Raw genomic sequence first — 54,605 nt, 5'->3', positions numbered from 1 at the left:
CGCCGACGAAGTGGCTTTGGAGGCCTACCTTCACGAACTTCTGACCCTCGCCCCGGGTCAGATGGAACTCGTAGACACTGCCATCAGGGAGCTCAGCTCCGACGACCGGACGGAACCGGCCGGCAGTAGTGAGGAAAACACAGATTGACTGAAACCCAGCCCTCGGAACAAATACCAGGCCCCATCCCGGAAGAGGACCATGTAGATCTGACGGATTTCCTGGTGCACTTGCAGGAGCTACTCGTGGAGAATGCCGACATTCGGGAATTCCTCCAGGACCTGGTAACCATGACTTCTGAAAAACTCAGCCGGAATGGCAACACTATCGCTTGCGGTGTGACCGTCATTCGGCAAAAAAAGCCAGTTGCTGTGGCGGACAGTGATCCCATGGCCCGCAAACTGGACGACATCCAGAACAGCTTCGGTGATGGTCCCTGCCTTTCCGCCCTGCGCACACGCACCATCAGCCACGTCCCGAATGTTCGTGACGAAACGCGGTGGGCCGACTACATGCAGGCGGCCGCCTGCACAGACGTGGGCTCTATTCTCGCCGTGCCGATGGAACTGAACAGCACCGCAGAAGCCGTAGTGAACCTCTACTCAACGCGCCCCCACGGCTTCTCCCATGAGGACATCGCCGCCGCTGAAAAGATCACAGCAACGGGAGCGAAAGCGCTCTACCTGGCCCTCAAGATTGCCCAACTGCGGGACGCGCGGGAGAACCTCGCGGCCGCCTTGGCGTCCCGCACGGCTATCGATACCGCCGTCGGAATTGTCATGGCGCAGAACCGCTGCAGCCGCGATGCCGCCTTCCAGATTCTGGTCAGCGCTTCCAGTCACCGCAACATCAAACTTCGCACTGTAGCGGAGGGTGTCATCAACCATGTAGCAGGTGACCGGAATATTTCAACCGCATTTGAGGAGTAGAAATTGAGCCACGCGGTTGGGGCACGAGGTTCCAAAAGCACTAGGCTGGAATTGCAACACGGGAATCCAGCAATTCACAGAATTTACATGTCGGCTTGCCGACATGAAGGGCCGGGGAGAAGACCATGACGAAGAAGCAACTTCCTCTGGATGAGCTCTCCGGTGCCATCGGCAGGATACTGGGCCTTCTGCTCACCGAGGAAAAAGTGGACCAGGCCGTTCAGAACCTCTCACAGGCGATTAAGGAATCCGTACCGGGGACTATCGGGGCAGGGGTTTCCATCCTCGATTCCCAAGCCCGCAGAACCAGCACAGGTTTCACTGACAGCATCGTAGAGCAAGCCGACCACCTGCAATACGAGCTGGGTCAGGGTCCCTGCCTCACGGCCTGGGCGTCTGAGGAATCCGTCATCATCGATGACGTCCGCACCGACCCCCGCTGGCCCGAATGGAGTGTCGCAGTCAGCGAGCTGCCCATCAGGTCGGTGATCAGCGCCCCGCTTATGGCCAACGGACACAGCATCGGCGCAATCAAAATTTACGCTTCCGAACCCTCCGTGTTTGATGCCGCCGCTGTTTCGTTGATGGAGCTCTACGCTTCCCCCGCAGCTACACTTCTGGCCCACATCCAAAGCGCGGAAACACCCAAGCGCATCAGCGAAGGCCTCCAGACCGCCCTGCACAGCAGGGACCTGGTCAACCGTGCCTGCGGAATCCTTATGGAACGCCACAAAATTACTCATGAACGGGCCCTCCAACAACTGATACTGCAGGCGCGCAACAAGAGCCAGAGCCTCCAGGAAGTCAGCGCGGAGCTCGTAGCCGGGATCCCGGCAGACCGGAACTAGGGCCGCAGGACAATGGGCTTCGATAACAACGAACCCGAGCAACGCCGCAGACTCCAAGCGGCGCTCTCAGGCGCGGGGATCACCACAGGTAGTCTGTGGCTGCAGTATTTCAGCATCGGCGGATCGGTGGGCGAGTACGAGGTTGAGGCTTACCTGCAGGGGATGCTCTCCCTTCCCGAGCTGGAACGTGACCTCCTGGCCATGGCGGCGAACGAACTCTTCAACAGCGGTCCCGGGCCTCACGCCCCATACTCTGATGAGCTCCCCTCCGAGGCTCCGCGGGAAACCGATTCCCCGGACGACGGCCCTGCTTCCCAGTAGCCGTCACACCCCGCTCATTTACCTGCAACGCCCCCGCAACAAACATGCGCAAAGCTAGGTCCCATAGATGACGCGCAGCCAGCTGAGGGGTGCAGACATGAGCATTGTAAACAGGGATCTTTTCCAGGCATTGAAGACACAGGCAAGCTTGGCGCAGGCATTCGGCACTTTGCCCGGAAGCGAGGATGAACCCCACGCACTCAAGCCTGGTGAGTTCATCGAGGCGTGGCACAACGGCCGCCTTTATCATCGGGGGACCGTAGTGAAAACAGTGGCCGGCACCGACCTCTTTTGGCTCCAGGACGAAACCGGCAGCCGCCGCCTGCTGGACATGGAGTCAATGGAAATCGTGACTGGCGACGAGCCTGCCCCGGCGCCCGCGACGCAGGCACCGGAGCCCACCCCGACAGCCACAGTCACGCCGATCTCGGCCTACCCCATCTTCAGGGACGGTTCGCAGGCTATTGCCTAGGAGTTGAGGGCCAGCCGGATCATGCTCCAGCTCACGGCCGGAAGCTCGGCGGTGAGGCGGCCGCCGTCGAGCTTTACACTGACGTTTTCAGACGGAAGGACCGACGTCGAATCGTCAGCCGTCGCCTGCCAGTACGGGTCCTTGTTCGTGTAGGTGACAGCCTCGATAATTTGCGCGGGGTTCAGGCTTCCGACGGCGGCATCCAGCGTCAGCGCGTCAGTTGCCGAGCGGTTGACGGCGAACACCACGGCCTCGTTGGCTTCGGCATCATAGGTTGCCACTGCTGACAGCGACGTGAATCCGGATGTCGTCTTGCTCTCCAGCAGCGGGGATTCGACGGCGAGATTCAGTACCGTGCCCGAGGCGTGCTGCGAGGTGAGCGCGAACGGGTGGAATGTGGTTTGCTTCCAAGCCCGGCCGCCCGGCTCAGTCATGATCGGTGCGATCACGTTGACCAACTGCGCGAGGCTCGCTGAGTGGACGCGGTCCGTATTGCGCAGCAACGTGATGAGGAGGTCGCCCACCACCACTGCGTCCGCCACCGTGTAGCGGTCCTCGAGGAGCACCGGCGCAACCGGCCAGTCGTCCCCGGTGGGGGCCTTGGACTCGTCGCGGGACATGTGCCAGACATTCCATTCATCGAAGGAAATGTTGACCTGCTTCTCGGACTTGGTGGCCGATTTCACGTGGTCGATGTGGGACACGAGGTCCTTGATGAAGGCTTCCATCCGGTGGCCGGCGGAGAGATGCTCCTGCAGGTCTCCGAAGTCCTCGAAGTACTGGTGCGCCGAAATCAGGTCCACCAGTTCATAGGTCTCACTGAGGACCACACGCTCCCATTCACCAAACGTCGGCATGGTGGGTGCCGAGCTTCCGCAGGCAACCAGTTCAAGATCCGGGTTGACCATACGCATCGCCCGCGCCGTTTCGGCGGCAACCCGCGCGTACTCGCCCGCCTTCTTATGGCCGATCTGCCAGAAGCCGTCCATTTCATTCCCGAGGCACCACATCTTGATGTTGTGGGGCTCGACGGCGCCATTCGCCTTGCGCTGTTCGGATAGCGCAGTTCCACCCTTGATGTTGGAATATTCCAACAGATCCAAAGCTTCCTGGGTTCCTCGGGTGCCCAGATTGACGGCCATCATGGGCTCAACGCCGGCCTTCTCGGACCACTTGGCGAACTCGTCCACGCCCACTAAGTTGGGATCGCTGGAATGCCAGGCGAGGTCAAGTCGGGTGGGGCGGTCTTCCTTGGGCCCCACTCCGTCTTCCCAGCGATAACCCGACACAAAGTTGCCGCCCGGATACCGGACCGTGGAGACACCCAGTTCCTTGGTGAGCTCCAGGACATCGGTGCGGAACCCGTCGTCATCGGCCTTGGGGTGCTCGGGCTCGAAGATGCCCGTGTAGACGCACCGGCCCAAGTGCTCCACGAAAGCGCCGAAGGTCTTCCTCCTGACGGGGCCAACCACGAACGCGGGGTCGAGGGTGATTTTAGCCGCGGGGTTCTCTTGATTTCCCAAGGGTGAGTCCTTATCTGCTGGGTTGCTGCTTTTGCCGGTTTCTACAACGTTATAGAAACTATGCTGACTGGATGTGGGGATGCTCGTCAAGGGGCTTCTTCGCCGGGATCCTCCAATCCCGCTCTCGTTTGCCGGGCAAACCGTTGTGAGGCGGGAGATTCGTACGTGCGCGGGTTTATATCCCCCGTAGGCTGAGTCCCATGTCATCCGGGAACGTTGCAGCCGCCTATTCCGCCCGGGCAGCCGAATACACCTCGTTGTTAGGGTCCATCAGCAGCACCCACCCGGACGATCAGCAGCTGATTCTCGAGTGGGCCAGGAGCCTTTCGGGCAAGGTCATCGACGCCGGCTGCGGGCCGGGGCAGTGGACGGACTTCCTGCACTCCGCCGCAGTGGCCGTCGAGGGCGTGGACTTGGTCCCGGCGTTCATCGAAACAGCCAGACGGCACTACCCGAAGGCTCAGTTCTCTGTCGGATCAATTGAAAGGCTGCCGACGCCGGATCAGTCACTGGCGGGGATCCTCGCCTGGTACTCGGTGATTCACACTCTCCCGGATGCCATCGACGCGGTCCTGGAAGAGTTTGCCCGATGCCTCAAGCCTGGCGGCGGCCTCCTGCTCGGCTTCTTCGAAGGTCCCGCCCTTGAGGTATTCCCGCATGCAGTGACTCCGGCCTACTTCTGGCCTGTGGAGGAAATGTCGGCGCGGCTTCGGAAGGCCGGCTTCACAGTTGTCAGCACCCACTCCCGCGTCGACCCCGGAACCCGCCCACATGCCGCCATCATTGCCCGGCGTGCGGAACTCTGACTTTCAGCACACCCACGCTCACCCTTGTTTGCTGACCACACCGTTGTGCGGCGGGAGATTCGTACCGAAGCAGGATTCGTGGGCGAGGGAAACAAAAAACAGGCCGGAGACTCAACGTCTCCGGCCTGCCTTGGAGGGTGGGCCCTGTGGGGATCGAACCCACGACCCACGGATTAGGCGGCGGCCTATTTCATCGTTTTCGGTTGAAGCGGCCTCCATCCCCTCAGGCCGCGCCATTCCGGGCTCCCAGCCCTATCTAGGTACTCGTCATGTTTGGTTGGTTTTCATCGTTTTCGTTGGGTAAACGTTGGGTACATGGATGCCCGCTGCGTGGGAAGCACGACACACTGGAGCCCTTTATCACTGCCCATAGATTTATGGCGGTTGTGAAACCTTCAGTAGGACTGAGTCGATTGGCAATGTAGTCACTACTAACGCTCTTCTCTTCGTCCTCAGCCATGCCTAGCGGGCGCCGCCCGGGCCTGTGAGACTGTTCAGCATGCCCACTCATTTACAAACAGATTGCTGCCCATGCCACGCCGTAAAGCTCGCGTACACCTATCAGGAGGCCGCCAATTCGGTTGGCGTCTCCGTTCGGACCCTGCAAAGGCTCGTGGAACGCGGAGAGCTCGCCGTCAAGTACATCGGCAGCAAGCCAGTAATCAGAGCTTCAGAGCTAGACGCCTGGCTGGACTCTCTCCCGTCCGAGATCAGCTAGAGATCAGGCGAAAGGGTCTTTCTCCGGCTCTTCCCACCAACGGTCTTCTTTTGCTTGGTGCTCTCGGATCCAGATGACCAGCTTGTCTATGTCGCCTTGGTGGAGCTTGATGCGGTTGCCGACTCGCGTGTGAATGCCGGACACCCTGGCGTAGTCGCGGACCGCTGACTTGGACAAACCCAGTTCGGGCGCCACTTCTTCTGGGGTGCGGAACAACTTTGGGACGAGTTCAGTACTACTGAAGTCACGGCCAGGGGTGTCATGAGTCGTGACACCCTTCTCTTCATTCTCGAGCGTACTCACTGCGCGGTGGCCCGCTTTCGGTTCGGCAGGCAACTCATCCAACCATCTCGCCAGATCCTCCACTCGGATCACTCCCTTGGAGTTCGCGTAGCGGGCCATGAGGTTGCCGGCGGCCACCTGGTACTTCAATGTGCGGACGCTGTACCCGCAAGCCTCGGCTGCTTCCTCAAACGTAAGGGCCAGTTTCGGAATCGTCATGCATCGATCCTAGGTACTTGCTGGCTGAGTAGTCCCCCTATGGAAATTGCCGGTGGCGGAGCGGCTTGTCAAGCTTGCTGAATTGCTGCTCGCTGTCCCCCACCGTGTATCATCGACTGGTTGCCTAACCTGTCTGTCACTTCCGACGGCTGCGTCGGGCCTAGCTCGTTGGGGAACCCCCGGGGGACCCCGCGGGCGTATGGCTTGGAGACGGTCCTGAAATTCATTAGAAAGTGGCGTTCGCCTGCTGTCGTTGCCCTGCTGGCTGGGCTGGGCATTGTCCTGCAAGCGCTACACAAATCCACCGGTGAGTTGTACTGGATGGTCGCGTCAATCGTTGCGGCGATCGCGGCTGCGCTGACAGTGCCCTTCTTTAAGCACTTGGACGAAAAAGCCGAGAAATCTGCCCTCTTGAAGTATCAGGAGCAGATCGGCGATGGCTTGGAGCCGTTGCTCCAGCAACTTGTGGTCGTCAGCGAGTCAGTGCCGGGCGAAGCACGAAACAAGGAACTTTCAGCCCTGGTTCGTGTTGCCATTGAGGCGGCGCGTCACATGGCAGGTCAGCGGCGCGTTCGCGCGACTTACTATCGAGTGCACCCACGAAAGGGTTCGAAAAGAGAGAGCCTGGTGGCAATGCACTACACCGGCCGTGGAACAAAACCGAAGTCCGAGTTCACGCGAGGTTCTGATGCCGGCGATTACGTCTTCAAGAACTTGAGCGACAACGAGACCATATTTGTTAAGGACACTCAGGACTGCGAGCTTCCCGGCTGGAACAGATCCCGCGTTCGCGACTACAGAACATTTATTTCAGTGCCCGTTCGAGGTGAACAGCGGATTTATGGCATGCTTACAGTAGACGCACCGACCGTGGGAGAGCTCACTGGCAACGACGAAATGTTCGTTCGGTGCGTTGGGCTTTTGTTGGCTTCTGGAATCGCGACAGCGAACCCTAACTGAATAGAAACCGACCGCCACAAAATGAAAGGACAAGGATATGTCCACCGCATACCCAGCTAGAGCGTCTTTCGTAACGGCTCGTAAATGGCACAACTTGGCCGAAGAAGTCCTTGACGATGCTGACGGCTACTACGAGAAAGTTGAGAAGCGAGCAGCTGACCGACTTTCGGAAGATCTGGCCAAGAAAGATCGATTCACGTGGCCGTGGAAAAAGAATGACCCACGCGCCTGACCCGGAATGCAAGTATGTCCCCAGCCCTTCTTAGGGCCGGGGACATACTTCTTTTAAATAGATGTTCGGGAGGGATCAGGCCGTTTTTCCTAGGTCAAGCATGAGCGAGTCAAAGATCCTGCTGGTGCTGCCGTCCATCTGGTTGGAATAGCGCGGCAAACCTACGTACATGGGCGGGAGGCCAGCGAAAACGGCTGTGAACGACACGTAATCAGGCCTCTCGTCGTCCTCGAAGTACTCCACGTGATGGAGAGCCAGGCTTTCAATCTGCGACCTGGGTACAACACTCACGTCGCCCGGGTGCGGATATGGCGGCTGCCGCTCCCCGGCAGGCGCGGACTCCAAATGGCCGTGGATCACAAAGTCTTTCGTCAGGATCGTGGCAGTGAACTTTGCAGTATTGCCGCCGCGGCCGTCCACCACGGTCGAACTAACAAACTCGATGTCATCATCACCGACTACCCTGGCCAGTCGATGCTCCAACCACGACACAACCTGGTGTGAGGTCAGCATGAAGTGGTCAAGTGGCCAGTCATTGTTGCTGTTCCGCAGGTGCTTCTGGACCTTTTCGATAGCTTTCGTAGACATAGGCTTCCCCGTAACTGATGCCTGGCACTCTGCCAGCGCGTTGAAGAACACGCTACAGGGACGCTCCGACAGAATCAGGCGAGCACAAAGCCCACCTTTCGACGAGGAAGGTGGCGGCGGTGGCTCCCACCGCAGTCCAAATGCCCGGGTCAGTCATTGATGCCACTTAGTGTCGCTGGCGCGTTCGTTTTCGAGTCGACTAGTGAGGGTGACGGGTCCAAGGACCACTTCACGATTCGTTCTCGCGTTTTGTCTGCGATGTCGTGCATGGTCATCACTGCTTCGCTTTCGAATCGGGAGTTCAGGATTCCGAACACCTGAGAGCCGAGCCATTCCCCGAGCATCCGACCGTGGCCGCTCCGGTCCAAGCTCAATAGGGCCTCAACCTCGCGAGCCTCGTTGAATAGACGGAAGGCCTCGGTGTCCTGTGCATCGGGATCCGTCATCATCACGACGTCGCACGCCTTGGTCACAAGCAAGAGTGCGCGCTCCGCGATCTGCCGTCGCCAGCCAGCCCATGCTGCTTGTTCTTGGGCCGCAAATGTTGATTTCAGCTCCTCTTCCCGTCGCTGGAAGTCCCTTCGTTGCGACCAGAGGCTAAGTAACACTGACCCGACGACAGCGATCACGGTGAACATGCCAGCCCACAGGACTTCCGGACCGTTGCCAGCATCTGCAAAATCAAGACCCATAGCGTCGAGTCTCTCACCTTGGCCAGCTTTGCCCTTCCGGATGGGCTCCGACACGATCCAGGCCGGTACAGACCCAAGGCAGGCCACAACGTACAGCCGAGCATGCTCTGGCCGTACCTTCGGCGCGCCGCATTCCCGGATCGGCCAAATAGGGGCGCACTCTGGTGATAACCGGAGGAATTACCTCGGGATACCAAGAGCTGGAGCGACCAATGAAACCCAGGACCAAGAACCAAATAACAGAGGACTACGTATGTAAATCTTGCGGGGCATTCACAGTTGGTGAAGCCATCTTGGGCATAGCCTTCGACGCGGAATCATACTGCGATCCCGCGCCCCTGCGGTGCAGCAATTTGCGGTGCCAGAACCGGCATGTGCGCCAAGACGATAAGAGCTGGTACGAACCGAGCAGCGCCACATAATCACCCCCCATTCCTCCGTGAAGTCCAGGCTCCGACGCGGCCCGACGCGGTCACAGTATCCAGCGATGGGTTGTGCCTCAAACGCGAGCGCGCCTTCTCAGCCCCGAGGCCGCCGGAATACCTTTATCGGGGCGACAGTGAATGTCTGATTGAATGGGCGCAGAACGACTGACCCCCGGAGGCGTGAAACTTGAGAGACCTGTTCAAGGGCTACTACCTGCCCACCCAGGACGAAGCGGACGCAATCTGGAGTGATGGGCTTATCTGCCTTGATGCGAACATCCTGCTCAAGCTCTACGACTTGCGCCCCTCTAACGCGTCGTTCCTCATAAGCGAACTCCGAAAACGGCAAGATCAGCTCTGGCTCCCGTATCAGGTTGCATTAGAGTTCCACCGAAACTCCCACAGCGCGAGGGCTGAGCAGGCGGAATCTCACGTCCAGCGGATAAAGTCTGTCTCGGGCCTTCTCGGCCAGATCAGGTCAACCAAAAAGAACTCGCGATTCCGCTCCACGGACATTCAGCAGGCCGCAGTTCACCATCTGGAGGCTTGGCTGGAGGAGCTCAAAGCTGAACGCGATGACATCCTGACCCAGACGCACCACCACAGGGTCGATGACCTGCTGAGTGAGATATCGGAATTGTTCGCTGGCCGCGTCGGGCCTAAACCTGAGAAGTCGGACCTTGAGAAGGTATACAAGGAGGGCGAGGCTCGATATAAAGAGTCGGTGCCACCTGGGTATTCCGATTCCAAGAAGCCCGGGAACGCTAAGTATGGCGATCTTGTCCTGTGGTCGGAGCTCATGGCGCACGCTGGCGAACAGGGGCGGGACGTCATTTTCGTCACGGATGACAACAAAGAGGACTGGTGGCTGAAAGGCAGAGCGCCGGAAAACATTTCGTTGGCTCCTCGCCCTGAACTCGTCCAAGAGTTCCGGGCAGAAACGAATCAAGACATCCTCATCCTCAATAGCGATTTCTTCTTCAAACAGCTCACGCCGGCAGGGACAGACCAAAAGCTGAATGAGCAGGCTGCAGCAGCACAAGAAGATCTTCAGGAAGCAGTCCTGGAAGAACAGGCAGACCACCTTGTATCTGAATGGGCGTCCCACAGCGGCAAGGACGGACACTGGCGGTTATTGCGTGACCCCGAGTTGCCACAGCAGTACAGAAGCTACTTCCGTGCTCCATATCTCAACGGAACTCCTGACGTCATCAGGGGCTACGCCGAAGCAGCGCTGGGGGCTATCGGAAAACTGCACGTCCCAGGCGCAGTCTGGCCTCAGTCGCTGATAGACCACGTCGACAAGGGTGAGGAATTGTTGCAAGAGGACGACCTTGTAGGCCTCCACAACTGGAACATTCGTAGCCAACATATTGTGAGCACGATCAGGTCCAATGAGCCTCAGGCGTGAGCAGATACGAGGTAATCATGGAAGTCATTCCGACCATCGAAAATGAAGCGGGCGAACGGGGTAGCGTCTCGGCGACGGGTAAGGACTACGCCGCATACGAGGCTGCCGGGGACCTCGTTCCCCAAGGCTGCCGAGCCATCGCTATCAGGACAGACGCCTGATGGAGGTAGCGGAGGAAGAATTTTTCCCGGACAAAACCCGCCAGGCCCTCGCCATCGCAGCAGTGGTGAACAATGGCAAGGCCTTCGAAACGGCCCTTCACTTCCTTCTAAATGGGTTTACATTTGCCGACCCAGACGAAGACAGACGTGCCAAAACGGGCATGGCTGGAGCCCAGTTAAAACTCCTTGCGAAAACGGTCAAGAGGGTATCGCTTAGAAGTGTCACCCGAGACAGGATCTTGGCTTGGGTAGAAGACGCACAATCGGCTACTAACAGGCGCAACGCCGTCGTGCATCGTCCTTTCTTTGTCGACACGGCTGGGCGTCCGGGCCAGCTCAACAGGGGAACCCCGGAGCCATTGAACGACTTGTCTATCGAATCCCTCAACCTCACAATCTCCGCTCTCCGGAAGGCTGTTGAGGAGGGCGGCCGTCTGACATGGGAACTCCGGGATGAAGAATGCTGGAATGGGCAGTTCCTTGGGAAGCCGCCGCAACATGATAGCCCGACGCCCCTTTCGCGAGAGTCAGCTTAGACGAATGCCAAAAGGCCCCCACCCTCTGAAGAGGGTGGGGGCCTCGGTATGATTGCGGCATGGGGGATATTCATTTTGTAGGGGTGAACCGCGGAACGGATAGCCTGGTTGTTTCTTTTCATGGTGCCGTTAGCCGCACGGAAACACCACTGAAGCCGCGCTACGGATACCACAGCGAACTTCGCCATCGGGCAGAGAGCTACCTTGCGAAATCCGATCCCACGCTAAACCTCGATAACAGGGTGACTTTGGGCTGGTACATCGGAACGGATGAACGAGACGTTCACTCCGAGGTGGCGGAGCTCGTAAAGCGGCAAGCAGCCACGATGGGCGCGTCTCGCATTGTGTTTGTCGGCTCGAGCGGCGGAGGGTTCTCTGCCATGGCCGTAGCCGCAAAAGTGCCTGGATCAGCAGTTGTGGCATTCTCGCCAAGCCTTGAGATAAACCGCGTCACGCCAGCACATACGGCCAACTTCATGGCTGCGGCCTTCCCCTCGTGCGGGTCGTACGAAGAGCTCCGCGCTAGGTACACAACCCGAGTCTCGATGGATGCCGCTTATGCCACTCACCCAGACGTCCACTTGTTCCTTGTCCAGAACTCCGGCGACGAATCCCGGATGAACGGCAGCTATAAGCCATTCATCCGGGACCACGCTGGGCACGGTTGTTATCGGTTCGCCTTGGAGCGCCACGGGGACGGGCACATGGCGCCGCCGGCCGATCGGTTCCATTACTGGCTTGACCAGGCCGTGTCAGTAGCCGAGGTACTCCAGATGGATTCGGACATATGGCGGCGACGTCTCCAGCGCCAGATCAGCGCCTGAGGTCTGGTTCACCTCAACCTTCACCGTTTTCACGCTATCGAATGTCTGGACGTCCTCTAGCCGCAATGTAGTTCGGTTTGCGATGCCAGGAGCTTCCGCAACGTCCGTGACGGTGCCGTTGACGTTCAGGCGGGCGATCCGGCGACCTGTCGCGTTGGCAGCAAAGGAAACGGATGCTGTGATCAACCAACGGCCGGGCCGTGGCGTGAACGGTCCGGTTGCCGCATCGTAGGGTACCCGGCGCTGAACAGGCGCAGACCAAGATGTGACGGCAGTCCAAGTGTTGTTCGGGATGACATGCCCGGCAGTATTGGGATGTTCGGGCTTGCCGTCAGGTACGGCGCCGCGGCCTCCAACCCAGTCCGGGACGTTGGAACAATCAAAATGGAGTCGAAACCGGCGCGCTCGCTCAGTGTTGACGAGCTCCGCGGCGTCATTGATGCTCTGCGAAACTCTGACAAGGTCCTAAACGCAGAAAATAAGGTCACACCCAGGCAGACCATCAGTGAGTACTGCGCCATTGCCGACCTCACTGACGTCGTGATCATGTTTGCCGCAACAGGCGCCAGAATATCTGAAGTCTTGGGCCTCCGATGGTCAGACGTCGACTTCGACGCAAAGACGGTAACCATCTCGGGCAAGGTGAATCGCATGCCAGGGGGCGGCATGAATCCGCGAGAGCTTCACCAAAACGAAGTCAGGCGCTAGGACACTGCCATTGCCTGACTTCGCGCTGTCCATGCTCATGGCACGCAGGGTGTCAGCTCCGACGAACATCTACGATGTGGTCTTCCCGTCCACAACAGGCGTGCTGCGCGATCCCTCTGCCGTCAGTAAACAATGGCGCCGGGTTCGGACAGCACTCAAGCTCGATTGGGTCACCTCCCACACGTTCCGGAAGACCGTAGCCACGCTTATCGATGAGCAAGGACTGTCGGCCCGCGTAGGAGCGGACCAACTTGGCCATGCACAGATCTCTATGACCCAGGATGTCTACATGGGCAGGAAGACGGTACACACGGAAGTAGCCGACGCGCTAAACAGGATCGTTCAATGAGCGAGGAAGGGAACAGTCAACACCTTGACCAGGCAATTGAACCTTTGCCGCAGCAACTAGGGCTTGGACCTGTCGGCAAGGGCATCTCCGCCGCAGCGGGGGCAGCCATTAGCGCCGCCTTCCCACCTATCGCAATACCTGTTGCTGGAATGGTGGAGGCGCTGCACACCTTTGGAGGGAAGCTGCAGGAGGTTCAGGAAAAGCGGGTCGACGGCCTGATGGTTTCTGCCGCCATCGAAGCCGGCATATCGCCAGATGACGTCGTGCATCGCTTGATGGAGCGTGAGGACTTGATTCTGCTGACTGCTGAAGCAGTCGATGCCGCCCGGCGCACACTGCTCGCAGGTAAGGCCGAAACGCTCGGAAGGTCCCTGGGCGCGATACTGTCCGATGATGCTCTGCTGGATTTAGAGAGCATCTGGATTCGAATTGTGTCCGTGGTTGAGCCGCCGCATATTCGTGTACTCGGGCTACTCGTTGACCACGCCGGCACGACAGGTTCAGGCTCGAAACTATGGGGAACGGGCACCGTCTTGACGGTGATTGAAATCGGGCACGAGTTGGGGGTTGGCGAAGCGGCGCTCCCTCTGGTGCTGGACTTGGAGAAGACCGGACTTGTTACGGTCGAGCCTGTAATTTCGAGCAAGACTGGAGCGCCACCAGAGGCATATGACCAGCAGATCAGGGCCACCGGGCTCGGCGCTCAATTGTTCGCCAAGCTCTCGCAAAGCGGTCTCAAGGATCTGAGTTAGGCCTTTTCGGCCCTTTCAGCGGAGAAGGCCTACGGCTGGCGCCGGAGCTACTCCTGCATCAGGAGCTAAAACAACCTGTCACCACTTCCTGGTTCCGCGACGGGCAATTCATCCTGAACGAGGAGGTTCATGTAGCGAGTGTTTATGAAGAGCCGTTCCCGACCTACTTTGACGTCTACAAGGATCCCCCCGTCTTTCAAGGCGTTCAGCCAGTTAGTAGCAGTAGGCCTCGATACCCCACAGATATCCATAACATTAGAGATGCGGCAGTAAGGCTGCTCAAACAGGATATCCAGAAGGGCTACGTGGCCGCCGCCGTTGATAACCTTGCTCATCTCCAACTTCATGTCGCCCTGGAGCGTCCGAATCGCGTCAATCTTTTTAAGCGTTGAGATCGAAGTCTGACGGACACCCTCCAGCATGTACTCGATCCAGTCCGTCCAGGCTTCCTCAGCCGTTACGGCAAGCAGCCTCTTGTAGTAGTCATTTTTGTTACCGATGATGTACTTGGACAGGTAGAGGACGGGCTGGCTGAGCAAGCCGGCCGCCACGAGCATTAGAACGTTGAGAACGCGGCCTGTTCGGCCATTGCCGTCTTCGAATGGGTGAATGGCTTCGAACTGGTAATGAGCTATGGCCATCCTTACAAGCGGGTCGTAGCCGGCGCTGGAGTTCACGAACATTTCCCAATCCCCCAGCTTGGCATCGATCACGGAGTAACCCTCTGGGGGAGTGTAAATCGCGGTCTGTGTCTGTGGGTTACCGATGTAGGTGCCGCTGGAATGCCGCAGATCCATGTTGTGCATCTTGATGATGGAGCACACTTCACGGGCCGTGTTGGTGGTTACGATCCCCCTAGTCGTAACGCTTTCAAAGCCCTCGAACAGGGCCGTCCGGTAGCGCAGCGCCTCTCGCGTCGCAGGGTTGGCAGAGGACTCGTCCTGGGCGTGCATAAACAGTTCGTCAGTCGTGGTCACGATGTTCTCGACCTCCGAACTGGCTTGAGCCTCCAGGAGCGGTATGGCATTGATCAGCACACTGGGGTTGGTCATGGACAACGTCGCTTGGTTTAGAGCCGCCAGCGCAGCTCGGGCCTCAATAGCCAACTTCAGAACGCCCACCGTCTCCACTTCAGTCTTTGGCGGCAGGTGCGGAAGTTCGTTGTGCGGCTTCTTGGGATCCCAGTTCGACATAGAAAGAAACTAGCAACGTAACCATGACGTGTAAAGAAATGGCTATTTTTTTTACACGTTCTGTCCACATGCAAAAAAATATGCATGGCTTATCCACAGGATCGGGTGTGGTATAGAAGGCCGATCTGATGGCAAGCTCTCCCGCTTCCAGGTCGTCGTTCACAGACGAGCTTGCAGCGGGCAATTAGTTGGGTTTCCGTTGGATTTGGGCCTTGAAACAGAAGCAGGTCAGAGGCGAAACGCCTCTGACCTGCGAGGAGGGTGGGCCCTGTGGGGATCGAACCCACGACCCACGGATTAAAAGTCCGATGCTCTACCAACTGAGCTAAAGGCCCTCCAGCTGTTGAAACAGCCATGAATACTGTACCCCAAGGTCAAGGCCAGCGAGGAACTCAGGGTGACGCGCGCCGTCGTGACCTTCTTTGAGAGGAAACACGACGGCGACGCGCGACAGCAGCGGCGTGTCGCGGCAAGTGCGGCGGCAAAGAAGGTCAGGAAGCGACGCCCCAAGCACGAACGGCACCCCCGGCAACCGTTACTCGACCCCACCAGAGCACAGGAGTACGGTGAACTCATGAGCGAACAGCCAGGATCACGTGCGTACGGCGGAGCGAACAGGCATCACAAACCCAAGCCCTTCGCGCCCATCGATTTCGAACCGTTCGCCGGTGGGGCAGATCCCGCCCGGGTTTCGGAGGCCGCCCATCTGGCAGCCCAGGCGCTGGTGAGACGCGGCCGTGACAGCGATGACCCCAAGGTCACCCGTCGTCTGGTGAAGCTGGCTGACGAGCAGGGCCTCGAAGCCATCGCCGAGATGTGGGCCGAGAGCCCTGCACGCTCCCTGCCCGGCGCCCTATGGCGGCTCTACGCCCTCCGCGCCGCTACCATCCAAAATCCCGAGAAAATCTCCGTCTACTTCAGGGCAGGTCGGGACACCGCGCAGGTTTCCAACGTGGTGGCCGGTGCAGCAGAGCCGCCGGGAGCCGATGAAATGAAGACCATGGCTGACGCCATTTTGTCGGGAGCTTTCGACGGGGAGTTCGACGTCGCGCTGGAACGTTCCGCCGCGTTCTGCCGCGTTGTGGCGCTCGGCCAAGCGACTCTTGCCGACGGCGCGGAACACAGCAACGAAGGCCACGCCAGCAAGCTCACACGCAATTCCCACCAGCTGGTAAAGACGGCCGAAGACCTCGAACACGCTGCCAACGCGTGGCGCTTGGGCGAGCTCGACTAGCCAGCAAAAAGGGCAAAACGTACCCACGTCCGGCCCGGCCTGTCAATGTTGACTTAGCCCGCCTGACGGTGAAAACTAAAGCTGGTGTCGAACCGCGAAACCCCCGGGCTTCAACTTATAGCCGCTTCGAGCGGCCTACCGCCGAGAGGCGTATCCGGTTCGGCACCATTTTTATGCCCGAACGCAATTTGCCCGGGCCTGCGCTGAGGCAGACCCGGGCAAACGTGCTGGAAACTACTTCAGCGTGACCGTGGTTTCGGCCTTTTCCTTCTTGTCGTGGTCCAGCTTTCCGTCGGCTGCAGCAGGAGTCATGGTTGCCTCGATCTCGGTTTCCTTGCCGGCGGTGTAGGCAAAGTTCTCCGCAATGTTGAAGGACTCGCCCGGCTTCAGCACGAACGGGGCCTCTTCCTTGAGCTTGGTGCCGGAGCTGCTGAGCCCGTGCTTCTTGTAACCATCGCTGCTGGAGTCGGACGGCATGCCGCCGAGGTACTTCCAGTCCGTGTACTTTGCGCTGGGAGTCACCAAAGAATGACTCAGGGGGATATCGGCCTGTGAGGTGTTGGTGACCACGTAGTTCAGGTACACCACGGGATCGCCCTTCTTGAGCAGGTTTTCCTTGGTTTCCTTGTCCACGAACATGCTGTCCTTGGACGCGACATCGGTGGCCACCTGGTAGATGTCTACGCTGAAGCTGTCGCCCTTAAGGCTGCCCAGCTTGTCCCCAGCCTCTGAGATGGGCAGCGCCCAGGCCGCTACCTTGTATGAGCCCGAGGAGGTGCCGGCGATTTCTGACGAAGTCGAGGCCGACGGGGAAGCTGACGCTGAAGGCGATGCTGACGCAGACGAGGACGACGACGATTCGGAACCAGCCGTCGTCGAGCTCGCCGTTGCTCCACCGCAGGCAGTCAGGGCAAGCAAGCCGGCAGCGGCAAGGCCCGTGATTTTCGCTACATTATTGAATCGCATAGTTCCCCCATTGAGTGGATTAATTCGGTGCTTGTCCAGTGTTGCACGGTTACGAAGGCTCAGCGATGGGGACAACTCCCCGCCACGGCGTCGCTCACTTCCCAGACGTAGCGGTGGTGCCGGTAAAGTTGGGACCGAAACGGGTGGCGTCAAGTCAAACCACCCGTGCCCATCCGTCCCCAGCCCGGAAGCGAAATGAAGCTGCGCCTTTTTCCCCAGGAACCTGCCGGGCTCGTACTGCTCGCGCAGATGGCCGGCGTCATTGTTGCCGCTACCGGAACGCTCTCCGAGATCCTCGGTGCGCCGGCCAGTGAGCACCAGCGTCTCGCGGAAGAACTGCACGAGCACGAGTCCAAGTCCCTGGACCTGCATTTCGCCCTGCTCACACACATGCGCACCAGCTTTGTGAACCCGCTCCCCCGCGAGGACATGTATACGCTCTCGCGCCACCTCAATGAGGCCATGGAGAAGCTCGACGCCGCCGGAGACCTTGTGGCCCTCTACAAGCTGGATCGGCTCCCCAAGCGCGCTGCAGACCAGCTGGAGATCATCAGCCGGCAGGCCGAACTCACCGTGGACGCGATGCGGAAGCTTGAGGACCTGGACGAACTTGAGGACTACTGGATCGAGATCCTTCGGCTGGCCAAGCGCGCAGAGCGCTCACACCGGATCTGGGTGGCCGAGATGCTCAAGGATATGAAGTCCACTCAGTACGCGCGGCACCGGGACATCGCCAACCAGCTGGTGGAAGTTACCAAGGACATGCGGAAGGTCGCCACTCAGGTAGGCAGCATCATCGTCAAGGAATCATGACGTGACCATCACCTTCCTGGTCCTGGTGGTTGCTTTGGCCTCCGGGTTTGCGTTCCTCAACGGCTTCCGCGACGTCTCCAACGCCGTCGCGCTTTCCACGCGGACCCGCGCCCTCACCCCATCAATAGCGGTGCTCCTGGCTGCCGTCTTCAACTTTGTGGGTGCCATGCTCGCCGGCACCTTCATCCTCGCCTTCACGCAATCGTGGATCACGCTGCCGGAGGGCACCAGCGGCCTCACCATGCTGGCGTCCGCGCTCACCGCAGCCATTCTGTGGGGCGTATACGCGTGGTGGCGGGGCATTCCCTTGTCCTCCACGAACTCATTGGTTGGGGGCCTGATCGGCGCCGGGGCCGCGAGTGTCCTTGTGGGCGGCAACGCGGTGGGAGGCATGGACAATGTCCTGCTGGCCCAAGTGGCCCTGCCCCTGGTGCTCTCCCCCGTCATCGCCTTCGTGGCTGCATACCTGCTGGTGTGGCCTGTGACGTGGGCTGCGCGCTACACCCAACCGAACGTTGTGAACCGTCGATTCCGCCGGGCGCAGGCCATCTCAGCCGCCGCTGTGGCATTCGGCCATGGGCTTCAGGACGGTCAGCGCACGGCCGCTGTCATGGTGCTGGCCATGGTGGCCGCGGGCTTGTCCAGCGGCAGCGACGTGCCTCTCTGGATCCTCCTGCTCACCGCCATCATGCTCACTGCGGGCACCATGTTCGGCGGTTGGCGGATCTCCCACACCCTCGGACACAAACTCATTCGGGTGGATCCCCTGCGCGGCTTCGTGGCACAGACCTTGACGTCCGTGATGCTCTTCATCGGCGCTATCGGTTTTCATTTGCCGCTCTCCACCACCCATACGCTGACCGCGTCCGTGCTGGGTTCGGGCGTGAACCAGCGGTTCCACACCGTCAACAGGCGCCTTGTCCGGAGAATCCTGCTGTTCTGGGTGGCCACACCGCTGATCACTGCAGCAGCGGCCTTCATCCTGGAGCTGGCGTTCTCGCCCCTCGCTGACCTCTAAACCCAACTGAGTAACAGCAAACGTCGCAATGAGCGCTCATTGCGACGTTTGCTGTTACCTACTTGGGTAAGGAAAAACGACGGCGGCCGTACCCCCAAGGCGACGGCCGCCGTCGTTCTGTGCCGACTCCCCCCATAGAAGCCGGAACTTGCAGGGCCCCTTATCCGAAGCGGCCGGAGACGTAGTCTTCCGTTGCCTTCTGGCCAGGGTTGTTGAAGATGCTGGTGGTGTCAGCGAACTCGATCAGCTTGCCGGGCTTGCCGGTGCCCGCGATGTTGAAGAACGCAGTCTTGTCGGAAACACGCGCAGCCTGCTGCATGTTGTGGGTCACGATCACCACGGTGTACTGGTCCTTGAGCTCGTTAATGAGGTCCTCCACGGCCAAGGTGGAGATCGGGTCCAGAGCCGAGCAGGGCTCGTCCATGAGGATCACCTGGGGCTCGACGGCGATGGCGCGGGCGATGCAGAGGCGCTGCTGCTGGCCACCGGAAAGGCCGGAACCGGGCTTGTCCAGGCGGTCCTTGACCTCGTTCCACAGGTTGGCGCCCACCAAGGACTTCTCAACAAGGGCATCGGCCGCGCCCTTGGAGATCTTCTTGTTGTTCAGCTTTACGCCGGCCAGCACGTTGTCGCGGATGGACATGGTGGGGAACGGGTTGGGTCGCTGGAAGACCATGCCAACCTGCGTGCGGACAGTCACCGGGTCCACGCCGGGGCCGTAGAGGTTGTCGCCGTCGAGGAGGACCTCGCCTTCGACGCGCGCGCCCGGGAGGACCTCGTGCATGCGGTTCAGCGTGCGGAGGAAGGTGGACTTGCCGCAGCCGGACGGGCCGATGAAAGCCGTAACGGACTTGGCTTGGATGTTGATGTTGACGTCCTCGACGGCCAGGAAGTTGCCGTAGTAGACATTCAGGTCTTTGACGTCGATGCGCTTAGACATGGTGTTCCTTTGTTCCTTGGGGGGTGTGGAAGTTTGAAGGGGCCGCCGGGAACCCGGTGGCCGGCCCGGCTAGCGTCCCGTTTTGGGTGCGAACAGACGGGCAATGAGGCGGGCTCCGAGGTTCAGGAGCATCACCAGGATGATCAGCACCAGCGCGGCGCCCCAAGCACGTTGGTCCGAGGGACCAGGGTTGGACGGCGACGTCGGGTTGAGGATCTGCGTGTAAATGAACGTGGGCAGCGAGGCCATCCAGCCGCCGAACACGTTGTTGTTGATGGTGGTCGCAAACCCGGCTGTGACCAGGATCGGAGCAGTTTCACCGATGACGCGGGCGATCGCCAAGGTGACACCGGACGCGATGCCGGAGATCGCCGTCGGAATGACCACTTTGGTGATGGTGCGCCACTTACGCACGCCCAGCGCGTACGAGGCCTCGCGGAGCTCGTTCGGGACGATCTTGAGCATTTCCTCGCTGGAGCGGACCACAACAGGGATCATCAGGACGGAAAGCGCGACGGCGGCTACCGCACCGGTCTTGGTGCCGGGGCCAACGATGGCGAAGAAAAACGCTGCCGCGAAGAGGCCGGCCACGATGGACGGGATGCCGGTCATGACATCCACGAAGAACGTGATGGCGCGGGCCAGCGGACGGTCGTTGCCGTATTCCACCAGGTAGATGGAAGTCAGGAGGCCCACGGGCACGGAGATCACCGTGGCAAGGAGCGTGATCTGGATGGTGCCCAGCAGTGCGTGGTAGATACCGCCGAGGACGGGTGCGCCCTCTTCCACTGCCTTGTTGTCGAAGGCGCCGGTGACACCGTTCATGGAGGTGCCCAGGAAGCCGGGAGTGATGAGTCCGGGAATGCCGTTGACCAGCACCGTGACGATGACCGAAATCAGGGGCAGCAATGCAATCAGGAAGGCACCGACCACCAAGCATGTGGCGAGCTTGTCCTTGGCTTTGCGGGCACCTTCAACAGCGCCGCTCCAGGAGACGAGTCCCACCGCGAACAGAATGGCGGAGACGATGCCCCAGCCGAAGGCGTTGAAGCCGATGAGCGCCAGGATGGCCGCACCGACAATGAGCGCAACGGCCAGGACAATGTAGGGCGCGAACTTGGGCAGCTGGCCCTTGGTGAGCGCTGAGCGCTTGCGGACTACTGTGGCGGACATTTAGTTGGCTCCCGAGAATTCTTTGTGCCGGGTGATGATCCAGCGGGCGATCATGTTCACGCCCAAGGTGATGACGAACAGCACCAGGCCGGCTGCGATCAACGTGTTGACCTTGATACCGCTGGCTTCGGGGAAGTTCAGGGCGATTTCCGCGGCGATGGTCTGGTTGCCGGACTGGATAAGGCTTGCAGTCAGAACACCGGAAGAGAGCACCAAGGCCACGGCCATGGTCTCGCCGAGTGCTCGGCCAAGGCCCAGCATGATGGCGCTGATGATGCCCGGGCGGCCGAAGGGCAGCACGGCCATCTTGATCATTTCCCAGCGGGTAGCTCCGAGTGCCAGCGCTGCTTCTTCGTGCAGCTTGGGGGTCTGCAGGAAGATTTCGCGGGACAGGGAGGTGATGATGGGAAGGACCATGACCGACAGGACGATGCCAGCGGTCAGGATGGTCTTGCCGGTGGCGGATGCCGGACCTTCGAAGATGGGGATCCAGCCGAGGTAGGTGGCCAGCCAGTCGTAGGCCGGGGAGATTTCCTTTGCCAGGAAAGCTGCACCCCAGGCGCCATAGACAACGGAGGGGATGGCTGCGAGCAGGTCCACCACGTAGCCGAGGCCCGAGGCGAGCCGGCGCGGGGCGTAGTGCGAGATGAACAGTGCCACGCCGATTGCCACGGGAGTGGCGATGACGAGGGCGATCACGGCGGCAATCAAGGTGCCCACCACGATCGGGGCGATGTAGGCGAAGAAGCCGTTGCCGCCCTGGATGTCCTCAGCCGGAGCAGTAAGGGCGGGGATGGCCTGCACCACAAGGAATAGCGCGACTCCGAAGAGGACCGCGAGAATCAGGCACCCTGCGGCCATGGCGGCCCCGGAGAAAACCTTGTCCCCGGCGCGTCCTGCGCCTTGGGAGGTTGTCAGGGAGTTGGTGGTCACTTCACGATCCTTCAGTCTCAGTGAACTGGTCTTACATGGCTAAGTTCCCTGCCCCGCGTGAGCGGCTTTGCGGCCACTCCGCGCGGGACAGGGAACTTCAGTGTTCAGCCGGGTTCAGCAACCCGCCGGGAAACCTTAGGCCTTGGCCTTGATGGTTTCGATAGCGGCCTTGGCCTTGTCCTGCAGCGTCTTGGAGAGCGGTGCGGACTTCGCGGCGTCAGCTGCGGTCTTCTGTCCTTCGTCGGAAACGACGTAGCTTTCGAAGCCCTTGACCAGGTCAGCAACTTCCTTGGTCTCGTAGGTGGTGCAGACAACGTGGTACGAGACGAGGACTACGGGGTAAGCGCCCGATGCGGTGGTCTTGCGGTCCAGCTTGATGGCGACATCGTTGGCGGCGCGGCCCTCAACAGGCTTGCCAGCTTCGACAGCCTTGGCAGCGGCTTCTGCGGAGATCTTGACGAACTCTTCGCCCACCTTGATGGAGGCGGTGCCCAGCTTGCCGGAAACAGCGGAGTCATCAGCGTAGGTCACGGCACCCGGGGTGTCGGTGACGGTCTTGACGACACCGGAGGTGCCCTTGGCGTTCTCACCGGCGAGGCTTGCGGGCCAGATGCCGGCAGCCTTGTCCGTCCAAACCTCGGGTGCAGCAGATGCGAGGTAGTCGGTGAAGTTGGTGGTGGTGCCGGAGTCATCGGAGCGGTTCACGGGGGTGACCTTGAGGTCCGGCAGGGTGACGCCTTCGTTGAGGGCGGCGATTGCGGGATCGTTCCAGTTGGCGATTTGGCCGCGGAAGATCTTGGCCACCGTGGTGGCGTCGAGCTTCAGGTCGGTGACGCCGGGAACGTTGAAGGCAACAGCGATCGGGGAGATGTACACCGGGATGTTGATGGCGCCTTCGGGGCCGCACTTGGCCTTGGAGCTCTCGAGCTCTTCGTCTTTCAGGTAGGCGTCGGAGCCGGCGAACTGTGCCGAGCCGTCGATGATGGCCTTGCGGCCTGCGCCGGAACCATCCGGGGAGTACTGAACAGTTGCGCCGGAGTTCGCGGCGGAGAAGCCGGCCTTCCAGGCGTCCATGGCTGCGCCGGTGGAGGAAGCGCCAATGCCGGTCAGGGTGCCGGTGACCTTGGGGCCGGAGGCTGCCGACTGGGTGCCGCCAGTGGTGCCCGTTGCGTTGTCTGAACCGCAAGCAGTGAGCGCGAGAGCGCCGGCTGCGATGACCGCGATTGCCGCGTTGCGGCCGAAGTGAGTTGCCTTCACTTGGATGTGCCCCTTCCAGGGATTCTTCGATGCGGGCCGAACGGAGATTTCGGCGTGCGCGAGCTGTGGACCTTTTTGTTCCTTTACTGAAGGTAAGGAGCGCAGGTAACGGGATCTGCGGTGAAAGGTGAACGGAAGGTGAACGACGGCGGACCATTGGGTTATGTGGCGCGTGCCACCTTGAGCGGCACCTGGCTTGCGGTAGTTGAGAGGGGTTGGGCAAATAGACTGGAAGGCATGGCTGCCGCGAAGGGATTTTCTGCAAGCAAGAGGTTCCTGCGCGCCAGAGTCCGCACGGGCCTGGTCCGCAGCCGCAATTCCCTGACGCCGGCCATTCAGATGACGGTGTGCGCCGTTGGTGCCTACGCTTTCGCTGAATACGTACTGGGACACCAAGGACCCCTGTTCGCGGCTACTTCTTCGTTGATTGCCCTTGGCTTCTCCCGCGATCCGCGGCTGCGTCGCGTGATCGAGGTTGGCCTTGGCTGCACGCTGGGGATCGTGGTTGGTGACCTGCTGCTTCACTGGCTGGGCGCCGGGATCTGGCAGGCCGCCGTCGTGCTTCTTTTCTCTATCCTGCTGGCCCGGTTCCTGGACAGCGGCACGATTTTCACAACCCAGCTGGGGCTGCAGTCGTTGCTGGTGGTGCTGCTCCCGGCGCCGGCCGGCGGGCCTTTTACGCGAAGCCTCGACGCCGTCATTGGCGGCGTTTTCGCGCTGCTGGTGACCATCCTGGTGCCGAAGGATCCGCGGCGGGAGCCCCGGAAGGACGTCCAAAAGATCCTTCATGAGCTCGCGGAGGTGCTGCGTGAGTGTGCCAAGGCGATGATTGAGAGCGACTCCACCACGGCTTGGCACGCCCTGATCCGTGGCCGGAACTGCCAGCCATTGGTTGACCGGATGCGCCAGACTTTGCGGGCTTCGGGTGAGGTTGCCACCTTGGCTCCAGCCCATCGCAGGCATCGCGACGAACTCGCCAGCCTGGAGCATTCACTGGAATACATCGACCTCGCGCTCCGTAACAGCCGGGTGTTCGCCCGGCGCCTCACCAGCGCAATCAACCATGCAGCGTTGTCCGACGAAGCGATCGAAAGCATCTCCGATGTCCTTCAGGAAACTGCGGCCGCGATTGATGAGATGACCATTGGATTGTCCGAGCAAAGTGAGGGTACCCGCCGCGTGCATCTCCGCCGTGCCCGGAACGATCTTTCAGATATCGCGGCCCGGCTGCATCCCAAGATGCTGGACGTCCAGAGGCTCGAGGGCGAAACCGTAGTCATGCTGTTCCGGCCGCTCATGGTCGATCTGCTGGAAGCAAGCGGCATGGAACCGGACGAGGCCCGGGCGGTGCTCCCGGCGCTGTAACTTGTGCCGGGGTGGCATTTGATGACAATGCCGCGGCCCGACACCGTCAGTAAGTGCCGTCTCGGCGGCTAATACTGTCGGTGCCCGCCACTACGCTTGAACGCATGGCTTCCAAGACCTCCCGAGCATCCAAAACACCCGCCTACAAGTGCGCCGAATGCGGCTGGACCGCCATCAAGTGGGTAGGCCGTTGCGGTGAGTGCCAGGCCTGGGGAACCGTGGAGGAGTACGGCGCCACAGTAGCGCGTACGACGGCGGCCGCTACCGTTTTGGAGCCCGCCCGCCGTATCGCTGAGGTGGATGGGACCACCGCCGCGTTCCTGGCCACGGGCGTGGACGAACTCGACCGCGTTCTGGGCGGAGGGCTCGTTCCGGGTGCCGTCATCCTGCTGGCGGGGGAACCCGGCGTAGGAAAGTCCACTCTGCTGTTGGACGTCGCGGCGAAGTTCGCCCGCACGGGGCAGGACGTCCTCTACATCACGGGTGAGGAATCCGCGGCCCAGGTGAAGCTGCGCGCCGAGCGAATTGACGCGGTCGCCCATACTCTTTATCTGTCCGCCGAAACCGACCTCGGGCAGGCCCTGGGCCAAGTGGAGAAGCTCGAACCCAAGCTGCTGATTGTGGACTCAGTGCAGACCCTGAGCAGTGCGGACGTGGAGGGCAGCGCCGGCGGCGTCTCCCAGGTACGCGAGGTTGCGGCGTCGATCATCTCTGCGGCCAAGCGACGCAACATGACAACGCTGCTGGTAGGCCACGTAACCAAGGAAGGCACCATCGCAGGGCCTCGCTTACTGGAACACCTGGTGGATGTCGTGTGCCAGTTCGAGGGCGAGCGCCATTCCCGTCTGAGGCTGCTCCGGGCTGTGAAAAACCGCTACGGGGCTACGGACGACGTCGGATGCTTTGATCTCAATGAGGCCGGCATCGAGGGGTTGGCCGATCCGAGCGGGCTGTTCGTTTCGCGGACCCGTGAGCCGGTCTCCGGAACCTGCATCACGGTGACCATGGAGGGTCGCAGGCCGCTGCTGGCGGAGGTTCAGTCCCTTCTCGCTGAGAGCGCCAATTCCCAGCCCCGCCGTGCCACCAGCGGGCTGGAAAGCTCCAGGGTTGCCATGTTGCTGGCAGTGCTTCAGCAGCGTGCCGGCTGCATGCTTCATAAGGATGATTCCTACGTGGCAACTGTGGGTGGCGTGAAGCTGACGGAGCCGGCCACGGACCTGGCTGTTGCCTTGGCGGTCGCATCGGCGAAGTCTCGCAAGGCACTCCCCCAACGGCTCATTGCGTTCGGCGAGGTGGGCTTGGCTGGCGAAGTACGTCCCGTGCCAGGGATTAACCAGCGCATCCAGGAAGCTCACCGTCTCGGGTTCACGCACGCTATTGTTCCGGCCAGCCCGGCAGGTGCCGGGGTTATCCCTGATGGCTTCTCAGTGCGTGAAGTAGGGCACCTGGCCGAGGCGCTGGAACTGTTGATCACGTAATCACGCCGGGGTGTCGGAGCCTCCTGAGCTGGGTGTTCGGCGAGGATGAGAGGCATGACCAAACGGAATGTGCTTATCGGGGGACGCTTTTTCTTTGGCCTTCTGACCTTGGTGGCGGTGGGAACGCAGCTGACGGTTCATCTGGGCATGGGCTATGACCTCTGGAACTTCTTCAGTTACTTCACCAACCTGTCCAACATTTTCGCTGCCCTTGTGCTGCTGATCAGTGGCTATCGTGTGCTGATCCGAAAGCGGCCCAGCGAGATCGATGACGTTACTCGAGGCACTGCCACCATTGCCATGGCCGTTGTCGGGCTGGTGTTTGGTGCACTACTGGCCGGTGAGGACCTCGGATCCCTGCTCCCCTGGGTCAACTTCGTGGTCCACTACCTGATCCCTGTGGTGATGGTGGCGGACTGGCTGTTCCAACCGCCCAGGGCCACCCTCCGTCCCAAGCACATCTGGTACTGGCTGCTCTATCCCATCGGCTACTTGGTCTACAGCCTCATACGCGGAGCATTCGTCAATTGGTACCCGTATTGGTTCATCGATCCCGCCCGTGCTGGTGGCTGGGGCGGCGTGGTGGTGTTTGCCGTAGCCATTTCGGTTGGTTTCCTCGTGGTGAGCCTGGCGATGCTGTGGCTGGGGAACAAGCTCAAGCGGCAGGTGGATTACTAGGCGATCTTTCTCCGGGAACGGTGGAATAAGTACAGCAACTGGCCATATTCGCCCATGTCAGCAGACAAACTTCGGGAAAGTGCACCTGTCGGACAGCCCGGAAAATGCACCTTGCGGGCATCACCGAACATAACGAAATGACCCACTTTGGGGCTTACTGGTGCGGTTAACGGCGCCCGGAAGCCCTATCATTGTGCTTGTCGTCATGTGGGCATTTTTGGTAGCGCGCATTGACGCCTGATTCAGCTTGTCTGTGAGCCATGGCTTGCACCTTCGAAGGGAAACCCTATGGCCCGGAGTCCGGAAGAGTCGCTCAAGGCGACCTTGGCCAGAGTCGCACCCGGAACTCCTTTGCGCGATGGCCTGGAACGCATCCTTCGTGGACGCACCGGCGCCTTGATCGTTCTGGGCTACGATCGCACCATCGATTCCATCTGTTCGGGCGGATTCGACATCGGAATCGACTTCTCCCCAACACGCCTCCGGGAGTTGGCCAAGATGGACGGCGCCATCATTTGCGACAAGGACGCCAGCAACATTGTCCGTGCTGCAGTCCAACTGGTCCCCGATTCAAGCATTGAAACCCAGGAATCCGGCACCAGGCACCGCACTGCCGAACGCGTCGCGATCCAGACGGGCGTCCCCGTTATTTCCGTCAGCCAGTCCATGCAAATCATCGCGCTCTACGTGAACGGCCTGCGCCACGTCCTCGAGGGCTCCGAAAAGGTCCTCGCCCGCGCCAACCAGGCCCTCGCAACCTTGGAACGGTACAGCGCCCGCCTGGACCAGGTCACCAGTTCCCTTTCGGCACTGGAGATAGAGGCGCTTGTAACGGTCAGGGATGTTGCCGTCACGCTGCAGCGCCAGGAAATGGTCCGGCGCATCTCCGAGGAAATCGCCCAGTATGTCTTGGAACTGGGTGAAGACGGACGCCTGTTGTCCCTCCAGGTTGAAGAACTCACCGTGGGACGTGGCCCCGGCAGCGATGTCATCATCCGGGACTACTCCGATCCCAACGCTACGCCCGAGGAAATCGAGGAAGCCGTCCAGGCCCTCCTCAATCTGGGCCCCACGGAACTGATTGATCTCAGCCGCATTGCCCACATCATCGGCTTTGCGGGTGGAGTGGAGCAGCTGGACGCCGTGGTGCAGCCACGGGGCTACCGTCTGCTGTCCGGCTTGAAGTCCGTGCCGAAGGCGGTAGCTGACCGTTTGGTGGACTACTTCGGCGGGCTCCAGAACCTCATGGCGGCCACGATCGACGACCTCATGACCGTGGACGGCATCGGCGATCAGCGCGCCCGCACAGTCCGCGAGGGCCTGAGCCGCATGGCCGAGGCGAGCCTCCTGGACCGCTTCCTCTAGAATGGGTTGAGTCGGACTCAGCCGATTCACTTGTTTTATCCCCGGAACACAACTCTGCCCAAACTCGTTTTGGGCCCACATGTCATGCCCTCCGGGGCAGTTCAGGGATAAATCAGTATGGACTTCTACGCTTCCGACGCTTTCCTCACGGGCCTGGCCCGCGACTTCTACCGAGCCAAAAGCACTGAACTAAACACTTACGCACTCCAGGGAAGTACGGCCCAGGTCCGGCTTGCTGAGATCAACGGAAAAAGAGTGGCCCACAGCGGCCCCTTCTACGACTACGTGAAGCCCTTGGCCAACGGTGCACCGACCACTGGGCCAGCCGCAACTGTGAAGTACCTGCCCAAGCTGGTCACGTCCGTCATCGAACTGCCGGATGAGGATCCCACCTCAGTGGTTCCCGCGACCCCCTTGGACCCGGCTCCGCTGGTCATGTGGGGAAAATTCGAAACGTGGGAGTCTTATCAAACCCTCATTCGGAAACGAAGCAAGAGCTTGCTGAGAACGCAGCGGCAACGGCTCCGGAAGCTAACTGAACAGTTTGGCGAGCCTGAATTTGTTTTCGACAATACGGATATCGCGGCTCTCAACACCTGCATTGAATGGAAGATCCAGCAGTACAAGGGCGGACACGAAACGCTGGAAAGCGCTGAAGCCGTGGCCATGCTCCGGCGGCTCTTCGAGGACCGCCACCTGATCCTGTCCACGTTGAAAGTGAATGATGAATACGTCGGCTTCCATGCCGGGTTTATCTGGCAGGACGAATACCTGGCACTCATTCCGGCCTACAGCCCGGCCTTCGCAAAGCACGGAATCGGCAAGGAAATGCTCTTGCGCGTCATGAAGCACAGCTTTGATGCGGGACATAAAAGTTTCGATTTCCTGCAGGGCGCCGAGACCTACAAATGGGAGTTCGCCACCCATGTCCAGATTATTGAAAGCCACGGCATACCGCCACTGATCAATCGCCTGAAAACCACCGCGGAGAGAACGGTCAAGCAGGGACTCGTTTCACTGTCACCGGAGCTGTTCTACCGGGTCAAACGCATTGTTCTGGAAGGACGCCGTGTTGTGGCGAATATCCGCGGCGCCGGTAAGGGACCGGGCAAAGGTTAATCCCGCCAAAGATTAATTCAGCTGGAAGGCAACCTTGGCACTCGACTTGTTCCCGAGGCGCGCTTCAAATGTGTAGTAAGCGCCGCCTGCGCCCGGCTTGGCGGTGATCGCAGCGCAACCTTCCAGCGTCCGGTTGCGCTGCCATGGGAAGTTTGCGGTCTCGCTCTTACCGGGTTGGATGGTCTTGATCAGGTCCTCGCCGCCCGTCTGGCAGTCCTTTGACGAGAAGATGCGGTCCGAGCCGCTCATCAGCAGGTACTCCATCTGGGAGGTGCCCACGTTGACCTCGCACGGAGCGGTGCCGCCGTTGGTGATGGTCATGGTCAGCAGCGGCTTCTCCTCCGGGCCGTAAGCGGGCTTATCGGTCTTGGCGGCTACGGTCATCAGGTTGAAATCGCAGACAGGCGTGGGCGGGGCCGAAGGCGAAGGCGCCGCTGTTCCTGTCGGCGCAGTCCCCTGCGTCGGTGCCGTTGAGGCGTCAGGCGTGCTGACTGCCTGCGGTTCCGGGTTCCCGACGAGCGCCCCTGTGAGCGCGATGACTCCGCCAACGATCAAAGCGATGACCAACAGCAGGGCGCCAAAAACCACCTGCCGACGACGGCGATAAACGGCAGGACTCGGTCGGCGCCTGTTCACTGATGTACTTTTGCCCCGCGTACCGGCGCTGGATGAGCCACGGGCAGCACCCTTCGCCGGCGCTGATGCGCGCGCGGTCGACTGCTGCTTACCCTTGTTGGCCATGGTTCTAGGCTAGGCTCGCGGTCGCGTGGGCACCTAACCTCCACGCCGCAGGGGTCCAATCCCGGCCTGTGTGACATCGGCCATGAGCACTGGCAAGGACGGCGACCCCGGTATTCCATTACAGTGGATGGCAGCATGACACTTCCCGATTCAGGCCAGCTGGCAGGCCTCCACCAAGCCCTTAACCAGTGGTTCTCCGAGACAGCCCGCGACCTTCCGTGGCGCGAGCCCGAATGCAGCCCGTGGGGCATTCTGGTCAGCGAAGTGATGCTTCAACAGACACCCGTTGTGCGGGTGCTCCCCGTGTGGCTGGACTGGATGGAACGATGGCCCACGCCCGACCACCTTGCCGACGAGCCATCGGGCGCTGCCGTCCGCCATTGGGGTCGCCTCGGCTACCCACGCCGGGCCCTGCGACTCCACGCGGCCGCCGTCGCAATACGGGACCATCACGACGGCCACGTCCCTGATAATTACGTTGAACTTCTGGGGTTGCCGGGGGTCGGCAACTACACGGCGGCCGCCGTCGCAGCTTTTGCTTTCGGGCGCCGCGAAACCGTGGTGGACACCAACATCCGGCGCGTGCACGCGCGGCTCATCTCCGGAAGTGCTCTTCCCGCTCCTGCCTTGACCGCCGGCGAAATGCGACTGGCCGACGCCCTCCTGCCCGAGGACAGGGAGTTATCCGTACGTTGGAACGCGTCTGTCATGGAACTCGGGGCCATGGTCTGCACGGCCCGCAGCCCCAAGTGCGCTGACTGTCCTGTTCGCTCCAGTTGCGCTTGGCTCGCGGCCGGTGAGCCGCCGCCGTCGTACACCCCGAAGGGCCAGTCCTGGCACGGCACGGACCGCCAAGTACGCGGCGCCGTGATGGCCGTCCTCCGAGAAGCCGCCGCACCCGTCCCCCGCGAGATGTTTGAGCAGGCGCCGGCCGACCTGGGGTTTGCTCCCTCAGGTGTCGGAATTCCGCTCGCCGCATTGCATCGGCTCAACTCGGCGCCCGAGCAACTGGAGCGGGCACTTGCAGGTCTGTTGGTGGACGGTCTGGCAGAAATGCACGACGGCGGTCTGCGGCTTCCGGCGTAACGCTGGTCAGCTGCGGTATCTGTTCGGCAACGGGACCGGGAGGGGAGTAACGATGCAACTGCCTCTTTGGCAGACGCTGGAGACAGTTGCTGCGCCCGGTCCTACTCTGAAGCATGGGCAGAATCGGATTGGCCTTGACCCTTGCCGGGACCGCGGCGCTGCTTCCCGGTTGCTTCGCTGAACCTGTGGCCTGCCCGGCGATCGGGCACGTGGCGGGCGTTTCCTTGACCGTCGCTGCAAACTACGCAGACGACGTTGCTTCGCTTCGGTTGAAGGCGTGCCAGGACGGCATCTGCACAGACAAGGACCTTATCCTGCACCCCGGGGCGACCGCCGTGGACCAGGGTTGCACACCGGATGGCGTGTGCTCCGCGACGTCCTCGCCCGACGGGACGCTTCAGGGTTTCCTCGAGCTTCCTGCCCTCAGTGAAAGCCCGATTGAGGCGACCGTGACGGGCGCTTCCCTTTCTGGAACCGCGCTGCCGGAAAGCACACGGACCTTCACTCCGAAGGGCGATTATCCGTTCGGTGAGCAGTGTGGGCGGGTGACTATTGCTGCCCTGGCGCTGGATGCAGACGGGTTGCGGCAGCTGTAAGCCTGGAAACGCGTCCTAGGATGGGAGCGTGCCTGCCAAAGATATCCATCCCGACGTAGCCGAGGCATTGCAGGTTCTGAGTCAATTCTCCGGGCAGTATTCACCAGCTGTGCCCGAGCCCGACAATCATGAATATGGCGCGGCCGTCGCGAGCCGAGGGCAGGAACGGATCCGGTTCCGCGTCGGCAAGCTCACGCCTACGAAAGCAGGCCTCTTCGTAGCGGTATGGCGCCGCGCCCAGGATGGCTCCACAGAGCCTTTCCCCGCAGAAGATGGCACCGGGCTATTGGTGGTGACAGTGAGGGAAGGGAACAACATGGGCCACTTTTCCTTTCCCACGTCGGCGCTGGTCAAGCACGGGATCGTTTCCGTGAAAGGCTCCGGCGGAAAGCGCGGCTTCCGGGTCTATCCGCCATGGTCAGAAGTGAGCAACCGGCAGGCCACAAAAACCCGGCAATGGCAGAGCAGCTATTTCACCCAGGGTAGTGCCACATCGGAAAATACTAAGTAACCTGTCTGTACCGCAATCCGAAAGGAATGACCATGACGACTAACGACCGGCCGCTGGCTCTGGTCACCGGCGCTTCAAGCGGCATCGGGTTCGAACTGGCAAGGCAGTTCCTCAGCAACGGATTCGACACCGTCATCGTCGCGGAAAACAACAAGATCCACACGGCCGCAGAGGAGCTCAAGGGGCTAGGCGGGGAGGTGTACGCGGAACAGCTTGACCTCACTGACATGCAAGGCATGAGCCGTTTGCACACCGCAGTCACCGCCTTGGGCCGGCCACTGGAAGCAGTCGCCATCAACGCCGGCATCGGAGTGGGCGGACCCTTCGTGGAAACTGACCTCGAAGCAGAACTCAAGACGATCGACCTGAACGTCACGTCCACGGTTGTCATCGCCAAATGGGTCGCGTCGGACATGGTTCAGCGCAACAAGGGCAAAATCCTGTTCACATCCTCGGTCATCTCCCGCGCTCCGGCACCCTTCCAAGCCATTTACGGCGCATCCAAAGCGTTTGTGCAGTCCTTTGGCCAGGCACTGCGCAACGAACTGAAGGGCACTGGAGTCACTGTCACCACGCTTCTGCCCGGTCCAACAGAGACAGACTTCTTTGAACGGGCCGACCTGCTTGATACCAAGGTGGGGACGGACGACAAAGATGACCCGGCGTTGGTCGCGAAACAGGGATTCAAGGCCCTGATGGAAGGCGACGGCAACGTACTGGGCGGCTCCCTCAAGTCCCGCATCATGGGCCTGGGCAGCAATGTCATGCCGGACGCTCCGGGGGCGGCATTCAACCGCAAGTTGAGCGAGCCAGGATCCGGAAAAGACAAGTGAGAACCAGAACAGAAGGAGTAGCCATGTCCAACCCCAATGAAGAACAGAACACCACCGGCGAAGCCGTCGAAGACGTCATCGTTCCGCAGGACGACGCCTTGCCGAATCCCGACCGTTCCGGCCACGGCAAGATGCCTGAAGACATCGACGACGACGTTTATGAGAAGGCCGCGGAGCAGGAACGCGTCGCTGCCGGCCTCGCTGACTACGCTCCCAGCGACGTCCCCGACGCTACCGAGCCCCTTCCTCCGGAGGCCTCCGAAGAGGCGGACCTGGCACAGCGCGGACTTCTGAACACCTCAGACGACGACTCTGAAAAGGACAGCTGACGGACTCGCGCCCCCAACGTGTGAGTCACCCGGGTGTTGTACCGAACGACTTCCGGTAGCCACTTGGCGTGAAGCCAAGGTACTTCCGGAAGTCGTTCGTCAGGTGCGCATGGTCTGCATAACCAAGTTCGACGGCGATCGCGGCAAGGTCCGCTGTTGGGTCGGAGCGTGTACGCTCAGCCGCATCCTGCAATCTTCGACGCCGGATCAGCGCGGAGGGACTCAGCCCCACGTACTTTCCGGCAATTCTCTGCAGGGTTCTCGGCGACACGGCAAGACGGGATGCCACGTCCTCGATCAGGAGCACGTCGGGCTCGGAAGCAATCACATCCATCATCCGGTTCGCGAGCAAGGCCTCCTCGGATGCTTCACAGTCAAGGGAAACCAGCCACGCAACAAAGGCTTCCACTGCCCCCTCCCGGCGAGCGCCGCCGTCGTGATTGCCACCTGCAGACGCGGCCATGGCTGCCGACACGGCTCCGTGGAGGTCCGCCAGCGCCAATGCCACTTCCTGATCGCGGAGAGCTCCGGGGTTGTCCGTGAACAGCGGCACCGCTGCAGGGCGGAGGAGAGCGCCAACAGCCCAACCCTGGCCGGTCAGGTCGCGGTACGCCGCCCGGGTAGTGGGCCCGGAGAACTCGACGGCGTTGCCCTGCACCACCAGATTGGAGGTGGGGTAGGCGATCACATGCTGCCGGGATGATCGGCCGGGCTCGATGTTCCACTCCGGAATCCAGAACCACTGCACCAGGTCAGCGACGGAAGCCGGGGCCGGAAAGCGGTGAAAGGTGGGCAGTCTCGCCGGATACAGGATGCCCTTGAACGAACCCTCCATTGGACCCTTTCCGAGCGGATCAAAGCTGTCGCAAATCTCCAAGCGCAGCCGGACAGAAAGCCCGTAGCGTCATAACCATGACAGATACTACAAGCACAGAGTCCACCACGGCAGCCCACGGCGAATACACCACCCATGGCATCCCGATCGGTCTGACCAGCCTGACGCCGTTCCTTGCTGTGCCCAACGCCAAGGAAGCCATCGCGTTCTACCGTGACGTGTTTGGAGCCCGGGTGGTAGGCAAAACCGAAATGGGAGGGCTAGTGGTCCATGCCGAACTCGACTTCGGTAACGGCCACCTCCAACTGGGCGAGCCCAACCCGGAGTTCCATTTGGTCCCGGCGCCAAGCGGAGAGGACGACTGCTATTCCCTTGGCCTCTACTGCCCGGACGCAGACGGACTCGTCAGGAAAGCAGAGCAAGCCGGGGCCACTATCCGCGAGCCTTTGTCCACGTTCGTCTCAGGGGACCGCTACGCAAGCATCCGCGATCCCTTCGGTGTTCGCTGGTCCATCATGACCCGCGTTGAGGACCTCTCGGAAGAAGAGAGCAACCGCCGCGTGGATGAGTGGGCGGCACAGCAGGGCTAGTCCCCTGATGCCTTAGCTCAGGCAGAGGCAGAACGGGTGCCCGGCAGGATCAAGAAACACCCTGAACGTGTCGCCTGGCTGATGGTCGGCCTTGGTCGCCCCCAGGGAGAGCGCAACTTCCTCACCCTTGTCCAAGTCCTCCACGATCATGTCCAGGTGCATCTGCTGGGGGATGGTCTGGCCGGGCCATTTTGGAGGTTGGTACACCTCCACTTGCTGGAAGGAGATGCAGTTGCTGCCGTCGCTGGGACGGATATCGAACCAGTCACCTTTGTCCTCGATTTCCCAGCCGAAAAGCTCGCCGTAGAAAGCGGCTAATGCAGCTGCGTCGGGACAATCGATGACAACACTCGGGAATTTAGCTATAGCCATTGTTAAACCTCGTCTGCCGTCTTCTTCATGCGGGCCAGGGCGCTCTTGGTGCCCCGCTGGGTGAGAACGTGAACAATGGCGCCAACACCTGCGGAAACAACCGCGAAGACAAGGACGCCGGGCAGGGAGTCGTTGAGATCCGTCCCGTCCTTGGGGGCGGGCTTACCGGTCCTCTTCTCCCAGAGGCCTTCCAGCGTCTTGTTTGCGAGCGTGCCAGCCCCGAGGCTGACTGCAAGGCCGAAAAGTTTCACCAGTATGTTCACGAAGTTCCTCCATCAGATAGCACGCCGCCCAGCGACGTCTCACACATCAATCGCCTCAAAGACAAGGCAGGGCCGCTGCATTTGCAGCGGCCCTGCCTGGATTCTTAGTCCTTCTTGAAAGCGTCCTTCAGCTTCTCGCCGGCACCCTTAAGGTCGGCCTTCGTCTGGTCGCCCTTGCCTTCGGCTTCCAGGCGCTCGTTGTCCGTCAGCTTTCCGGCGGCTTCCTTAGCCTTGCCACCGAGCTTCTCGCCAGCGTTCTCCATCTTGTCGTCAGCACCCATGTGTCGCACCTCTTCCTTGTAGTGAACCTGTACCTCTACAACATCACTAATCAGTGTACTTAGCAATATTTGGGAGAAAATCTCCCGGGCTAGAGCTCCCCGAACCCTTCCTCCACAAGCCGCCCCACGTACTCAACCGCCTTCAACGAATCCTTTCCGCGGGCTTCGACCCGCAGGGTGGAACCCTTACCCGCGGCGAGCGCCATAAGCGCCATGATGGACATGCCGTCTACGCCGTTCACGGTCACCTCCGCGTCCAGCCCGGATAGGCCCCCGGCGATCTTGGCCGCAGGGCGGGCATGCATTCCGAGGGGGTTGATGAGTTCGAAGTCACCGCTTGCGTCCGGTTCATCCTTGTCGTCGGGGATCTCCGGACCCCCCACTCCCGCGGGCACGTTACCAAAAGCCACAGCCTCTGCGGCCTTGCAGACATCCTCGACGCCGGCACCTCCTTGAGCGGCGACGGCTGCGGCCACGAGCCCCTCAACCAGCGGCGCATCAGCAAGGAGCACAGCGCCAGGATCGCTGGCGAACTCCATCGCAGACTCGGCCGTCATTACGGCCGAACCAAGATCGGTCAGCACCACCACGCCATCGCCCCCGGAATCAACCAATGACTGTTCGACGGCGGCAAGCACCTTCTCCAGGCTGGTTCCGATTCGCTCGTCCTCAGTTCCCCCTGCGGCGACCAGTTCGACGTCGGGAGCCATCTGCGCGGCAAGTTCCACCGCTCCTTCAGCGATCTTGCTGCTGTGCGATACAACCACTATCCCCACTGTCATACGGCATCGGTTCCCGTGTCACCGGTGGAGCCTGCAGCTGCAGCTGCCGCCGCACGTAGGAGGAGGGCCGTTGAAGCGGCGCCAGGGTCGCGATGCCCTGCACTGCGCTCCCCCAGGTAGCTGGCCCGGCCTTTGCGTGCCACCAATGGATCCGTGGCCATGGCACCGGTCTCGGCGGCTTCTGCTGCCGCTTCCAACACACCAACGGGGTCCGAGCCGCCCTCCGCAGCTTTTTGGGCTGCCTCAACCGCAGGCGTCCAAGCATCGATCATCGTCTTATCGCCGAGCTCGGCCTTACCCCTGGCCACCACTCCATCCCGGGCGGCTGCAAGGGCAGTAGCCAGCGCCTCTGCATCAATATCGCTGCTGTCCCCCAAAGAGGTAGCCGCCCGTAGATATGCCGTGCCGTAAAGTGGTCCCGCAGCCCCGCCCACCTTGGACATGAGCGCCATCGCCGCAGCCTTCAATGCTGCTCCCGGAGTTTCAGGCGGGGTCTCATCGAGCTTCTGCAGCACTGCTTGGAAGCCTCGGTCCATGTTCTCACCGTGGTCCGAGTCGCCGATGGCACGGTCCAACTCAATCAGTTCCACCCGGTGCTCGGCCATGGCTTTTGCGGAGAGCTTCAGCCAATCAACAGCCCAATCAACGTCCAACCCCATGCTCAGGCTCCCCACCGCAGGGCAGCCGTGTGGACGGGGGCATCCCAGAGCCTGGTCATCTCCTCATCGAGGCGCAGCACGGACACTGAACAACCCTGCATCTCCAGGGACGTCACATAGTTCCCCACCAGGGAGCGCTCCACGGTTACACCACGCTCGGCGAGGACCTGGGCCGCCCGCCGGTACACGATATACAGCTCGCTTTGGGGTGTGCCGCCCATGCCGTTTACGAACAGCAGCACCTGGTCCCCGGCTGCCAGGGCAAGATCTTCAAGGACAGGCTCCAAGAGGCGGTCCGTGATGGCGTCAGCGCTTTCCATTGCGATCTTGTGCCGACCAGGCTCACCGTGAATGCCGATGCCAATCTCGATCTCATCTTCCGCGAGCTCAAAGCTGGGCGTCCCGGCATGCGGAACAGTGCAGCCGGACAGGGCCACACCCATGGTCCGCACGTTGGCCACCACACGCTCGGCGATGGCCGTGACCGCGTCAAGGTCGTCGCCACGCTGGGCGGATGCCCCTGCGATTTTTTCCACAAGGACAGTTCCGCCAACTCCGCGCCGGCCAGCAGTGTACAGCGAGTCCTCCACCGCGACGTCGTCGTTCACCAGCACCGAACGTACGTGCACGCCTTCGGCTTGCGCCATCTCCGCTGCGGTTTCGAAGTTCAGGACATCGCCGGTGTAGTTTTTCACGATATGGACGACGCCGGCACCTGAGTCCACTGCCACGGTCGCCGGAATGATCTGGTCGGGTGTGGGCGAGGTAAAGACTGCGCCGGGGACTGCTGCGTCCAGCATCCCGAGGCCCACGAAGCCCGCGTGGAGGGGTTCGTGGCCGCTGCCTCCGCCGGAAATCAGGGCGACTTTGCCCGCTACAGGAGCACCTTTCCGGATGACGTACTTAGGCTCGGGATGGACGTCCACGATGTCGGCATGGGCCATGCCGAAACCTTCAACGGACTCGTCCACCACGGCGCGTGGATCATTAATGAGCTTTTTCATGTGATGCTCCTGGGCGTGCTGTGGCTGGTGCTCTGACCCTACTACCGGCCGCTGGGGCCACGGTAGGCCTAGCGGCCCGCCTGTGCATAAATAGCTGCGCCTGGACCTAAAGAGCGGCGCCCAATACTTAAAGAGCGGAAGGGACAGCCCCCAATGACTGTCCCTTCCGCTGATCCGTTGAATCCGCTAATCCTCGGCGGCTTGTATTGTCACCGCCTCGGCCTCATTCCGGGCCTGGTACTCCGGCCAGAACGCCGAGTAAAGGTCCGGGTTCGAGTGCCCCGCGTCCTGCCATGACGCTTCGTGCGGCCATGACCCATGCGGAATGTCGATCTGAAAAGCAGAGAAATCGGGGAACGTGACCCTATGGTCCATCGTCCACATCCCCCTTCAGCTGTTCAGGACGGCGTCGCCGCCGGCAGTTGCAACGTCTTCAAGCAACACGGTCTGATCAATGACCGGAAGGCCCACAACGTGCCCGAAACTGAACATGTTCTTCGGATCAAGCTCCGCTTTGGCCTTCCTGAGCCGTTCGCGGACCGTCGGGCCCCAGGCCCTCTCCCGATCCTCAGCATCAACGAAGTGGCCGTGCAGGTTCACGAAAGTCCCGCCATTGGAGGCCTCGCGCAGGTCCTCACGAACGGCGTCGAACACTACAGGAAGCAGCTCCGCCAGCGGCGGGACAGCCATGCCTGCCATGAAGAAGCTGAATGCGGCGTCTCGGGCGCCAACGGTGTCCTCGCCTTCAGCGCTCTTGGCCAACGCGCCGCCGAGCAGCCGCAATTCAGCCATCAATACGGGACTTTCGACGCCGGGCCCGAAGTGGCGCAGGATTGCTTCCCTGGCTCCGTCGTCCAAACGGTCCAACAGGAAGCCCCGCTCGCGTACGGGCACGGGTTGGTCCGGGTCCTGGTGGATCATGTCGAACTGTGTGGCGTCCAGCGGACCGGTCCCGTCCATCATGAAGGGCGCACTCTGGCGCATTGGCTCCAGCAGTTGCGAGGCCACGGCGGCGTCACCCTGATAGGCGTAGCGCAGATGAACTACGAACCTGCCGCGCAAGGGCTCGGGAACGATGTCCATGTCCGGCAGCCTCAGGAAAGCCAACGACGCCGACGCCTCCTTGGGGAGCGAGGTCACCCATTCGCTGAACTGTTGAAGAACCGCAGGGGCATGCTCGCCGTCGTAATACAGCCCGCCGGCAAAGAGCTCCGAACCCGGGAAGAGATGGAATTCCATGGCAGTGACAATGCCCAGGTTCCCCTTGCCGCCCCGGAGGAGGTAGAACAGCTCCGAATTCTCGTCTTTGGTCACCCGGCGCTGCGTGCCGTCGGCGGTGACGAGTTCGAAAGCAATCACGTGGTCTGAAGCGAATCCGTATTTGCGCCCCAGGATGGGCAGGCCGCCGCCCAAGGTGTAACCCACCACTCCGACGTCGGTAGTGGAACCGCAGAGACCCATCAAGCCGAACGTCGCGGCGAGATCCACCACGGCCCTCCAGCGGACACCCGCACCGACGCGGGCCGTCTTCTCAACGGGATCAATGCTGAGTTCCAGCATCCGGCGGGTGCTGATGAGCAAACCGCCTTCAATGGCGTTGGTGGCACCGTGTCCGGTGGATTGGACGGAGACGGGCATTCCCCGCTCTGCCGCCCAGCGAATAGCCGTGGAAACGTCCTCTGCATCGAGGGCGCCGAAGGCCAGATCAGGTTGGTGTTGTGTAGAGAGGTTGAAGGCCGCTACTTCGGGAGCGAAGCCCGGATCGGCAGGCGTGAACACGGGACCGCGCACGCTGAGTTGGAGTTCTGAAACATCTGAAAAGGAGGCGTGGGACTGCATGATCTTCTCTCAATTGACCGATGTGGTGGAAGCTTCCCCAGCAAGCCTTGATCAGTTTATCCATCAACTGGATATAAGAGAAGAGTTAATAAATCACTCATAATCGGGCAGGGTCGATCGACACGCCGATTTAGGCGCGGGATTGGAAAGTGTGAGCGCTGACCGAGGGCGCTAAAGCTGCTTGATCATGCGGGTGTTGCCCAAGGTATTGGGCTTCACGCGGGCAAGATCCAGGAACTCGGCAACGCCTTCGTCATGCGAGCGCAGCAGCTCCGAATACACCTGCGGATCCACGGCCGACTGGTCCGCCATGACCTCGAATCCGTGGCGCTTGAAGAAGTCCACCTCAAAAGTCAGGCAAAACACGCGGCTCACGCCAAGGGCCCGGGCTTCCTCCAGCAGATTCTCCACCAGCACGTGACCCACACCCCGCCCGCGCCAGGAGTCAGCCGCGGCAAGCGTGCGGATCTCGGCAAGGTCCTCCCACATCACATGGAGGGCCCCACAGCCGATGACTTCGCCATCATCAGACTCGGCGATCCGGAATTCCTGGAGGCTCTCGTAGTACGCCACCGTCTCCTTGGCCATGAGAATCCGCTCCTCGGCCAGGGGCGCCACAAGCCTCTTGATGGCCGCAACATCGCTGGTGCGGGCAGGACGAAGGCTGAAGGTCGAATTCACTCCCCCATCCTAGTCACGGGCGGCCGGGCGCACGTTTTATGGCGTGCAACCTCTCACTTACCAACACTTATTCACCTAGGTGTTGGTAAGATGACGGAATGCCAACACCTGCGGAGGCACGCATCCCGATCACTCCGGTTTCATTCGAGACCCTCCACTGGAAGCCGCAAGCGCCTGAGATGTTCTCACGCGCAGAGGTGGCGCGTCAGACGGGCCCCTATGAAGCGGCCGTGACCGCGTCTATTGCCGGCTGGACTCCCAGCATCTCCGGTGAAATCTTTGCCGACGTTGAGGATGCAACACGGCAGCTCGTCGATTTCGACAAGCATGCGCAGCAGACACTTGGCACCAACAACCCCGCACTCGGACCAATGACGGCAATCCTACTGCGCACGGAGTCGGCCTCCAGCTCGCAGATCGAGCAGTTGACGACGTCGGCGAAGCAGCTCGCCCTCGCTGAAATCAACGAGGGCGATAAAGCGAACGCTCTGACTGTCGTCGGCAACGTCCATGCGATGGAGGCGGCCCTCCAACTGGCCGACGACATCACTGAAGCGACCATCCTTTCCATGCACGAGGCGCTGATGATTCATCAGCGCGGTTTCGATCCACTCGACGCCGGCCGCTTTCGCGGGGAACCTGTGTGGATCGGCCGCGGAGAAGCTGGCCCGCGATTGGCCGCCTTTGTAGCCCCACACCATGACCGGATCCGCGGTGCCATCAAGGACCTGATTGGATTCGTCAACCGTCAAGACCTACCCGTGATCGTTCAGGTCGCGGTCAGCCACGCACAGTTCGAAACGATCCATCCGTTCCCTGACGGCAATGGCAGGACCGGCCGAGCACTGGCACAGTCGATCCTCCGCAACAAAGGTCTGGTCGGCTCAACCGCGGTGCCGATCTCCGCTGGCCTCCTCGTCCACACAGAGCGCTACTTCGAGGCACTGGGCTCCTTCCGTGCCGGCGACGCCGGGCCAATCGTCCGCGAGTTCGCCCAGGCAAGCCGGATCGCCGCGACTACAGGGTCGCGGCTCGTGGACAACCTTGTGGAACAGCTTGAGGAATCCCGTGCGAAAATGACGGGCCTCCGGTCAGACGCCGCGGCGTGGAAGGTGCTGCCCGCACTGATCGGGCAGCCCGCAGTGAACTCGAAGTACCTTATGAGCAAGCTCGGCCTCGGCGAGATGGCAGCGCAGCGCGCGCTCGACGCTCTCACTGACCGCGGCGTGCTCGTCGAAACGTCCGGCCGCGGCCGCAATCGCGTGTGGCAGCATCCCGGAGTCTTCGAGGTCCTCGACGGTTATGCCGCCCAGATCCGCCGGATGTCAGAGCGCTGATCAGATCCTCCAGCCACCCCGTTAGACCCCCAGCTCCTCAGGCAACTCAACCTCCTCGCCCAGCACCTGCTTCGCCAGGAAGTGCTCCACCACGCCGTACCAAACCTTCGCGTGCTGCGGCTGCAGGACCCAGTGATTCTCATCCGGGAAGTACAGGAAGCGGTGCGGGCTCTGGCCGTTGTCGTCGGCGGGGAGTTGCGATGAGGATAGGAGTTCGTACCAGAGGCGAAGCCCTTCGCCGATGGGCGCGCGGTAGTCCTTGTCTCCGTGGATGACGAGCATGGGTGTCTTGATGTTGCCTACGTTCAGGTGCGGCGAGTTTTCCATCGCCATTTCCACGGTCATTTCCTTGAGCCAGTACTGCGCCGCGTCGGTGGTGGGTCCGAATTGGTCCAGGGCCCACAGGCTGGCGTGCGTGACGATTGCCTTGAAACGGTCCGTTTGCCCGGCAACCCAGTTCGCCATGTAGCCGCCGAAGGATCCGCCCATGGCCGCGGTCCGTGATTCGTCGATGTCCGGCCGGGCAACCACTGCGTCGGTGATGGCCATCAGGTCAGTAAAGGGCTTCTTCCCCCATTCGCCCCATCCGCGCTGGATGAACTCCTGTCCATATCCGGTTGACAGGGCAGGGTCCGGCAGGAGCACTGCGTAGCCCTTGGCCACAAGCAACCAGGGGTTCCAGCGCCACGTCCAGGCATTCCACGAGTTCAGCGGCCCTCCGTGGATCCACAGCAACAGAGGTGCCGGATTGTCCGCAGAGGCACCTTCCGGGAGCGCCAAGTACGCCGGTACGCGCGAGCCATCCTCCGCCGTCGTTTCCACGCGTTCCAGGTGACCCTTGTAAACGGGACGCTCCGCCGGTGCCTGCAATCGGAAAACCTCACCGGTGGCGAGTTCGATCCGCACGGCTTCGGCCGGGAACTCGTAAGAGCTTCGAAGCGCATACGCCGTGGTCCCATCCGGGGAAACCACGACGTCGGAATAGGCTGCAGCATCCTGCGTCACCCGGTTGACCGTGCCGTCAGCGACGTCGATCCGGAAAACGGGCCCCGCGCCGTCGTCGTCCGCTGTTACCAGCACCGCAGTGCCGTCCGGGAGCCATGCAAGGGGCGTGGCCCAGCGATCCCACTGGTGCGCGAACGGCTCAAGGTCCGTGGTCTCGCCGCCGCTGACGTTCAAAAGGTGCAGCTTCACGTGGGGAGCCTGCGTGGGCGTCGTGTCGCTCTCGCTCTGGACCACAAGGGTCCTATTGTCAGGGCTGACCGGCCCGGGGAAGTAACTCATGCCTTCGTGGTCAAGCAGCACCTTGACGGCCCCCGTGGCGACGTCGACGGCGGCGAGCACCTCACGACTGTCCGCCTTCGCCAGCGCCTTGGTCATGCTGGTGTATATGGTCTTGCCGTCCGGACTCACCACCGTTTTCGCTTCGCGCAAGGAACCCCCGACGCCGGGCGTCAGGTTCCGGAGTCGGAGCGGCGCTGATGTATCCACTGTGGAGGGCTTGCCTGGATCTTCTTCCGCACCCTGCTCCACGGCGAAGATCCGCGGTTCGGCGGGGCCCAGGTCGGCATCCCAGTAGCGGACCGGGTAGCCGCTGTGCAGGATGGCCGAGACCTTATTGTCCTTGCGTGCCTTGCGGCGCTCCTCGTCGTTCTCTTCGTCGGCGGATCCGGCCAGGACCTCGGCGTTCACGAAGGTGGCGTCCGCATCCTTGGCGGCCATCACTGAAGCGATGCCGCCTGCACGTGAGTGCACCACGCGGGCCTCTCCCCCGTCGGCGGGCAGCAGCCACAGTGCATTGACGGGGTCGGCGTCAGGGCTCTCCGGATCAGGACGCGCCGAGGTGAAGTAGAGGTCGCCGTTGGCAGCAAAGACCGCACCTGCTTCGCCCTTGGAGCTGCGGGTAATGCGGCGGGCGTGGTTCCGGCCGCTGGGGTCGAGTTCCCAGAGAGCGGTGGCGAACTCAGTTCCCTTGGCATTCAGCGTAGTGACAGTGGTGACAAGGCGTTTGCCATCCGGGCTGAGGGTGAGGCCGCCAACCCGCGGGATGGCAAGGTAATGGTCGATGTCGTGAAACGGGGTTTCGGGCTGCCCGCCCCGGGTGTCAGCAGAGTCCATATTCCGATTCAACACGGATTGTGCCGCCGATCACAGGGTGGTTCACTCACAGTGAAACAGTGCTTTCACATATTCACCCAAGTAGGTCGCAGTTGAGGCCGTTCTGAGCCTGCCAAACGACCTCAACTGCTACTTGGATGGGAGGTTTCGCAGGGCTTCGACCACCGGCGCGGTTCCGTCCTCCCTCGCGATCGCGGCCGCCACTTCCGCTGCTCGCTGCGCGTACGACGGCGTGCTGACAGCTTCCGTAATGGCGTCACCCAGGCGCGCGGGAGTCAGCTTCTTATAGGGAATCGGCTGAGGGCCCGCCCCGAGTGACGCGATCCGGGATGCCCAGAGCGGCTGATCCGTGTACACCGGGACACCTACGGCCGGCACTCCCGCCCGGAACCCGGCCGCCGTCGTTCCCGCTCCGGCATGGTGGACCACTGCCGCCATACGCGGGAAGAGCCACTCGTGAGGAACGCTGCCGACGCCGATGGCATCGTCACCCAGCGCACCCTCGACGCCCTGCACAACAGCCCGCACTCCAGCCCGGCGGGTGGCCTCAAGAATGAACGCTGGATCAACATGGGCGCTGCTTCCAAAGCCAATAAAAACGGGTGGGTTACCGTCGGCAAGAAAGTCAAGGAGGTCCGTTGACGGCTGCCAGTCCGGCTTCATCACCGGCCACCAATAGCCGGCCATGACCAGTCCTGCATGCCAATCAGCAGGCCTTGGCAGGACCGACGGGCTGATGCCGTGAAGAATAGTGGCGCGGGCTTTGCGACGGCGTCGTTCACCGGCCGCGCGGCTAAGTTTCCCCAGTCCCAGCTCCTTGCGAACGCGCGCACTGGGGGCATCGTAGGGCGCTGGACCCGCGGCAGCGCGCTCACCAATGATCTTGTTTCCCCATGCGCCGAGGCTTCGGGCTGAATTCATGATCACAGGCGGGTAGGCTTCGCTGGGCTCCGTGGGCTGCAAGTGCGCGCCGATTACCGGAATACCCATAGCTTCCGCGACGTCGTAAGCATAAGGTGCCACCGAATTGGCCAGGATCACATCGGCGCCGGCCTCGGCCGCTGCCAGGGTGCCGGTGGCAGCGTTGTCCATGTACTCTGTGAGCTTCCGCCAGAAGGTGAGCATGCTTCCGGAGGATGCCTTGGCCCCTGGCGCTGGATGCCTGATCAGTCCCTCCAGATCCCCAGGCAGCGGCCTGAACTCGCACCCCGACTCAACAACGAGGGCTGCATAGGCGGGGTTGGCCGCAATCGCCACCTCGTAGCCCAAGCTCTGCAGGCTGCTCCCCAGCCCAGCCATGGGCGCGACGTCTCCCCGCGTCCCCGGAGCCACCATGAGTACACGCATGCCATCACTACTTCCCTAGTTGCCGCTTTGCACAGATGATGCCCTTCTGAAGCCACTTTAACGGCTCCATCTGTACGGGAACCGGGCCCACTGCCAACGCAAAAGCCCCGCCCGTTCCTTATCTTGGAGCGGGCGGGGCTTAGTGCTGTAGCAACCTACGCGGTGGGAGCGATCTCCGGGATACGCGGCTTGGCGTTGCCTTCGAACGTGAACTTGGCGTCGTCACCTTCGCCGTCCACGTCCACCACAACGATGTCACCGGAGTGAAGCTCGCCGAACAGGATCTTCTCGGACAGCTGGTCCTCGATCTCGCGCTGGATGGTGCGGCGCAACGGCCGGGCACCCATGGCGGGATCGTAACCACGCGTGGCCAGGAGAACCTTGGCAGCGGGGGTGAGCTCGATGCCCATGTCCTTGTCCTTGAGGCGACGCTCCAGGCGGGTCACGAACAGGTCCACGATCTCGATGATCTCGTCCTGCGTCAGCTGCGGGAACACCACGACGTCGTCAACACGGTTGAGGAACTCGGGACGGAAGTGCTGCTTGAGCTCTTCCGTGACCCGGGCACGCATCCGGTTGTAGCCGGTCTGGGTGTCCGTGCCGGACTGGAAGCCCGTTGCCACGCTCTTGGAGATATCGCGGGTACCAAGGTTGGTGGTCATGATGATCACGGTGTTCTTGAAGTCCACCACGCGGCCCTGGGAGTCGGTCAGTCGGCCGTCTTCCAGAATCTGCAGCAGCGAGTTGAAGAGGTCCGCGTGGGCCTTCTCCACTTCATCGAACAGGACCACGGAGAACGGACGCCGGCGGACCTTCTCAGTCAGCTGGCCGCCTTCTTCGTAGCCGACGTAGCCCGGAGGTGCACCGAAGAGACGCGAAACCGTGTGCTTCTCGGAGTACTCGGACATGTCCAGCGTGATGAGGGCGTCCTCTTCACCGAACAGGAACTCTGCAAGTGCCTTGGCGAGTTCGGTCTTGCCGACGCCGGTGGGGCCGGCGAAGATGAACGAGCCACCGGGGCGCTTGGGGTCCTTCAGGCCTGCACGGGTGCGGCGGATGGCCTGGGACAGGGCCTTGATGGCCTCGTTCTGACCGACGACGCGCTTGTGCAGTTCGTCTTCCATCTTGAGCAGGCGCGAGGACTCTTCCTCGGTGAGCTTGAAGACCGGAATGCCGGTGGAGTTCGCGAGAACTTCAGCGATCAGGTCCTCGTCAACCTCGGAGATGTCGTCCATGCCGCCGGACTTCCAGGTGCGTTCCTTCTCTGCGCGTTCGGCAATGAGCTTCTGCTCCTTGTCGCGCAGCGAGGCAGCACCCTCAAAGTCCTGGGCGTCGATGGCGGATTCTTTCTCCATCTTCACGTCCGCGATGCGCTCGTCCATGGCCTTGAGCTCCGGCGGAGCGGTCATGCGGCGGATGCGCAGGCGCGCACCGGCTTCATCGATGAGGTCGATCGCCTTGTCCGGCAGGAAGCGGTCCGAGATGTAGCGTTCGGCCAGCTGCGCAGCTGAGGCGAGTGCGCCGTCGGTGATTGTCACGCGGTGGTGCGCCTCGTAACGGTCACGCAGGCCCTTGAGGATCTCGATCGCGTGAGCGACAGAAGGTTCCTTGACCTGGATCGGCTGGAAGCGGCGCTCAAGAGCAGCGTCCTTCTCAATGTGCTTGCGGTACTCGTCCAGCGTTGTGGCACCAATGGTCTGGAGTTCACCACGGGCCAGCATCGGCTTCAGGATGGACGCAGCATCGATTGCGCCTTCGGCAGCACCTGCACCAACGAGCGTGTGGATCTCGTCAATGAAGAGGATGATGTCGCCGCGGGTGCGGATCTCCTTGAGGACCTTCTTCAGGCGCTCTTCGAAGTCACCGCGGTAGCGGGAACCAGCAACCAGGGAACCGAGGTCAAGCGTGTACAGCTGCTTGTCCTTGATGGTCTCCGGGACGTCGCCGCGGACGATCGCCTGGGCGAGACCCTCGACGACGGCAGTCTTACCGACGCCGGGCTCACCGATCAGGACCGGGTTGTTCTTGGTACGGCGGGAGAGGACCTGCATGACGCGTTCCATCTCCTGCTCGCGTCCGATCACAGGATCGAGCTTGTTTTCGCGCGCAGCCTGGGTCAGGTTGCGTCCGAACTGGTCAAGCACCACCGAACCGGCAGGGGTACCTTCCGGCTGGCCTTGGCCCGAGCCGCTGCCTGCGGTCTCCTTGCCCTGGTAGCCGGAGAGCAGCTGGATGACCTGCTGGCGGACCCGGTTAAGGTCCGCACCAAGCTTGACCAGTACCTGGGCGGCTACGCCTTCGCCTTCGCGAATGAGGCCGAGCAGGATGTGCTCGGTACCGATGTAGTTGTGGCCGAGCTGCAGTGCTTCTCGAAGGGAAAGCTCAAGCACCTTCTTGGCGCGCGGGGTGAAGGGGATGTGACCGGACGGGGCTTGCTGGCCCTGGCCAATGATCTCCTGCACCTGTTCGCGAACGCCATCGAGCGAAATGCTCAGGGACTCGAGCGCCTTGGCAGCAACGCCTTCACCCTCGTGGATCAAACCCAAGAGGATGTGCTCGGTACCGATGTAATTGTGGTTAAGCATCCGTGCCTCTTCTTGGGCAAGGACGACCACGCGACGGGCACGGTCCGTAAATCTCTCAAACATTTCGCCACACTCCTAGCTACGACGTACTTTGATGCTACGTGTCAGAGCAACACTTTTGGAGCGTGTTCGCCACAGGGGAAACATGACGTCGTTGTGGAATAAATCCGGTTCCAGCCCTTGACCTCTCCCATCCGGCAGTGGCACCCTCCCGCCTTGCCTGAGTGCACTGAACGTCGGCCGTCCGTGAACATTTTGCGGCATGCTGGCCCACGGCTTTCCTGGTGGTCATTAGTGCCTGAAATCGAACCTTCCCCGCTCAGGCGGTTCACAGAATATTCCAAGCCCCAGTGCAGAGCGATCACAAACCTGCCGGTTAAACACCAATGCCCCGGCAGTGGCTGCCGGGGCATTGAAGCGGTGAATCAGGAATTTGCCTTTTGGTACGCTTCCTGAATTTCAGCCTGAATACGTCCGCGGCTGTTGACCGTGTAACCGTTGTCACGGGCCCATTGGCGGATTTGCGCGGAATCCTGGTTACGTGCGGCTGTTGCACGTCCCCGGGTTGCACGGCCGGAAGAAGTCTTCCTTGCCTTGGCAACATAGGGTTCCAGCGCCTTGCGCAGCGAGGCTGCGTTGGCAGTGGACAGGTCCATCTCGTAGCTCACGCCATCGAGGCCAAAGCGGACAGTTTCGTCCGCTGCCCCTTCATCCAGGTCATCGACGAGGATGATTTTTACTTTCTGTGCCATGAGTTGCCTCTCATTTGGAGGGTTGGATAATCAGAAATTCCCCGGATTCCTTTGATGATTATCGTTCACGGCAAGCACCCACGTCAAAGCGTTATTGGATTCTCTTCAGTAAGCGAACCCAATTGGAAGGCTATTTAGCTGCGGGGCCCTCGGATGCAGGTCCTGAATTTTTCAAATTCGCTTCGGCCTGCGCCTTCGCTTCAGCTTGCCGTTCCGATTTGTCCGCATTGAAGATCGACTTCATGGCAAACCAGAAGATCAATCCCACCACAATGGACGGGGCCAGGACTGCGATGTACTCCATGATCAGTGACCTTCAGGCTTCAGCAACGGGAATAGGATGGTTTCGCGGATACCGGCACCGGTGAACAGCATCACCAGACGGTCAATGCCCAGCCCGATGCCACCCATTGGCGGGGCGCCGTACTCAAGGGCGCGGAGGAAGTCCTCGTCCAGCTGCATGGCTTCCTCATCGCCGGCAGCAGAGCGGCGGGACTGCTCTGTAAGGCGCTCACGCTGGATTACGGGGTCAATGAGCTCAGAGAACGCCGTACCGCGCTCCATGCCCCCGATGATCAGGTCCCAGGCCTCAATGAGCCGACCGTCTTCGCGGTGCGGGCGTGCCAACGGCTGCGCAGACGGCGGGTAGTCGTAGACAAAGGTGGGATTCAGCAGAGTGGGTTCCACGATTTCGCCGAACAGTTCAACGACGATCTTTTCGGCGTCCCACTTGGGGTCCACCTTGACCTCGTGGTTGGCAGCAATTGCCAGCAACTCATCAACGGTGGTGTCAGGGGTAATTTCAATTCCCACCGCTTCGGAAATACCGGGGTATACCGAAATCCAAGCCCATTCGCCGTCGAGGTTTATTTCGCCGGCGTCCGTCTGGATGGTGCGGGTACCTACGACGTCTGCCACATTCAGGATGATTTCCTTCATGCGCTCGGCCATGACGAACTGGTCCGCCCACGCCTCATAGCATTCAAGCGTGGTGAATTCGGGGCTGTGCGTGGAGTCCACGCCTTCGTTGCGGAACACGCGGCCCATGTCGTACACGCGGTCAATGCCACCAACAACGGCGCGCTTGAGGAAGAGCTCAGTGGCGATGCGCAAGGTCATCTTCTGGTCGAACGCGTTCATGTGCGTCTCGAAAGGACGGGCCGTAGCACCGCCGTGGACCAGCTGCAGGATGGGGGTTTCCACCTCCACGTAGCCGTGGCGGTCAAGGGTGTCGCGGACCGAGCGGGTGATGGCGGCCCGCTTGTAGACCATTTCGCGGGCTTCGTCGCGGACCATGAGGTCCACGTAGCGCTGCCGAACGCGGGTTTCCTCATTCAGTTCCGCGTGCAGGACCGGCAGCGGACGCAGCGCCTTGGACGCCATGGACCAAGAGTCGGCCATGACGGACAGCTCGCCGCGGCGGGATGAGATGACCTCGCCCTTGATGAAAACATGGTCGCCAAGGTCAACCAGGGCCTTCCAGTCGGCCAGCGCTTCCTCGCCGACATTCGCCAGGCTCAGCATCGCCTGAAGGCGAACGCCCTTGCCATCCACGCCGCCCTCCTGGAGGGTTGCAAAGCACAGCTTGCCTGTGTTGCGGACGAACACGACCCGGCCGGTGACGCCCACAGTATCGCCGGTAGTCTCATCGGCTTCCAGGTGTGCGTACTTTTCGCGGATTTCGCTGAGGGAATGGGTCCGTTCAACACCCACGGGATAGGCCTCGGTGCCCCGCTCGATCAGCTTTGCGCGCTTCTCCATACGGATGCGCATTTGCTCGCTGGCGTCGATGGGCTCTGCGGAGGTGTTCAGGGCGGGGGTGTTTGCGGAAGTCACAGTCCTTAAGTTTACCGGTGATTGCGGGCCTTTACTTCCGGGCATCAAGATCAGGGAAACGCATAGACTCGGGCTGTGGAAACGTGGACGGTTGAAACGAACGACGGCGGCGGGCAGCTTGAGGTGCATACCTTCCGGCCAGCGTCGGGTGCTGCGTTCCCGGGTTCGAAGGCACCCGCTGAACCAGCCGGCGTCGTGCTTGTTCACGGCACCTTGGTGACCGACTCCTTGTATTGGCCTTTCGCCCGGACGTTGAGCGTTTTGTTGGGTCGCCCTGTTCACAGCTACAACCGCCGTGGTCGCGGGCAATCCGCACCGCAGCCTCCCGGCTATTCGGTCGAAACAGAGATAGCGGACCTTCAAGCGGTCATGGAAAAGAGCGGTTCCACGGACGTTGTGGCGCACAGCTATGGCGGTTTCGTGGCGTTGCAGGCCGCCCGCCACGACCGAATCAACCGCTTGGTTACCTACGACGCCGCGGTGTCCCTCTCCGGCAACCTCAGCGGCCGGTGGCGGCCCGAGCTGGAGGAAGCCGTAACTGCCGGCCAGCTCGATCACGCCTGGGCCCACCTGGTCCAGGGGCTGGGAACCGCGGGCCCGATTTCCTACCTGCCCATGGGCGCCCTGCGCACGCTCAGCGTTCTGTCCGCCCGGACCCGGCTGGGACTGGAGATGCGCTCCCTCCTACCCACTGCCGTCACGGAAATGCGGGCCGTCCTCGATGCCGACGCCCACCTTCACGACTTCATGAAGCTCTCCACCCCCACGCTCATGCTCAGCGGTGGCTGGAGTCCGTCGTACTTCGCGGAGACCGGTCGGATTCTGGCCGGCGCCGTGCCCTCGATCGACTTCGCGATTGTCCCACTGCAGTTCCATGAAGGTCCGCTCCGGCCCGGGAAGCGTCTCGCGTCCCGCATCGCGCGGTTCCTTTCCGGGAACCGCCCTGGGGAAGAACCCGCCAGTGCCACCTAGGATGTTCCGGTGAAGGAACGGGACATAGGAACGCACGACGGCGGCAAGCTCGCCTTGTACAGCTACGGCACGGAAGACGCGCCAGGAGAACGCCGGGTGGTGCTTATTGGGGGCGCATTCCTCACCGCTTTGATCTACCGTCCTTTCTCCCTCGCCTTGTCCAAGGGCCTGGGCGAAGGCTGGGCCGTGGACGTGTACGATCGCCGCGGCCGGGGAAAATCCAGCGAGCAACCCCACAACTACTCCATGGCCACGGAAATCGCCGACGTCCGCACCATCATGGACGCCACAGGTGCGCGCAACATCATGGGCCACAGCCTAGGTGGGGCAGTCGCCCTCAACGCGGCCCAGGCTTTCGCAGGCACGCACCACCAACCGGACAAGCTTGCAGTTTATGACGCGGCATTGAACATTGACGGCAGCATGGACACGGGCTGGCTGGACGGATTCACGGAGTCCGTCAACAAGGGGGATATTGGACGGGCGATGGCCCGCATGAAACGTGGCATGCATCCCGGAACCGCCCTCGCCCGGGTTCCGGAGCCGGTATTGGCCGGGCTCATGGCCGTGGTGTCGGGGACTAAGGTCAACAGGCTCTTCAGGGAGCTCATGCCGTCAGGTGTCGGTGAACTCAAGGCAGCCTTCGACGCCGCCGATACGCCGCGGGACTTCTCTGTCCTGCCTCCCAACACCCACTTCATGGTGGGCAAGAAGAGTCCCCAGTTCTACAAGGTCACCGCTGCCCGCCTGAACAGGGCCGTCCCCGGCAGCACGTTGGAGGTATCCCCGAAGGGCTTCCACGGCTCCGTCCCTGCGGCGGTCAACGAACTCGTTTCCGACATTACGGCCTACTTCAAGCGCTGACTTGTCCACATAAGGGCCGGCATGCTGCCCGCATTCAGGTGGCTCGGTTAGGCTCGAGTCATGACGCGCGACATCATCATGACCCACGACGGCGGACACCTCGAAGTACTCACCACGGGCGGTGAGCTGGCAGCGGCAGGCTCCGGCGTCGTCGTCGTTCCTGCCTCCATGGTGACTGCCACCGACTACATGCGTTTCGCCCAGAAACTCAGCGAGGCCCTTGGTCGCCCCGTGCACACTTTCAACCGGCGTGGACGTGGCGATTCGTCTCCGCAGTCCGAGGATTACACTCTCGAAGCCGACATCCGGGACCTTGAAGCCGTCATGAAGCACACGTCCAGCACAGATGTGTTCGGGCACAGCTTCGGTGGTGCGGTGGCGCTGCATGCGGCCCGGACGCTGCCGGTCGAGCGCCTCGCGGTTTACGATCCCGCTGTCTCGGTTAACCACAGCGTCAAAGCTGACTGGACACCTGACTATGAACGCGCGACGGCGGCGGGAGACTACGATCGCGCCCTCGCCGTCCTCATCAAGGGAGTGGAGACGGGCGGCGCCTTTGCGCGAATGCCCCTGTCCATGCTGACCTTGGCCAACAAGCTGGCCGCCGGGACGCCACTGGGTAAGCAGATGCGTGAACTCATGACCTGCGGCGTCCGCGAAATCAAGGCAGTGATCGCCGCGGACATGCCTGCGGAACCTTTTCTTGAGCTGCCTCTGGAGACACTGATCGTGGTGGGCGAAAAGAGTCCCGCATACTTCGGTGTCGCGTGCGGGCAGATCCACGACGTCCTGTCCGGCTCCAGTTACACCATCCTCCCCGGATTCGGGCATGACGGGCCGAACAAAGCCCCGGACAAGCTCATCTCGGAACTGTCCGAATTCTTCTCGGGCTAGGTCCCCGACAGCAAAACCGTCCGAAGCTGCGTCGGCGCCCCAATAAGGCGTCTTTGCAGATCGTTGGTGACCCCTTTAGGCTATAAATCATAAGTCCCCTTACCTTTTGAGGGGCGGATGCTGTGTTCGGTTCCATTTCCCGCAGCATCCTTTCGTGTTTCAGACCTCGGCAACAGGAGGACCATCATGACTGATCAGTACACGTTCCGAAACCCGGTCACCGCCTACGAACAGATTTCACCGCCCAAGCAACACCAGCCCGAGCCGGGCCTCGATGCCGAGCTGACGCCCAAAGCGGACCTGGGTGAAGAGAGCTACCGGGGGACGGGACGACTGGAAGGCCGCAAGGCGATCGTCACAGGAGCAGACTCGGGAATCGGTGCGGCCACGGCCATCGCCTTTGCCCGGGAAGGTGCAGACGTTGTGCTTTCATACCTGCCCGAAGAGGAAGAAGACGCAGCACGAATTGCCGGCATCATCGAGGCAGCTGGCCGCAAGGCCGTAAAAGTGCCCGGAGACCTCAAGGACTCCGCCACATGCCAGGAAGTGGTGGATACCGCCGTGGCCGTCCTCGGCGGAGTGGATATTCTGGTGAACAACGCAGGCAAGCAGGTGGCTCAGGAAGACCTGGCCGAGATCACCGACGAACAATTCGACCACACGCAGAAGACCAATGTGTACGCCATGTTCTGGCTGACCAAGGCTGCCCTTCCGCACCTCCCAGCCGGCTCCACCATCATCAACACCACGTCCATCCAGGCGTACAACCCCTCGCCCACGCTCGTGGACTATGCCACCACCAAGGCCAGCATCAACAACTTCACCAAGGGACTCGCGCAGCAGCTCGCGCCCAAGGGCATCCGGGTCAACGCCGTGGCACCCGGGCCCATTTGGACACCCCTGCAAGTCAGCAGCGGCCAGCCCAAAGAAGCGCTACCGGAGTTCGGGCAATCCACACCGCTGGGTCGCGCCGGACAACCCGCGGAACTCGCTCCGGCGTATGTGTTCCTTGCTTCACCGGAGTCCAGCTATGTGATCGGGGAAACGCTGAACGTCAACGGTGGCAGCCCCACTCCCTAGTTTGTTCCGTTCCCGCCGTCAGTGCGGTGTGGGTTTGGTTGTTAAATGTGGGAGACCCCCCGACCCGTGGTGGGTTGGGGGGTCTCTACCTAATGGTTGTCCGGCGGTGTCCTACTCTCCCACACCCTCCCG

General features: G+C 61.4%; 61 protein-coding genes and 1 tRNA gene (1 of these 62 running past the window's edge). 34 read left to right on the top strand and 28 right to left on the bottom strand.

The window, feature by feature from the left end; translation table 11 throughout:
• The 5 genes from ACIQTW_RS19695 to ACIQTW_RS19675 form a co-directional block, all read left to right on the top strand.
• Positions 1 to 148, top strand: partial view of a hypothetical protein gene (locus tag ACIQTW_RS19695; RefSeq protein WP_402940546.1) — the 3' portion only. 131 nt of this gene lie to the left of the window's left edge; 148 of the gene's 279 nt are visible here — the last part of the coding sequence; its start codon lies beyond the left edge, outside the window; the stop codon is at positions 146 to 148.
• A complete protein-coding gene (locus ACIQTW_RS19690) occupies positions 145 to 927 on the top strand; it encodes an ANTAR domain-containing protein (RefSeq protein ID WP_402940543.1) in 783 nt (260 codons plus the stop codon). Before ACIQTW_RS19695 ends, ACIQTW_RS19690 begins: the two co-directional genes overlap by 4 nt.
• A 125-nt stretch (positions 928 to 1,052) precedes the next feature.
• Complete coding sequence (locus tag ACIQTW_RS19685) at positions 1,053 to 1,775, top strand: GAF and ANTAR domain-containing protein (protein ID WP_402940540.1); 723 nt, start codon at positions 1,053 to 1,055, stop codon at positions 1,773 to 1,775.
• Positions 1,776 to 1,787: 12 nt separating this feature from the next.
• Positions 1,788 to 2,096, top strand: a complete 309-nt coding sequence (locus tag ACIQTW_RS19680) for a hypothetical protein (RefSeq protein ID WP_402940537.1) — start codon at positions 1,788 to 1,790, stop codon at positions 2,094 to 2,096.
• 97 nt (positions 2,097 to 2,193) lie between these two features.
• Positions 2,194 to 2,568 carry a hypothetical protein gene (locus tag ACIQTW_RS19675; protein WP_402940536.1) on the top strand — a complete coding sequence of 125 codons (375 nt, stop codon included), beginning with the start codon at positions 2,194 to 2,196 and terminating at the stop codon, positions 2,566 to 2,568.
• Here the strand turns inward: ACIQTW_RS19675 and ACIQTW_RS19670 are convergent.
• On the bottom strand, positions 2,565 to 4,091 hold the full coding sequence (locus tag ACIQTW_RS19670; protein ID WP_402940534.1) for an alpha-N-arabinofuranosidase: 1,527 nt from the start codon (positions 4,089 to 4,091) through the stop codon (positions 2,565 to 2,567). The two genes, ACIQTW_RS19675 and ACIQTW_RS19670, sit on opposite strands and share 4 nt — an antisense overlap.
• Positions 4,092 to 4,291: 200 nt before the next feature.
• On the opposite strand from ACIQTW_RS19670, the gene ACIQTW_RS19665 reads away from it, so the two are divergent.
• Both ACIQTW_RS19665 and ACIQTW_RS19660 read left to right on the top strand, forming a co-directional pair.
• A complete protein-coding gene (locus ACIQTW_RS19665) occupies positions 4,292 to 4,897 on the top strand; it encodes a class I SAM-dependent methyltransferase (protein ID WP_402940531.1) in 606 nt (201 codons plus the stop codon).
• 499 nt (positions 4,898 to 5,396) lie between these two features.
• Positions 5,397 to 5,615, top strand: coding sequence for a helix-turn-helix domain-containing protein (locus tag ACIQTW_RS19660; protein ID WP_402940528.1), 219 nt, complete (start codon positions 5,397 to 5,399; stop codon positions 5,613 to 5,615).
• A 3-nt stretch (positions 5,616 to 5,618) separates the two neighbouring features.
• Here the strand turns inward: ACIQTW_RS19660 and ACIQTW_RS19655 are convergent, their stop codons facing one another.
• Entirely contained in the window at positions 5,619 to 6,116 is a 498-nt protein-coding gene (locus ACIQTW_RS19655; RefSeq protein ID WP_402940525.1) for a hypothetical protein, read from the bottom strand.
• A gap of 120 nt (positions 6,117 to 6,236) precedes the next feature.
• On the opposite strand from ACIQTW_RS19655, the gene ACIQTW_RS19650 reads away from it, so the two are divergent.
• On the top strand, positions 6,237 to 7,076 hold the full coding sequence (locus ACIQTW_RS19650) for a GAF domain-containing protein (protein ID WP_402940522.1): 840 nt from the start codon (positions 6,237 to 6,239) through the stop codon (positions 7,074 to 7,076).
• A 307-nt stretch (positions 7,077 to 7,383) separates the two neighbouring features.
• On the opposite strand, the gene ACIQTW_RS19645 is transcribed toward ACIQTW_RS19650, so the two are convergent.
• Together ACIQTW_RS19645 and ACIQTW_RS19640 are read right to left on the bottom strand one after the other, a co-directional pair.
• The gene (locus tag ACIQTW_RS19645; RefSeq protein ID WP_402940519.1) at positions 7,384 to 7,896 is read right to left on the bottom strand and encodes a hypothetical protein; all 513 of its coding nucleotides are present in this window, start codon (positions 7,894 to 7,896) and stop codon (positions 7,384 to 7,386) included.
• Positions 7,897 to 8,045: 149 nt separating this feature from the next.
• Positions 8,046 to 8,588 (bottom strand): hypothetical protein, encoded by a 543-nt coding sequence (locus ACIQTW_RS19640; protein WP_402940516.1) that lies wholly within the window; start codon positions 8,586 to 8,588, stop codon positions 8,046 to 8,048.
• 612 nt (positions 8,589 to 9,200) lie between these two features.
• Here ACIQTW_RS19640 and ACIQTW_RS19635 point away from each other — a divergent pair.
• The 7 genes from ACIQTW_RS19635 to ACIQTW_RS19605 all read left to right on the top strand — a co-directional run bounded on the left by ACIQTW_RS19635 (position 9,201) and on the right by ACIQTW_RS19605 (position 13,754).
• Positions 9,201 to 10,424: a PIN domain-containing protein gene (locus tag ACIQTW_RS19635; protein ID WP_402940514.1), complete on the top strand. Its 1,224-nt coding sequence runs from the start codon at positions 9,201 to 9,203 to the stop codon at positions 10,422 to 10,424.
• Complete coding sequence (locus ACIQTW_RS19630) at positions 10,421 to 10,585, top strand: hypothetical protein (protein WP_402940511.1); 165 nt, start codon at positions 10,421 to 10,423, stop codon at positions 10,583 to 10,585. Before ACIQTW_RS19635 ends, ACIQTW_RS19630 begins: the two co-directional genes overlap by 4 nt.
• Positions 10,585 to 11,121, top strand: coding sequence for a hypothetical protein (locus tag ACIQTW_RS19625; protein WP_402940508.1), 537 nt, complete (start codon positions 10,585 to 10,587; stop codon positions 11,119 to 11,121). The genes ACIQTW_RS19630 and ACIQTW_RS19625 overlap by 1 nt, the downstream gene beginning before the upstream one ends.
• A 59-nt stretch (positions 11,122 to 11,180) precedes the next feature.
• The gene (locus tag ACIQTW_RS19620) at positions 11,181 to 11,945 is read left to right on the top strand and encodes a hypothetical protein (RefSeq protein ID WP_402940505.1); all 765 of its coding nucleotides are present in this window, start codon (positions 11,181 to 11,183) and stop codon (positions 11,943 to 11,945) included.
• A gap of 384 nt (positions 11,946 to 12,329) precedes the next feature.
• Positions 12,330 to 12,653 (top strand): tyrosine-type recombinase/integrase, encoded by a 324-nt coding sequence (locus ACIQTW_RS19615; protein ID WP_402940502.1) that lies wholly within the window; start codon positions 12,330 to 12,332, stop codon positions 12,651 to 12,653.
• 10 nt (positions 12,654 to 12,663) lie between these two features.
• On the top strand, positions 12,664 to 13,002 hold the full coding sequence (locus ACIQTW_RS19610; protein WP_402940499.1) for a tyrosine-type recombinase/integrase: 339 nt from the start codon (positions 12,664 to 12,666) through the stop codon (positions 13,000 to 13,002).
• On the top strand, positions 12,999 to 13,754 hold the full coding sequence (locus ACIQTW_RS19605; protein WP_402940491.1) for a hypothetical protein: 756 nt from the start codon (positions 12,999 to 13,001) through the stop codon (positions 13,752 to 13,754). Before ACIQTW_RS19610 ends, ACIQTW_RS19605 begins: the two co-directional genes overlap by 4 nt.
• Before the next feature lie 65 nt (positions 13,755 to 13,819).
• Here the strand turns inward: ACIQTW_RS19605 and ACIQTW_RS19600 are convergent, their stop codons facing one another.
• A complete protein-coding gene (locus ACIQTW_RS19600; protein WP_402940488.1) occupies positions 13,820 to 14,947 on the bottom strand; it encodes a Fic family protein in 1,128 nt (375 codons plus the stop codon).
• A gap of 262 nt (positions 14,948 to 15,209) precedes the next feature.
• Positions 15,210 to 15,282, bottom strand: a tRNA-Lys gene (locus ACIQTW_RS19595).
• A 239-nt stretch (positions 15,283 to 15,521) separates the two neighbouring features.
• Between ACIQTW_RS19595 and ACIQTW_RS19590 the strand changes: the two genes are divergently transcribed.
• The gene (locus ACIQTW_RS19590; RefSeq protein ID WP_011772972.1) at positions 15,522 to 16,181 is read left to right on the top strand and encodes a hypothetical protein; all 660 of its coding nucleotides are present in this window, start codon (positions 15,522 to 15,524) and stop codon (positions 16,179 to 16,181) included.
• A 234-nt stretch (positions 16,182 to 16,415) separates the two neighbouring features.
• Here the strand turns inward: ACIQTW_RS19590 and ACIQTW_RS19585 are convergent, their stop codons facing one another.
• The gene (locus ACIQTW_RS19585; RefSeq protein ID WP_402940486.1) at positions 16,416 to 17,147 is read right to left on the bottom strand and encodes a hypothetical protein; all 732 of its coding nucleotides are present in this window, start codon (positions 17,145 to 17,147) and stop codon (positions 16,416 to 16,418) included.
• Positions 17,148 to 17,342: 195 nt separating this feature from the next.
• Here ACIQTW_RS19585 and ACIQTW_RS19580 point away from each other — a divergent pair, with 195 nt between their 5' ends.
• Together ACIQTW_RS19580 and ACIQTW_RS19575 are read left to right on the top strand one after the other, a co-directional pair.
• Positions 17,343 to 17,960, top strand: a complete 618-nt coding sequence (locus ACIQTW_RS19580) for a DUF47 domain-containing protein (RefSeq protein WP_043469600.1) — start codon at positions 17,343 to 17,345, stop codon at positions 17,958 to 17,960.
• 1 nt (position 17,961) lies between these two features.
• Positions 17,962 to 18,978, top strand: a complete 1,017-nt coding sequence (locus ACIQTW_RS19575; protein ID WP_402940483.1) for an anion permease — start codon at positions 17,962 to 17,964, stop codon at positions 18,976 to 18,978.
• A gap of 160 nt (positions 18,979 to 19,138) precedes the next feature.
• Here ACIQTW_RS19575 and pstB read toward each other — a convergent pair whose 3' ends face one another.
• The 4 genes from pstB to pstS form a co-directional block, all read right to left on the bottom strand.
• Complete coding sequence (gene pstB, locus ACIQTW_RS19570; protein ID WP_011772968.1) at positions 19,139 to 19,918, bottom strand: phosphate ABC transporter ATP-binding protein PstB; 780 nt, start codon at positions 19,916 to 19,918, stop codon at positions 19,139 to 19,141.
• 69 nt (positions 19,919 to 19,987) lie between these two features.
• Complete coding sequence (gene pstA, locus ACIQTW_RS19565; protein WP_402940479.1) at positions 19,988 to 21,091, bottom strand: phosphate ABC transporter permease PstA; 1,104 nt, start codon at positions 21,089 to 21,091, stop codon at positions 19,988 to 19,990.
• Positions 21,092 to 22,024, bottom strand: a complete 933-nt coding sequence (gene pstC / locus ACIQTW_RS19560; protein ID WP_017197022.1) for a phosphate ABC transporter permease subunit PstC — start codon at positions 22,022 to 22,024, stop codon at positions 21,092 to 21,094.
• Between the two features lie 135 nt (positions 22,025 to 22,159).
• Entirely contained in the window at positions 22,160 to 23,281 is a 1,122-nt protein-coding gene (gene pstS, locus ACIQTW_RS19555; protein ID WP_402940476.1) for a phosphate ABC transporter substrate-binding protein PstS, read from the bottom strand.
• A 237-nt stretch (positions 23,282 to 23,518) separates the two neighbouring features.
• Between pstS and ACIQTW_RS19550 the strand changes: the two genes are divergently transcribed.
• From ACIQTW_RS19550 to ACIQTW_RS19530, 5 genes are all read left to right on the top strand, one after another.
• Complete coding sequence (locus tag ACIQTW_RS19550) at positions 23,519 to 24,646, top strand: aromatic acid exporter family protein (protein WP_402940473.1); 1,128 nt, start codon at positions 23,519 to 23,521, stop codon at positions 24,644 to 24,646.
• A gap of 104 nt (positions 24,647 to 24,750) precedes the next feature.
• Positions 24,751 to 26,124 (top strand): DNA repair protein RadA, encoded by a 1,374-nt coding sequence (radA, locus tag ACIQTW_RS19545; RefSeq protein WP_402940470.1) that lies wholly within the window; start codon positions 24,751 to 24,753, stop codon positions 26,122 to 26,124.
• Positions 26,125 to 26,178: 54 nt separating this feature from the next.
• Entirely contained in the window at positions 26,179 to 26,802 is a 624-nt protein-coding gene (locus ACIQTW_RS19540; protein ID WP_091464578.1) for a Pr6Pr family membrane protein, read from the top strand.
• Between the two features lie 288 nt (positions 26,803 to 27,090).
• Positions 27,091 to 28,167 (top strand): DNA integrity scanning diadenylate cyclase DisA, encoded by a 1,077-nt coding sequence (gene disA, locus ACIQTW_RS19535; RefSeq protein WP_017197017.1) that lies wholly within the window; start codon positions 27,091 to 27,093, stop codon positions 28,165 to 28,167.
• A 117-nt stretch (positions 28,168 to 28,284) separates the two neighbouring features.
• Positions 28,285 to 29,286, top strand: a complete 1,002-nt coding sequence (locus ACIQTW_RS19530; protein WP_402940466.1) for a GNAT family N-acetyltransferase — start codon at positions 28,285 to 28,287, stop codon at positions 29,284 to 29,286.
• Between the two features lie 12 nt (positions 29,287 to 29,298).
• On the opposite strand, the gene ACIQTW_RS19525 is transcribed toward ACIQTW_RS19530, so the two are convergent.
• Positions 29,299 to 30,027: a hypothetical protein gene (locus ACIQTW_RS19525; protein ID WP_402940463.1), complete on the bottom strand. Its 729-nt coding sequence runs from the start codon at positions 30,025 to 30,027 to the stop codon at positions 29,299 to 29,301.
• Positions 30,028 to 30,162: 135 nt separating this feature from the next.
• Here ACIQTW_RS19525 and ACIQTW_RS19520 point away from each other — a divergent pair, with 135 nt between their 5' ends.
• The 5 genes from ACIQTW_RS19520 to ACIQTW_RS19500 all read left to right on the top strand — a co-directional run bounded on the left by ACIQTW_RS19520 (position 30,163) and on the right by ACIQTW_RS19500 (position 33,382).
• Positions 30,163 to 31,113: an A/G-specific adenine glycosylase gene (locus tag ACIQTW_RS19520; RefSeq protein WP_402940461.1), complete on the top strand. Its 951-nt coding sequence runs from the start codon at positions 30,163 to 30,165 to the stop codon at positions 31,111 to 31,113.
• Positions 31,114 to 31,226: 113 nt separating this feature from the next.
• Positions 31,227 to 31,709 (top strand): hypothetical protein, encoded by a 483-nt coding sequence (locus ACIQTW_RS19515; RefSeq protein WP_402940458.1) that lies wholly within the window; start codon positions 31,227 to 31,229, stop codon positions 31,707 to 31,709.
• A gap of 28 nt (positions 31,710 to 31,737) precedes the next feature.
• On the top strand, positions 31,738 to 32,220 hold the full coding sequence (locus ACIQTW_RS19510; protein ID WP_402940455.1) for a MepB family protein: 483 nt from the start codon (positions 31,738 to 31,740) through the stop codon (positions 32,218 to 32,220).
• A gap of 32 nt (positions 32,221 to 32,252) precedes the next feature.
• Positions 32,253 to 33,053 (top strand): SDR family NAD(P)-dependent oxidoreductase, encoded by an 801-nt coding sequence (locus ACIQTW_RS19505; protein ID WP_402940452.1) that lies wholly within the window; start codon positions 32,253 to 32,255, stop codon positions 33,051 to 33,053.
• Between the two features lie 23 nt (positions 33,054 to 33,076).
• The gene (locus ACIQTW_RS19500) at positions 33,077 to 33,382 is read left to right on the top strand and encodes a hypothetical protein (RefSeq protein ID WP_402940449.1); all 306 of its coding nucleotides are present in this window, start codon (positions 33,077 to 33,079) and stop codon (positions 33,380 to 33,382) included.
• 25 nt (positions 33,383 to 33,407) lie between these two features.
• Here the strand turns inward: ACIQTW_RS19500 and ACIQTW_RS19495 are convergent, their stop codons facing one another.
• Positions 33,408 to 34,217, bottom strand: a complete 810-nt coding sequence (locus ACIQTW_RS19495) for a helix-turn-helix domain-containing protein (protein WP_402940446.1) — start codon at positions 34,215 to 34,217, stop codon at positions 33,408 to 33,410.
• A gap of 77 nt (positions 34,218 to 34,294) precedes the next feature.
• On the opposite strand from ACIQTW_RS19495, the gene ACIQTW_RS19490 reads away from it, so the two are divergent.
• Positions 34,295 to 34,807, top strand: a complete 513-nt coding sequence (locus tag ACIQTW_RS19490) for a VOC family protein (RefSeq protein ID WP_402940443.1) — start codon at positions 34,295 to 34,297, stop codon at positions 34,805 to 34,807.
• Positions 34,808 to 34,819: 12 nt separating this feature from the next.
• Here ACIQTW_RS19490 and ACIQTW_RS19485 read toward each other — a convergent pair whose 3' ends face one another.
• From ACIQTW_RS19485 to ACIQTW_RS19445, 9 genes are all read right to left on the bottom strand, one after another.
• On the bottom strand, positions 34,820 to 35,179 hold the full coding sequence (locus tag ACIQTW_RS19485) for a VOC family protein (protein WP_402940440.1): 360 nt from the start codon (positions 35,177 to 35,179) through the stop codon (positions 34,820 to 34,822).
• Positions 35,180 to 35,181: 2 nt separating this feature from the next.
• The gene (locus ACIQTW_RS19480; protein ID WP_402940437.1) at positions 35,182 to 35,442 is read right to left on the bottom strand and encodes a DUF4235 domain-containing protein; all 261 of its coding nucleotides are present in this window, start codon (positions 35,440 to 35,442) and stop codon (positions 35,182 to 35,184) included.
• Positions 35,443 to 35,546: 104 nt separating this feature from the next.
• Complete coding sequence (locus tag ACIQTW_RS19475) at positions 35,547 to 35,723, bottom strand: CsbD family protein (protein ID WP_035760998.1); 177 nt, start codon at positions 35,721 to 35,723, stop codon at positions 35,547 to 35,549.
• 89 nt (positions 35,724 to 35,812) lie between these two features.
• A complete protein-coding gene (dhaM, locus tag ACIQTW_RS19470; protein ID WP_402940433.1) occupies positions 35,813 to 36,505 on the bottom strand; it encodes a dihydroxyacetone kinase phosphoryl donor subunit DhaM in 693 nt (230 codons plus the stop codon).
• Positions 36,502 to 37,164 carry a dihydroxyacetone kinase subunit DhaL gene (gene dhaL, locus ACIQTW_RS19465; RefSeq protein WP_402940431.1) on the bottom strand — a complete coding sequence of 221 codons (663 nt, stop codon included), beginning with the start codon at positions 37,162 to 37,164 and terminating at the stop codon, positions 36,502 to 36,504. Before dhaL ends, dhaM begins: the two co-directional genes overlap by 4 nt.
• Before the next feature lie 2 nt (positions 37,165 to 37,166).
• Positions 37,167 to 38,168, bottom strand: coding sequence for a dihydroxyacetone kinase subunit DhaK (gene dhaK / locus ACIQTW_RS19460; protein WP_402940428.1), 1,002 nt, complete (start codon positions 38,166 to 38,168; stop codon positions 37,167 to 37,169).
• 186 nt (positions 38,169 to 38,354) lie between these two features.
• Entirely contained in the window at positions 38,355 to 38,543 is a 189-nt protein-coding gene (locus ACIQTW_RS19455; protein WP_402940425.1) for a hypothetical protein, read from the bottom strand.
• Between the two features lie 15 nt (positions 38,544 to 38,558).
• The gene (locus ACIQTW_RS19450; RefSeq protein ID WP_402940422.1) at positions 38,559 to 40,007 is read right to left on the bottom strand and encodes an FAD-binding oxidoreductase; all 1,449 of its coding nucleotides are present in this window, start codon (positions 40,005 to 40,007) and stop codon (positions 38,559 to 38,561) included.
• Positions 40,008 to 40,178: 171 nt separating this feature from the next.
• Complete coding sequence (locus tag ACIQTW_RS19445; RefSeq protein WP_207595750.1) at positions 40,179 to 40,688, bottom strand: amino-acid N-acetyltransferase; 510 nt, start codon at positions 40,686 to 40,688, stop codon at positions 40,179 to 40,181.
• A 98-nt stretch (positions 40,689 to 40,786) separates the two neighbouring features.
• On the opposite strand from ACIQTW_RS19445, the gene ACIQTW_RS19440 reads away from it, so the two are divergent.
• A complete protein-coding gene (locus ACIQTW_RS19440; protein WP_402940419.1) occupies positions 40,787 to 42,025 on the top strand; it encodes a Fic family protein in 1,239 nt (412 codons plus the stop codon).
• 21 nt (positions 42,026 to 42,046) lie between these two features.
• Here the strand turns inward: ACIQTW_RS19440 and ACIQTW_RS19435 are convergent, their stop codons facing one another.
• The 6 genes from ACIQTW_RS19435 to lysS all read right to left on the bottom strand — a co-directional run bounded on the left by ACIQTW_RS19435 (position 42,047) and on the right by lysS (position 50,663).
• Positions 42,047 to 44,143, bottom strand: a complete 2,097-nt coding sequence (locus ACIQTW_RS19435; RefSeq protein ID WP_402940416.1) for an alpha/beta fold hydrolase — start codon at positions 44,141 to 44,143, stop codon at positions 42,047 to 42,049.
• Between the two features lie 129 nt (positions 44,144 to 44,272).
• Positions 44,273 to 45,490 carry a glycosyltransferase gene (locus ACIQTW_RS19430; protein ID WP_402940413.1) on the bottom strand — a complete coding sequence of 406 codons (1,218 nt, stop codon included), beginning with the start codon at positions 45,488 to 45,490 and terminating at the stop codon, positions 44,273 to 44,275.
• Positions 45,491 to 45,645: 155 nt separating this feature from the next.
• A complete protein-coding gene (locus tag ACIQTW_RS19425) occupies positions 45,646 to 48,138 on the bottom strand; it encodes an ATP-dependent Clp protease ATP-binding subunit (RefSeq protein ID WP_017196999.1) in 2,493 nt (830 codons plus the stop codon).
• Between the two features lie 362 nt (positions 48,139 to 48,500).
• Complete coding sequence (locus ACIQTW_RS19420; RefSeq protein WP_014920382.1) at positions 48,501 to 48,827, bottom strand: Lsr2 family protein; 327 nt, start codon at positions 48,825 to 48,827, stop codon at positions 48,501 to 48,503.
• Positions 48,828 to 48,957: 130 nt separating this feature from the next.
• Positions 48,958 to 49,131 (bottom strand): hypothetical protein, encoded by a 174-nt coding sequence (locus ACIQTW_RS19415; RefSeq protein ID WP_011772935.1) that lies wholly within the window; start codon positions 49,129 to 49,131, stop codon positions 48,958 to 48,960.
• A gap of 2 nt (positions 49,132 to 49,133) precedes the next feature.
• The gene (gene lysS, locus ACIQTW_RS19410; protein ID WP_402940407.1) at positions 49,134 to 50,663 is read right to left on the bottom strand and encodes a lysine--tRNA ligase; all 1,530 of its coding nucleotides are present in this window, start codon (positions 50,661 to 50,663) and stop codon (positions 49,134 to 49,136) included.
• 75 nt (positions 50,664 to 50,738) lie between these two features.
• Between lysS and ACIQTW_RS19405 the strand changes: the two genes are divergently transcribed.
• The 4 genes from ACIQTW_RS19405 to ACIQTW_RS19390 all read left to right on the top strand — a co-directional run bounded on the left by ACIQTW_RS19405 (position 50,739) and on the right by ACIQTW_RS19390 (position 54,473).
• Positions 50,739 to 51,635: an alpha/beta fold hydrolase gene (locus tag ACIQTW_RS19405; protein WP_402940405.1), complete on the top strand. Its 897-nt coding sequence runs from the start codon at positions 50,739 to 50,741 to the stop codon at positions 51,633 to 51,635.
• Between the two features lie 9 nt (positions 51,636 to 51,644).
• Positions 51,645 to 52,499 carry an alpha/beta fold hydrolase gene (locus ACIQTW_RS19400; RefSeq protein ID WP_402940402.1) on the top strand — a complete coding sequence of 285 codons (855 nt, stop codon included), beginning with the start codon at positions 51,645 to 51,647 and terminating at the stop codon, positions 52,497 to 52,499.
• 60 nt (positions 52,500 to 52,559) lie between these two features.
• Positions 52,560 to 53,393: an alpha/beta fold hydrolase gene (locus ACIQTW_RS19395; RefSeq protein WP_017196995.1), complete on the top strand. Its 834-nt coding sequence runs from the start codon at positions 52,560 to 52,562 to the stop codon at positions 53,391 to 53,393.
• Between the two features lie 186 nt (positions 53,394 to 53,579).
• Positions 53,580 to 54,473: a glucose 1-dehydrogenase gene (locus ACIQTW_RS19390; protein WP_402940398.1), complete on the top strand. Its 894-nt coding sequence runs from the start codon at positions 53,580 to 53,582 to the stop codon at positions 54,471 to 54,473.
• Positions 54,474 to 54,605 lie beyond the last annotated feature (132 nt).

It is taken from the genome of Paenarthrobacter sp. NPDC090517 (genome assembly GCF_044769165.1).
Taxonomy (GTDB): domain Bacteria; phylum Actinomycetota; class Actinomycetes; order Actinomycetales; family Micrococcaceae; genus Arthrobacter.
Note: the sequence above shows the minus strand (reverse complement) of the source record. Positions and strands in the feature narration are given on the sequence as shown.

Excerpts from the sequence above, each read along its gene's own strand:
- ACIQTW_RS19685 (WP_402940540.1), top strand. The coding sequence starts at position 1,053 with ATGACGAAGAAGCAACTTCCTCTGGATGAGCTCTCCGGTGCCATCGGC.
- ACIQTW_RS19680 (WP_402940537.1), top strand. The coding sequence starts at position 1,788 with ATGGGCTTCGATAACAACGAACCCGAGCAACGCCGCAGACTCCAAGCG.
- ACIQTW_RS19675 (WP_402940536.1), top strand. The coding sequence starts at position 2,194 with ATGAGCATTGTAAACAGGGATCTTTTCCAGGCATTGAAGACACAGGCA.
- ACIQTW_RS19665 (WP_402940531.1), top strand. The coding sequence starts at position 4,292 with ATGTCATCCGGGAACGTTGCAGCCGCCTATTCCGCCCGGGCAGCCGAA.
- ACIQTW_RS19660 (WP_402940528.1), top strand. The coding sequence starts at position 5,397 with ATGCCCACTCATTTACAAACAGATTGCTGCCCATGCCACGCCGTAAAG.
- ACIQTW_RS19655 (WP_402940525.1), bottom strand. The coding sequence starts at position 6,116 with ATGACGATTCCGAAACTGGCCCTTACGTTTGAGGAAGCAGCCGAGGCT.
- ACIQTW_RS19645 (WP_402940519.1), bottom strand. The coding sequence starts at position 7,896 with ATGTCTACGAAAGCTATCGAAAAGGTCCAGAAGCACCTGCGGAACAGC.
- ACIQTW_RS19640 (WP_402940516.1), bottom strand. The coding sequence starts at position 8,588 with ATGGGTCTTGATTTTGCAGATGCTGGCAACGGTCCGGAAGTCCTGTGG.
- ACIQTW_RS19625 (WP_402940508.1), top strand. The coding sequence starts at position 10,585 with ATGGAGGTAGCGGAGGAAGAATTTTTCCCGGACAAAACCCGCCAGGCC.
- ACIQTW_RS19620 (WP_402940505.1), top strand. The coding sequence starts at position 11,181 with ATGGGGGATATTCATTTTGTAGGGGTGAACCGCGGAACGGATAGCCTG.
- ACIQTW_RS19615 (WP_402940502.1), top strand. The coding sequence starts at position 12,330 with ATGGAGTCGAAACCGGCGCGCTCGCTCAGTGTTGACGAGCTCCGCGGC.
- ACIQTW_RS19605 (WP_402940491.1), top strand. The coding sequence starts at position 12,999 with ATGAGCGAGGAAGGGAACAGTCAACACCTTGACCAGGCAATTGAACCT.
- ACIQTW_RS19600 (WP_402940488.1), bottom strand. The coding sequence starts at position 14,947 with ATGTCGAACTGGGATCCCAAGAAGCCGCACAACGAACTTCCGCACCTG.
- ACIQTW_RS19590 (WP_011772972.1), top strand. The coding sequence starts at position 15,522 with ATGAGCGAACAGCCAGGATCACGTGCGTACGGCGGAGCGAACAGGCAT.
- ACIQTW_RS19585 (WP_402940486.1), bottom strand. The coding sequence starts at position 17,147 with ATGCGATTCAATAATGTAGCGAAAATCACGGGCCTTGCCGCTGCCGGC.
- ACIQTW_RS19580 (WP_043469600.1), top strand. The coding sequence starts at position 17,343 with ATGAAGCTGCGCCTTTTTCCCCAGGAACCTGCCGGGCTCGTACTGCTC.
- pstB (WP_011772968.1), bottom strand. The coding sequence starts at position 19,918 with ATGTCTAAGCGCATCGACGTCAAAGACCTGAATGTCTACTACGGCAAC.
- pstA (WP_402940479.1), bottom strand. The coding sequence starts at position 21,091 with ATGTCCGCCACAGTAGTCCGCAAGCGCTCAGCGCTCACCAAGGGCCAG.
- ACIQTW_RS19550 (WP_402940473.1), top strand. The coding sequence starts at position 23,519 with ATGGCTGCCGCGAAGGGATTTTCTGCAAGCAAGAGGTTCCTGCGCGCC.
- radA (WP_402940470.1), top strand. The coding sequence starts at position 24,751 with ATGGCTTCCAAGACCTCCCGAGCATCCAAAACACCCGCCTACAAGTGC.
- ACIQTW_RS19540 (WP_091464578.1), top strand. The coding sequence starts at position 26,179 with ATGACCAAACGGAATGTGCTTATCGGGGGACGCTTTTTCTTTGGCCTT.
- disA (WP_017197017.1), top strand. The coding sequence starts at position 27,091 with ATGGCCCGGAGTCCGGAAGAGTCGCTCAAGGCGACCTTGGCCAGAGTC.
- ACIQTW_RS19530 (WP_402940466.1), top strand. The coding sequence starts at position 28,285 with ATGGACTTCTACGCTTCCGACGCTTTCCTCACGGGCCTGGCCCGCGAC.
- ACIQTW_RS19525 (WP_402940463.1), bottom strand. The coding sequence starts at position 30,027 with ATGGCCAACAAGGGTAAGCAGCAGTCGACCGCGCGCGCATCAGCGCCG.
- ACIQTW_RS19520 (WP_402940461.1), top strand. The coding sequence starts at position 30,163 with ATGACACTTCCCGATTCAGGCCAGCTGGCAGGCCTCCACCAAGCCCTT.
- ACIQTW_RS19515 (WP_402940458.1), top strand. The coding sequence starts at position 31,227 with ATGGGCAGAATCGGATTGGCCTTGACCCTTGCCGGGACCGCGGCGCTG.
- ACIQTW_RS19505 (WP_402940452.1), top strand. The coding sequence starts at position 32,253 with ATGACGACTAACGACCGGCCGCTGGCTCTGGTCACCGGCGCTTCAAGC.
- ACIQTW_RS19500 (WP_402940449.1), top strand. The coding sequence starts at position 33,077 with ATGTCCAACCCCAATGAAGAACAGAACACCACCGGCGAAGCCGTCGAA.
- ACIQTW_RS19495 (WP_402940446.1), bottom strand. The coding sequence starts at position 34,217 with ATGGAGGGTTCGTTCAAGGGCATCCTGTATCCGGCGAGACTGCCCACC.
- ACIQTW_RS19490 (WP_402940443.1), top strand. The coding sequence starts at position 34,295 with ATGACAGATACTACAAGCACAGAGTCCACCACGGCAGCCCACGGCGAA.
- ACIQTW_RS19485 (WP_402940440.1), bottom strand. The coding sequence starts at position 35,179 with ATGGCTATAGCTAAATTCCCGAGTGTTGTCATCGATTGTCCCGACGCA.
- ACIQTW_RS19475 (WP_035760998.1), bottom strand. The coding sequence starts at position 35,723 with ATGGGTGCTGACGACAAGATGGAGAACGCTGGCGAGAAGCTCGGTGGC.
- dhaM (WP_402940433.1), bottom strand. The coding sequence starts at position 36,505 with ATGACAGTGGGGATAGTGGTTGTATCGCACAGCAGCAAGATCGCTGAA.
- dhaL (WP_402940431.1), bottom strand. The coding sequence starts at position 37,164 with ATGGGGTTGGACGTTGATTGGGCTGTTGATTGGCTGAAGCTCTCCGCA.
- dhaK (WP_402940428.1), bottom strand. The coding sequence starts at position 38,168 with ATGAAAAAGCTCATTAATGATCCACGCGCCGTGGTGGACGAGTCCGTT.
- ACIQTW_RS19455 (WP_402940425.1), bottom strand. The coding sequence starts at position 38,543 with ATGGACCATAGGGTCACGTTCCCCGATTTCTCTGCTTTTCAGATCGAC.
- ACIQTW_RS19450 (WP_402940422.1), bottom strand. The coding sequence starts at position 40,007 with ATGCAGTCCCACGCCTCCTTTTCAGATGTTTCAGAACTCCAACTCAGC.
- ACIQTW_RS19440 (WP_402940419.1), top strand. The coding sequence starts at position 40,787 with ATGCCAACACCTGCGGAGGCACGCATCCCGATCACTCCGGTTTCATTC.
- ACIQTW_RS19435 (WP_402940416.1), bottom strand. The coding sequence starts at position 44,143 with ATGGACTCTGCTGACACCCGGGGCGGGCAGCCCGAAACCCCGTTTCAC.
- ACIQTW_RS19430 (WP_402940413.1), bottom strand. The coding sequence starts at position 45,490 with ATGCGTGTACTCATGGTGGCTCCGGGGACGCGGGGAGACGTCGCGCCC.
- ACIQTW_RS19425 (WP_017196999.1), bottom strand. The coding sequence starts at position 48,138 with ATGTTTGAGAGATTTACGGACCGTGCCCGTCGCGTGGTCGTCCTTGCC.
- ACIQTW_RS19420 (WP_014920382.1), bottom strand. The coding sequence starts at position 48,827 with ATGGCACAGAAAGTAAAAATCATCCTCGTCGATGACCTGGATGAAGGG.
- ACIQTW_RS19415 (WP_011772935.1), bottom strand. The coding sequence starts at position 49,131 with ATGGAGTACATCGCAGTCCTGGCCCCGTCCATTGTGGTGGGATTGATC.
- ACIQTW_RS19395 (WP_017196995.1), top strand. The coding sequence starts at position 52,560 with ATGACGCGCGACATCATCATGACCCACGACGGCGGACACCTCGAAGTA.
- ACIQTW_RS19390 (WP_402940398.1), top strand. The coding sequence starts at position 53,580 with ATGACTGATCAGTACACGTTCCGAAACCCGGTCACCGCCTACGAACAG.